We start from the raw sequence: 57,148 nt of genomic DNA on the forward strand, positions 1-57,148 counted from the left end.
GTCGTTGCCGGGGTGGAGCGTGAGGATGCGCCGCCCGGCCGACTCGGTCATGTCTGGGCTAACGAGAGGGGTCGGCGCTTGTTACGCCGCAGTAACTGTCTTGGCATGTGGAACGAGTGTCCATTCAGTGAGATGCGAGGGGGGAATAGATCGCCGCTGGCTCCTATTGTCTCCTACATGACCACCACTTGGCTCACGAAGCGGCGAGCAGTCGACCACTGCCGCATGCGCTCGAGCCTGTGTCGGATGACGTGACGGCGCTGCCTTTCCTCCTGCTCCTCTGAGCACGCGCAGCGCCGTGGCCGCGGCCCCTCTGGGCCGCCGTACCAGCCAGACCGGCGACGCCATCCCAGGAGAGACATGTCCAGCACGACCACCGAGCGCCCGCAGGCGCCCGTCACCACCGCCACCCGCCCCACGACGGGCACCGGCGCCCCCGCAGGCATCGACCCGCGTGGCCCGCAGTTCGCCGCCGGCGTCACCGCGCTGGTGCTCATCGCGATCCTCGGCCTCCCGCCGGTCGCGGCCCTGGTGCTGACGATCGTCCAGGCCTCGCTCTTCGCGCTCGGCGCCGCCCGCGGCGTGCAGCACACCCCGCACTCGTGGGCCTTCAAGCGGTTCATCCGGCCGCGGCTCGGCGCCCCCGACGAGCTCGAGGACCCGGCCCCGCCGCGCTTCGCGCAGAGCGTCGGGCTGGTCTTCACCCTCGTCGCGATCGCCGGGTACGTCGCCGGGCTCACCGTCCTGGCCCAGGTCGCGATCGGCTTCGCGCTGGTCGCCGCCACCCTCAACGCCGTCTTCCGCTTCTGCCTGGGCTGCGAGATGTACCTGCTCATCAAGCGCGCTACCGCCTGACCTCCGCACCGCCTCGTCCTTCCCCGCACGACCCGACCCCGGCGGCGTACGACTGCGCCTGCCAACGAAAGGCCCGACATGACCCGCGAGAACAGCCTCGTCACCACCCAGTGGGTGGAGGAGCACGCCCACGACGACAACGTCGTCCTCATCGAGGTCGACGAGGACACCACGGCCTACGACAAGGGCCACATCGCCGGCGCCATCAAGCTCGACTGGACCACCGACCTGCAGGACCAGGTGCGCCGCGACTTCGTCAACAAGCGCCAGTTCGAGGAGCTGCTCAGCGAGCGCGGCATCTCCAACGACGACACCGTGGTGCTCTACGGCGGCAACAACAACTGGTTCGCCGCCTACGCCTACTGGTACTTCACGCTCTACGGCCACGCCGACGTCAAGCTCATGGACGGTGGCCGCAAGAAGTGGGAGCTCGACTCGCGCCCGCTGACCGACGAGGTGCCCACCCGCGAGAAGACGACGTATACCGCGACCGAGCAGGACCGCTCGATCCGCGCCTTCCGCGACGACACCGTCGCCGCGATCGGCACCCAGAACCTCATCGACGTGCGCAGCCCCGACGAGTACGCCGGCCGGCTGCTCGCCCCGGCCCACCTGCCGCAGGAGCAGGCCCAGCGCGCCGGCCACGTGCCGACCAGCCTCAACGTGCCGTGGAGCAAGAACTGCAACGACGACGGCACCTTCAAGTCCGACGAGGACCTCAAGGCGCTCTACGCCGAGGTCGGCATCGACGACTCCAAGGACACCATCGCCCTGTGCCGCATCGGTGAGCGCTCGTCGCTGACCTGGTTCGTGCTCAAGGAGCTCCTCGGCCACCAGAACGTGAAGAACTACGACGGCTCCTGGACCGAGTACGGCTCCCTGGTCGGCGTCCCGATCGCGCTCGGCGACGAGCCCGGCTCGGCCGAGGGTGACGCCTGATGTGCGGCGCGACCCAGGGCGGGCTCTCGCTCGACGGCGTCGACGTGGCCAAGGAGGCCGTGGTGCAGGGCCAGGTGCTGCGCGACGGTGAGCCCGTGGCCAGCGCCTACGTGCGCCTGCTCGACCGCACCGGCGAGTTCACCGCCGAGGTCCCCACCTCCGCCACCGGGCACTTCCGGTTCTTCGCCGGCAACGGCGAGTGGACCCTGCGCACCCTGGCCCCCAAGGCCGACCCCGTCGACCGCAAGGTCGTCGCCCAGGTCGGCCAGGTCGCCGAGGTCTCGATCAGCGTCTGAGCCACCTGGCACCCTGAGCAGCAGCGAGCCCCCGTGCAGCGGCACGGGGGCTCGCTGCGTCTCCGCCGACCCGGCGCAAACTTCGCGCTGACCCGGCCCAAATCTCGCGCCCACCCGGCCTGAACATCCCGCCGACCCGGCCCGCATCTCGCGGTGGCCGCTCCCGGTCGAAACGGGCGTGTTCAATCTTGCTGCTCGTTCAGTTATCTTGAACGCGTGGACGAATTGAACGCCTTCGGCTGGTCAGGGGATGAGTTCTGGACCGCTCTGCGAGCGGCCCTGACCGAGTGGGACGTCCACCTGGAGCCTGACGAGGAGCTGCGCGAGCGGGGCCGAGGTCACGCGTTGGTCCAGGTGGCCGACCAGCACCAGCAGTACGCCGCGGTCGTCGCGACGTCGCTGGCGGTCCGCGCCGCAGCGGCTCAGACGGGGTGGAGCGGGAGCCACAGACTGGTGGTCTCCGACAAGATCTCCCCCCGGGCAGGAGAGCTGCTGCGCCGAAGCGGCATCGACTATCTCGACCTCACCGGCGCAGCCAGCCTGCGCTTCGGCTCGGTGGTGGTGGCACTCAGCGGCTCCGGACGGCCCCCGATGCGCCTGAAGCCGCCGGCCTCGACGGAGCTGCTCGTCCTCGCTGAGCCGCGGGCCACGAACTTGTTCAGTGCTGCGCGGGCACAGGTGGTGGCGGCGCTGCTCGCCTGGCCGCAGATCGTGGCGGAGCCCGTGCGCCGGATCGCCGAGCACGCCGGTGTGTCGATCGGCTTGGTCCACGACGTGCTGAGGCTCCTCGACGAGGACGGATATCTTGCTAGGTGGGGCTCGAAGGACCTGGCGGTCGCCGACGCCTCACGACTCCTGGACGCCTGGACCGCGGCCTACCGGTCCGGCCTGCGCAAGCGGCTGCACCTCGGCTCGTTCCGCAGCGAGCTGAGCAGATGGGACCCGACTCCTCAGGGGGTGCTCGTCGGGGGCGAGATGGCGGTCCAGGACCTCATCAGTGCGGCGTCCGTGACCGTTTACGCCCACCGTCTCGACACCTCCCTGCTGGCTGGCCAGCGCATGGTCCCGACACAGGAGGGAGCGAACACCGAGGTGCTGCACCGCTTCTGGTCGGTCCCTCCAGGCGTGGACGCGACTGTCATTCCATGGCCGTTGACCTACGCGGAGCTCGCGACCTCGCCTGACGCCCGAGTCCGCGAGTCGGCCGCCACCTTCCGGGGCGTTCGTGCTGGCTGAGGGTGCCGACCTGGCAAAAATGGATCTGTCGGTCGTCGCCCCTGTCATCGGGGAGCTGGTCGAGCGGGACGCCGAGATCACGCGGTTGATGGTGGTGGGGGCGCACTGCCGCAACCTGTGGGCCCAGGCGCTGGGACGCGGAGAGGGCCTGGCGGCGACTCACGACCTGGACCTCGGCATGGCGGTCGACACCATGTCGGAGTGGGCTGCAGTGGCCCGGGGCCTGCCACGCGTCTCGAAGACCCGCTCGGGGATCGCGTTCACAGTGGCCGGTCAGCAGGTCGACCTGATGCCGTTCGGTGAGGGAGTCGAGCAGCCGAGCGGCACCGTCGAACCGCCGAGTCGTCCGGGCGAGCCGTTCAGCGTGCTCGGCTTCGAGGATGTCTTCGCCGCAGGAGTCTCTCTGCCCCTCGAGTCAGGTGCGGGCTCGCTGAGGGTGCCGACGCCGGAGGGGCTTTGCGTCCTCAAGATCGCGGCGTTCCACGATCGTCGGCCGGCAGTGACCAAGGACGCGCAGGACCTGGCACTGGTGCTGAGCTGGTATGTCGATTCCGACTCTGTGCGCGAACACGTCTACACCTCGGAGCACAGTCTTCTCGAGGAGGCCGATTGGCGGCCGGATGTGGCGGCTGCGGCCCTCTGCGGCCGGACGATGCGACGCATTCTCTCGTCTGCCGCCTTGCCGCTGCTGCTCGGGCAGTGGGAGGTGAGCCGTGAGGCGGCACGAGAAGTCGTGTGGCACAGCAGGCAGCTGACGGGAGATCGTGATCACATCGCTGCCCTGGTCACCGCACTCGACCGTGGGCTCCACGACGACCGCTGATCGCGGCGTACCGACTGGCCGGGTGCGGAAGTGACTGGTCGATGGTGCAGAAGTGACTGCTCGGCGGGGTGTGCGGCGGTGGGGGAGCGGGTAAAGAGGGGTCGTGCCCGACGAGACCCCGACGGACCCCGCTGCCACCGACCCGTTCTGGGCGCCGGTACGCCGCCGGCACCCCGACGTCGACATCGTCCTGCTCCCGCCGGAGTCCCCCGAGCAGCCGACGTCCGAGGAGCCCGCACCCGAAGCGACCGAGCCGGTCGACCCGGCCGAGCTCGAGGAGCTCGCCGGCGACCTGGTCAGCGCCCTGTGGCGGGCGGCGGTCGGCGACACCGACCCGACCGAGCGCGAGCAGCGCTGGGTCCAGGACCGCGTGCAGACCACCTGGACCCACGAGACCGGTGACCCGGTCGACCCCGCCACCGCGCAGGCCGTCGTACGCCGCCTGGATGACGTCCTGGAGCAGGCCGGGTACGACGTGCTCGCGCCCCCCGACGGGCTGCCCCGCGTGCAGGCCGGGAAGCCCGACGGGCTGAGCCGCGCCGAGGTGCTGCTGCTCGTGGTGCCGGAGGCCGGGCGGCTGGTGCTGCGGCACCGCTCCGGCGCGTGGCCGGTGGCTCCGTGAGCGGGGTGGGCCAGTGAGCCAGATGGGGCTGGAGTACAACGCGCTGCGCGCCGGCAGCGAGCGCTGGTCGAGCCTGGGCGAGCTGCTGGAGGAGACCGCCAGGGACTTCGGCAGCGCCCCCACCGCCGGCCTCGCGCCGGAGGTGCAGGGCGCGGCGCGGGCGTTCCTGAGCGCCTGGGAGGGCTACGCGGGGGAGAGCGCCGCGATCGTCGAGGGCTTCTCGACCGCGCTGGAGGAGGTCGCGGCCCGCACCGCCGCCACCGACAGCCACACCCGGGGCGAGATGGACGCCCTCGACAGCCGCCTCGGGCCGGCCCGATGACCACGATCACCGTCCCGGCCTCCGAGCCGGAGATCCGCGAGCCCGAGGGCAGCCCGGCCGGCGCCGACCAGCTCGCCGAGCGGCTCTTCACCGCGGTCGGTCGCTACGACGAGGTCGCCACCGAGGCCGGCCACCTCCAGTCGCTGCAGGGCTGGTGGGGCGAGGCCTACGACGCCTACCGCGGGGCCGCCTCCCGCGCCGGCGACGAGCACGACGCGATGGCCACCACGCTGCGCCGGGTGGCACGGGCGGTGACGGCGTACGCCGACGACCTGCGCGCCCACCAGGGCGTCGCCGACGACCTGGTGAGCCGCAAGGGCGAGCTCGACGCCGACCGCAGCGGCCTGGTCGCCGACATCAACGCGATCACCGACGCGACCCCGCAGGACGTCGAGGTGCTGCGCGCCCGCGCCGCCGACCTGCGCCTGGCCTACCGGCGCCTCGTCGAGGACCACGCCGACCTGCAGCGCGCGGTGCGGGAGAACGAGCAGCGGCTGCGCCAGGCGTTCGAAGCGGGCACCAGCCTGCGCGACGCGCTCTCGGCGACCGGTGGCGCCAGCGACACCGCCGTCGAGGCGATGAACCGGCCCGGGGCGCCCGGCAGCGGCGCGAGCCCCAGCGAGGTGCAGCGCTGGTGGGCCGGGTTGAGCGAGGCGCAGCAGCAGGCCGCGCTGGCGGCGTACCCCAGCCTGCTCGGCCAGGCCGACGGCCTGCCGGCGTCGGTGCGCGACGAGGCCAACCGCCTGCTGCTCGACGACGACCTGGCCACGCTGGCCGCCCAGCGCGACGACGACACCCTGAGCCCCGAGGAGGCGCAGCGCCTGGCCAACGCCGAGGCCACCCAGGAGGCGCTGACCGACGCCGACGGGTTCGAGGACCCGACCACCGGTGAACGCCCGGGTGGGCGGCTGTGGCTCTACGACCCGGGTGCCTTCGACGGCGACGGGCGGGTCGCGGTGGCGATCGGCGACCTCGACACCGCCGCCGACGTCGCGGTGTCGATCCCGGGCATCACCACCGAGACCACCGACGTGGCCGTGGGTGTCAGCGACGCGATCAACCTCTACGAGGCGACCCGCTTCAACGGCGACGGCTCGAGCGTGGCCACCATGTTCTGGCTGGGCTACGACACCCCCGAGGGCGCCATCGACCTCGACACCATCACGCGCGGGCGCGCCGAGGACGGCGGCGAGCGGCTCGCCGACGCCATCGACGGCCTGCGCGCCTCCCGCCCGGGTGAAGCCGCGCACCTGACCGTGATCGGCCACAGCTACGGCTCGACCACCACGTCGTACGCCGCCACCGACCACGCCCTAGCCGTCGACGACGTCGCCCTGATCGGCAGCCCCGGCGCCGGCCCGGCCGACACCGCCGACGACCTCAGCCCCGGCGAGGGCAACGTGTGGGTGGGGCGCAACAGCCGCGATGCGGTGGGGTTCTTCGGCGACGAGGGCTGGTGGCACAACCCCGGCGGGCTGGGCGTCGACCCGTCGTCGGAGGACTTCGACGCGAACCGCTTCGAGGCCGAGTCGGTGCTGCGCAGTGACCACCGCAGCTTCGCCGACCACAGCCGCTACTACGACCACGACTCCGAGTCGCTCTACAACCTCGGGCGCATCGTCGACGGCCAGCACGACGCGGTCAACGCGGGTGACCAGACCTACGACCCGTGGTGGCGCTGGGCCGACGACCCCGAGGGCGAGCGCGAGCCGTCCACCTGGGTGCCCGGGCGATCCGAGACGAGGGCCGAGCCGTGAGGCGGCTCGCGATGGTCGCGTTCGGCCTGGCCCTGGTGACGGCCGCCGGGTGCGGCGAGGGGCCCGCGGCGGACGAGCCGTCCGAGCAGACGGCGGTCGCGGAGCTCGAGTCGCTGGCCGATGACGTGATCAGCACCGGGGGAGAGGTCGTCGACATCTTGGAGGCCGCCGGGCTCGAGGTGGCCCGGGCCGGTGGCAAGGGCGACTACTGCCAGTCGACGCCCCGCCCCGGCTTCACCTTCGCGCTCGGCGGCGCGCTCGCCGAGGGCCCCGGGGGCGCGGCGTACGACGGCCAGTTCACGGCGGCGCGCAACGCGCTGGTCGACGACGGCTGGGAGGTCGACGACGAGGGCGAGGTGGCCCGCACCGGCCAGCAGCAGCCCGAGGCGTGGGCCAACCTGCTGCGCGACGACTGGCGGCTCACCCTGCGTCGCGACCCGCTCGAGGGGTCCGACGCCCTCGTCTTCGCCCTCACCGGCCTCGACGCCTGCATCCGCATCCCCGACACCACCACCCGCGTCCCCGAGGACCTCGAGGAGGTGCCGCTCGTGGGGCCGGGGGCGCAGCAGTGATGCGCCGGGCGGGGCGGGCCGTGGCCCTCGCGCTCCTGGTTGCGCTGCTTCCCGCTTGCGGTGCCAGCGAGGAGGAGGCCATGGACGACCTCGAGGTGCTGGCGGACGACCTGATGGCGAGAGGCAGCGAGGTGGTCGAGGTGCTGGAGGCAGCCGGTCTCGAGGTCGCCTTGGCGCGCGGCGAGGGCGACTACTGCCAGATGGTGCCCGTGCAGGGGTTGACCTTCGCCTTCGGCGGTGCGCTCACCGAGGACGTGGCCTACGCCGAGAGGTTCCGGGTCGCCCGCGACGCCATGGTCGACCAGGGTTGGGAGGTCGTCGTCGAGGGCGAGTATGCGCGGCGCGGTGAGCGTCCCCACCCCTACGTTGAGCTGGAGCGCGAGGACCATCGGCTCTCGCTCGACCTGACCGCGCTCGAGGGGTCGGACGCCCTCGTCTTCGGTCTGACCCGCGACGACGACTGCGTCCGCGTGCCCGGCGACGGCGTGCAGCTGCCCGAGGACCTCGAGGAGGTCGTCCTCGTCGAGTGAGCGACGCTGCCCCTCGTTGATCGAGCAGTGACGAGCGCCAGCGAGGAGCGTCGTCGAGACCCCGCAAACGTCGTGGGCACCGCACGCCATGGGGTCACGGGGTTTCGGCGACGCTCGAGCCTTCGGCCCTCGCTGCTCAACCAACGGCGGGGAGACCACCACGCGGACACACCCCCAGGACACCCAGAGCCCTCCCTACGCTCGACGACGTCGCAGCAGCCGCTGACCCGACGCCAGCCACCTGAGCAGGAGCACCGATGACGCACCGCCCCGAGACCCTGGCCGTCCACGCCGGCCAGGAGGAGGCCGACCCGGCGACGAACGCCCGGGCCGTGCCGATCTACCAGACGACGTCCTACGTCTTCGACGACACCGACCACGCCGCGAACCTCTTCGCGCTGGCCGAGCCGGGCAACATCTACACCCGCATCATGAACCCGACCCAGTCGGTCTTCGAGGAGCGGATGACCCAGCTCGAGGGTGGCATGGGGGCGCTGGCGACGGCGAGCGGCTCGGCGGCGACGACGTACGCCGTGCTCAACCTCTGCTATGCCGGCGACAACATCGTGGCGCTCTCGACGCTGTACGGCGGCACCTACGCGCTGTTCGCGCACACGCTGCCGCAGTTCGGGATCGAGGTGCGCTTCGTCGACCCGGAGAAGCCGGAGGACCTGGCCAAGCACGTCGACGAGAAGACGAAGATGGTCTTCGGCGAGACCGTCGGCAACCCCAAGATCAACGTGATCGACCTGCCGGCCTGGTCGGAGGCGGCGCACGCGCAGGGCCTGCCGTTCGTGGTCGACAACACCGCGCCGACGCCGTACCTGGTGCGGCCCTTCGAGCACGGTGTCGACGTCGTGGTGCACGCGGCGACGAAGTTCATCGGTGGCCACGGCACCTCGATCGGCGGCGTGATCGTCGACTCGGGCAACTTCGACTGGGCGGCGCACTCCGACCGCTTCCCGGGCCTGACCAAGCCCGACCCGGCCTACCACGGCGCGGTGTGGACCGAGGCCGCCGGCCCGGCGGCGTACATCATCCGGGCCCGCACGGTGCTGCTGCGCAACACGGGTGCTGCGATCACCCCGATGAACTCGTGGCTGTTCCTGCAGGGCCTGGAGACCTTGCACCTGCGCATGGAGCGCCACAGCGCCAACGCGCTCAAGGTCGCCGAGCACCTGCAGGGCCACGACGCGGTGTCGTGGGTCAGCTACCCCGGCCTGCCCGACAGCCCCTACAAGGCGGTGGCCGACAAGATCCACACCGGCCACGGGTACGGCGGCCTGCTGAGCTTCGGGGTGAAGTCGGGCCGCGAGGGCGGCAAGAAGTTCATCGAGGCGCTCGAGCTCTTCAGCCACCTGGCCAACATCGGTGACGCGAAGTCGCTGGCGATCCACAACGCCACCACCACCCACAGCCAGCTCACGCCCGAGGAGCTGGTGGGCGCGGGCGTGCCGGAGGACATGGTGCGCCTCTCGATCGGCATCGAGAACGTCGAGGACCTGATCGCCGACCTCGACCAGGCCCTCGCCGCGACCAGCTGACGCAGGGACTCCGACCTGTGAGCGGTCCGCTCCTCGACGCCGTGGCCCAGCGGGTCGTCCTCGCCTCCGAGGACGACCCGCTGCGGCTGCGTGGCGGCAAGAGCCTCGAGCACGTCGAGGTGGTCTACGAGACGTACGGCGAGCTGTCGCCGGCGCGAGACAACGCGGTCTTCATCTGCCACGCGCTGACCGGTGACGCGCACGCGGCGGGCTACCGGCGCGGGGAGGACCCGCACACCGCGAAGCCGGGCTGGTGGGACCGGATGATCGGGCCGGGCAAGCCGGTCGACACCGACCGGTTCTTCGTGATCGCCCCCAACATCCTCGGCGGCTGCTCGGGCACCACCGGTCCGATGAGCATCGACCCGGCGACGGGGGAGCCGCGCTACCTCGACTTCCCGCTGCTGCACGTCGCCGACCTGGTCGCCTGCCACCGCCGCCTGCTGGCGCACCTCGAGATCGAGACCCTGTACGCCGCTGTGGGCGGCTCGATGGGCGGCATGCAGGTCCTGCAGTGGGTGATCGACGAGCCGGGGCGCATCGAGCGCGCGGTCGTGGTCGCGGCCTCGTCGCGGCTGACCGCGGAGAACATCGCGTTCTCTTCGGTGGCGCGCCAGGCGATCATGGCCGACCCGGAGTTCCACGGCGGGCGCTACGCCGAGCACGGCGTCGTACCGCGGCACGGGCAGAAGGTGGCCCGGATGATGGCCCACATCACCTACGTCTCGCCGCAGTCGCTGGAGACCCGCTTCGACCACCAGCGCGACTCTGTCGGCGACGACCAGTGGCGCCTGGAGCCCGACTTCGAGGTCGAGCACTACCTGCAGCACCAGGGCGAGACGTTCCTGGGCCGCTTCGACTCGCTGTCCTACCTCTACCTGACCCGGCTGATGGACTACTTCGACCCGTTCGCCGACGAACCGAACGCCGAGCGCCTCGCCGGCTGCCGCACCCGCTTCCAGGTGACGTCCTTCTCCTCCGACTGGCGCTTCGACACCGCCCAGTCCATGCGCCTGACCGAGCAGCTGCAGGCCCACGGCGTCGACGCCGACCACGCCGAGATCCACAGCCCCTACGGCCACGACTCCTTCCTCCTCGACCCCCCGGGCTACCTCGACCGCGTCGCCACCTTCCTCCAGTAGGCAGGCCGTTGGTCGAGCAGTGAGGCGCCCCAGCGCCGATCGTCGTCGAGACCCCGCAAGAGGCAAGACGTCCGGAGAGGCCGCCTCCCCACGCTGGTTGAGGAGGGACGAGGCCGGCCCCACGTTGGTTGAGGAGGGACGAAGTCCCGTCTCGAAACCACCGCTACAGGACGAGCAGTGAGACACCCGAACGCCGCAGTACGTCGCGCTGGCGCCACTTGGACCGCAGTCCCCGCGCGAGTCTGCCGAGCGACCAGCCCAGCAGAATCGGACTAGACCACTTCCGCCAAGAAGCGCGTCCTGCGCATCTATCACGTGACAGGCGTGTAAACGATGTGTCCATCTTTGCCGTCGACGTGCAACGGGTCCGTCCGGTGTGGTTTGCTAAGCCTCACAACCACTACTTGAGCATCGTCGGTGCTCGCATGGGGAGTCTCTCAGCATGAAGAAACTGATCGCGGGCCTGCTGATGGCCTTCATGATGTCCGCGGGGCTGGTCGCTACGACCGCCGTCCCGGCCAGCGCCGACTGCGGCTACGAGAAGTGCAGCGGCACCAAGACTGCGGCCAAGGTGCTCAAGGCCAAGGCGCGCTTCCTCGCGCGGATCCAGGTTGATGTCGGGCGGACCGGCAAGAACCGTGGGCCCCTCGACGGCACCCTGACCTTCTCCTGCGCCAAGCCGCTGAAGAGCGGCAAGATCAAGCAGATCTCCTACACGGAGGACCTCCGTGAGGGTAACAACGTGTACAAGTTCAAGCTTCGCCCCAAGGGCAAGTGGAGCTGCAACATCGTCTACGTGCCGGACCCGGACGGGCCGTACGAGTCGAGCAGCACCACGGTGAACGTGAAGGTCGACAACCGCAACGGTTGAGTTCGAAGAGAAGGGGCGGCCCCGATGGGGCCGCCCCTTTCTCGCTGTCCTGACACACTGAGCGCCGATCCGTGAGACCACGGTGGGTGCGATAACGCTGGGAAGGTGCTGCGATGCGGCGTCGCCGTCTGTGGGGGTGGGCCCTCACGGTAGTTGTGGTGGCCGTCGTGGCTTGGGCCGGTTGGGTCGGCTACCAGGCTCTGAAGGTGCAGCGGTCGCTCACGGCCGCCGCCGAGGCTGCCTCCCAGGTGCTCGCCGCGGCCCAGGCCGGTGACGACCGCCAGCTCGAGGCGAAACTGGACGAGCTCGGCAGCGCCAGCTCCGACGCGGCAGCCAGGACGGACACGTGGTCCTGGTCGCTGGCGACGGTGCTGCCCTTCGTGGGTGACGACGCTGAGGGGGTCCAGGTCGCGAGCTCGGTGCTGGCCGACCTCACGGACGGCGCCTCCCGACGCGTCGTCGACGTGCTCGACGACCTCGACACGCTGGTGCCCGACGAGGGGCGTGTCGACGTGGAGGCCGTCGAGGCGTTGCAGGATCCGATCTCCTCAACAGCGGCTGACCTGGCGGAGGGTCGCGACCGACTGTCGGCTGTCGACTCCACCGGTTTCGTAGGCCTCTTCCGCGACAAGTACGACGAGCTGCTGAGCGAGACGACCCGGGCAGCCAACGGCCTAGCAGCCGCGGACGCCGCAGCGAGCGTGCTGCCCACGATGCTGGGCGCCGAGGGTCCCCAGCGTTACCTGTTGGTCTTCCAGAACAACGCGGAGATCAGGGCCACGGGTGGTCTGCCAGGCTCGGCCGCCCTGGTGACGGCGCAGGACGGGGCCATCGATCTCGTGCGTCAGGTGCCGGGCAACAGCTTTGGACGCCGCGATGGGAGCGTGCTCCCGCTGACCCCTGGCGAGCTTTCGTTGTACGGTTCCGAGCTGGGGACCTACTTCCTCGACGCCAACTTCACGCCCGACTTCAGTCGTGCCGCCCAGCTCTGGCAGGCACGGTGGCAGGAGAGGTACCCAGGGCGCATCGACGGCGTGATCGGCCTCGACACGGTCGCCCTCGGGTACCTGATGGATGGCATGTCCCCGGTGACCGTGGACGGCGTTCGACTGACGTCGGAGAACGTGGTGGACGAGCTCCTGCACCAGGTGTACCTGCGTTATGAGCGGCCGGCCGACCAGGACGCTTTCTTCCAGCAGGTTGCTGCTCAGGTGTTCGACCGCGTCAGCGCCGGTGAGGTCGATCCGCGAAAGCTGCTTGCCGCCTTAGGGCGGGCTGGCAATGAGGGTCGAGCGCAGCTGGCAGTCTCGGATGACGCTGTCGCTGATCGGCTGGAGGGCACGCGTGTCCTGGGTCCCGGTTCCGTGGAGGGCGCGGACAGCGACGTCATGGTGACCTTCAACGACACCACCGCGGCCAAGCTGTCCTACTTCTTCCGCAGCGACGTGCGCACGCGCAGCGTCTACTGCATGGACGACCAGCAGGCCTACGAGATCGACATGAGGCTGGAGTCGCTCGCGCCCCGCGACGCCGGCCAGCTGCCGCCCTACGTGGCGGGAACGGGACCGCAGCAGCCCGGAGACCAGGTAGTGACCATCCGCGTCTTCACGCCAGTGAACGGCTCCCTGGGTGATCTGCGGATCAATGGGGCGTCAGTCGATGCCGAGGAGCAGCTCTTCGAGGGACGCGAGGTGCTGACGACCTACGTCGGACTGCGTCCCGGTGAGATCACTGACCTGTCGTTGCGGATGCTTTCCGGGAACGGCCAGGGAGGCGCGACCAGGGTCTTCAGAACTCCCGGCCTGGATGCTGGCGCCTGGGACGAGGTCCCTTCTGCTTGTGGCTCCTGATGTAGCGAGGTTGCGGAGGGCTCAGCGCCCCAGGTGCGGGTCGTGCGGAGCGGAGTGTCCGCGCCGTCACGCGCGCTGGCGACGTGGGGGATGTCGGTGCGGCCGTCGGCCGGCGAGGAAGCAGCTCATGGGTGTTTAATGCTGTCCTGGCTGGCGCAATCCATGCAAGTTGGACAGCTCGCCCTCTGACAAGGCGACCCTCTGCGGGTTCTGGTCGGGTCCCCGCCGAGTCCGGCCCAATCGGGCGGGGGCTCTAAGGGTTAGAGCTGAGCTGTGCTCAGGGCAATCGAACCGCGTAGCTGACCGCAGCATCGCCACGCACATCAACAACATTGAGAATCACCAGGCCCCCATCGGGCAGGTTGAAGAACTGGGCGACAGGGGTGGTGCCGTCCCCGATGGACGAGTCGCTGCGGTTCTGCCATCCCGCGCCTTCTAGCAAGGCCACAGCGTCGGCAGCCGCGTCGGCGACAGTGTTGTCGGTGCTGATCGTCACGGCGAAGGAACCGGCCGGGTCCCCCGACTCGGCCGAAACAACCTCACCCTCGACGACGGGTGCGAGGTCGCGTGGGTAGTCCTGTGGTAGGCCGTCCTCAGACTGGGGCGCTGCGCTGTCGCTGATGAAGTCATTGGGAATGGGCTCGCCGGACGTCTCAGAGGAGTCAGAGCTGCAACCGGTTGTCACGATCATGGCGGCGACAAGGCAGGTAGCGGCCACAGCACGAGCTCGACGATGTCTCATCAATTCTCCAGTTCCAACTTGCGGTTCATGGGTGACCGAGAGCGAGTGGTCTAGCACGGCGCTCCGCTACTCCGAGGCTTGTGTCCCTCTGCTGCGCCTTCGGGTGGATGCCTTGGCCTCGCTGGTGTCCGAAGGTGCGTAGCCGTAGCCGTAGCCGTAGCCGTAGCCGTAGCCGTAGCCCTGACCGCGACGTGCGGGGGTCATGTTGAGCACGACGCCGACCTGCGCTGCATCCACCTGCTGCAGCCGCTCTCCAGCTTGGGCCAGTTGCTCTCGCGTGGTCCGGCCGTGGGCCGCGACCACGATCGCACCGTCGGCCTGCGAAGCCAGCAGCGCGGCGTCGGTCACCGGCAGCAGTGGCGGAGCGTCGATGATGATGGTGTCGAAGCGGTCCTTGGCGTGCTCCAGCAGGTCAGCCATGGCGCGGGACTGCAACAGCTCCGCCGGATTGGGCGGCACCGCGCCGCTCGCCAGCACGGCAAGCCCCGTGCCGGTGTGCTCTTGCAGAGCGTCGTCGAAGCTGACCTTGCCCAGGAGGACGGTCGTTACTCCCACTGAGTTGTCCACCTCGAGGGCCACAGCAGCCTTCGGTCGGCGCAGGTCGCATTCGATGAGTAGCGTTTTCTGGCCGGCCTGAGCCAATGTGATGGCGAGATTGACCGAGGTGGTTGTCTTACCTTCGCCCGGGAGCGCCGAGGTGACCACGAACACCTTGGTAGTGGCGTCGATGTCGACGAACTGCAGGTTCGTCCGCAGCACCCTGAACGCCTCCGCGCGGGGAGCATGGGATGACAGGGAGGTGACGAGCGGCTGGCTTCGGATCTGGGAGTCGAAGCCGATGGCGCCCAGCAGGGGGGCATCGGTCGTCTCACGGACGTCGTCGACCGACTTGACGGTGGTGTCCAGCAGTTCTCGTGCGACGGCGAGACCGACACCCAGGAGGAGGCCGAGAACCAAAGCCAGGCCGAGGTTGCGTACCGGCTGCGGCGAGACAGGGGTGGTGGGTAGCGTCGCGTCAGAGTTGACGGAGGGTCGCACCAGCGGTTCGGTTTCGCCGACCGGCGTCTCGACGGTGCGGATTTGGTCGGCGAGCGCGACTGCGTAGCCTTGCGCGATGGCCTGCGCCCGGGCAGGTGACGCGTCCTGAGCCTGTAAGGCGATAATTACCGTGTTGGGGGTGACAGTCGCCGTCACATGCTCCTTGAGTCCGCCTGGCGTCATCGAGAGACCGAGGTCCTTGATCACGACGGCCGCTAGGTCAGCGTCCTTGACGAAGTCGGCGTAGGAGGTCACCTGCTGCTGGCTGAACTGAGCACCTTGAAATGCTCCGGAGACAGTCTCGCCACCGTCTGCGGACGAGGAGATGAAGAGCTTCGCTGTCGACTGGTACATCGGCGTCACTGTGAAGGTGTAGACCGCAGCGACAGCCACCACGATCAGGGTCGAGCTGAGGACCAGCATCCACCGGCGGCGGAGGATGCGCAGATAGTCCCGTAGTTCCATGTCCGACTCCCGTCATCAGCGACGAGGGGAACTCTAGGCGACGGAGGTGCCGAGAGAGGCATCTGCCTCCAACTGCTGGATCAGCCAGCCGTCACGGGCGTACGGCCGTAGTCGTCCTCGAGTCGGCAGATGTCGTCCTCGCCGGTGTAGGAACCCAGCTGCACCTCGACGACCACCAGGGGGCAGTCCTCCTGGTTGGTGATTCTGTGTGCCTGGCCCACCTCGACCCAGATCGACTCACCCGGACCGGCCACGACGGTCTCGCCGTCGATAACGGCCGTGCAGCGACCGGCGGCGATCACCCAGTGCTCGGCCCGGTGCTCATGGGTCTGGTAGCTCAGGCGCGAGCGGGCATTCACGTGGATGCGCTTGACCTTGAAGCCGTCGCCCTCGTCCAGGACGGTCCACGAGCCCCACGGGCGCTCTTCGCTCTCGCCGATCATCCACATCTCCTTCGAGTCTGCGGCCGGGTGCCGCTCACACTGCGAGGTTAAAGGCTACGGCACCGGGAGGACTGGTCTGTTACCGAACGTTAGCGACGCCGTAGCCCAGCCATGGCAGGGCGGACATCGACCAGATAGACGATCGCAGCGATCGTAAAGATCAGGTTGAGGATGCCAATAGGGCTGTTGAGGAAGAGGACCTGCAGGGCCACCGCGAGGCCGAGCAGGATGGTCCAGGTCGGCTTGGTGAGCTTGCCTGCGGCTACGTAGGACTCTGTAGAAAACGTTAGGGAGTTGACGAAGGCGAAGATCTTCACCGCGAGAAGAACGAAGGCGAGCAGGGCGTAAAAACCGAGCTCGAGGGAGTAGACGTCGACCACGCGTCCAGCCTACGGGCATGGCTTGGATCACCAGGTCTCGATGTCGTCGGCGCTTCTCCGTTCTCGATCAGCGGGTATCACCGCCACCTACCCAGCGTGGAGAGCCCCTCGTCGCCAAGATCGCGTCGTTGATCGAGCAGGGAGGGCCGGCTCCGCTGATCGAGCAGGGAGGGCCGCCAAGGCCCGACCGTCGTCGAGATCCGGTGAGGGACCCACCACGCCAGGGCGCGACTCAGAAGCTGGCCCTAATCGCCCCAACCGGCTTCCCGCCACCAAGAAGCACATGCTCCCCGGTCCGCCGCACGGCCTCAGCGTCCACCCAGTCCTCAGCAGTCACCCCAGACCGCTCCAACGCCGCCGCCATCACCACGGGACGTGCACGCGCCCCACCGTCATCGGTCTTGAGCGCGAACGCCCGCCCGTCCGGAAGCGCAACGGCGTAGCAAGACTCCGCGCCGGCCTTGCCGATTGAGCCAGGCATGGCAGTCAGCAGCGTCCGCTCGTCGCGAGTCGTGCCCGACACGTACTCGGGGTGAGCTCGGATTGCCTCAGCGATCCGGTGCTCGGCGCCGTCGGTCGCCATCGCGAGCCGCGAGAACGCTCGGGCCAAGCCGACCAGCGAGGCCGACAGCAGGGGTGCGCCGCACCCGTCGATAGCGACCTGGGCTTCCTCGCCGGTCATCCGCTCGAACGTCGCCTTGATAGCGGCCTGCAGGGGGTGCTGGGGATCGAGATAGGTCGCGGTGTCCCAGTCGTTGCGCACACAGGTCGCGAGCATCGCTGCGTGCTTGCCCGAGCAGTTCATTGTCAGCGACGACTTCTCGCCTCCCGAACGGATGAGCGCCTCGCGGGCAGCGTCGTCGAGCGGCCAGTCGCGCGGGGTCTGCAGCGCCGACTCGCCAAGGCCTGCACCGGCCAAGATGCGGCGGGCGCCGTCGAGGTGGTGCGCCTCACCTGAGTGCGACGCGCACGCCAGCGCCAGCAGCGCCGGCGGCAGGTCGAGACCGTGCTCGACCATCGCAAGCGCCTGGATCGGCTTGTTCGAGGAACGCGGTAGCACCGGCGAGGTCACGTCACCCACCGACCACTCCACGCTCCTGTCGGCGCGCAGCGCCACCACGGAGCCGTAGTGGTGGCCCTCCACGATCCCGGAGCGCACGATCTCGGCCACGACGACAGGTCCCAGTCATGCCTCGCACCGTAGAGGGCGGACGCCGTGACGTTGAAACTCGACTGAAATCTGTCAAGATACTTCGGTGAGTTACCCGCAGCACTGCCCCGGCCCCCGCGAGCTCGACGATCTAGAGCTGCTCACGACCGGCGCCCTCAGCCCGATCACTGCCTTCAACGAACCCGGCAGCCCAGTGACATTGACGCTCCCCACCGACGTCGAGGCCGCGGCCCAAGCCGCCGGCGGCGTGGAGCTCGTGGACCCCGAGGGGCTACCCCTGGCGCGAGTCTCCGTCCCCGGGGGCGTTGTGGAGCCCCTCACGCACGCGCAGTACGGCCCCTTCCGGCGCTACTACCTCAGCCCCGCGCAGGCGCGCGAGCAGCACGGAGATCGCACCGTCGTCCCGGTGGTCGACGCGCTGACCGAACAGCAGATTCAGCGGATCGCCGACGCGGGCCCGGTGCTGCTGCTCGCCCTGGTCGGCACCGGCACGCCCGACCTGACAGCGACGGCGCTGATCCGGGCCACGCTGGCGGCGGCTGCTCGGCTGGACGACGCCGCGGTCGTCGCGGTGCCCCTGGCTAGCCGCGGCAATGCCGAGGTCGACCACGCACTGGGTGCACAGGTGGCGCGCACCTACGCGTGCGACGCTGACGTGCTGGCACTGCCCGACGCTGGCCTTGACGACACCTACAGCGACGACATTGCCGCCATCGTCGCAGCCGACCAGCCCCGCCCCGAGGAGCAGGGACTGGTGCTGTTCTTCACCGGTCTCTCCGGCAGCGGCAAGTCGACCCTCGCGCAGGCGCTGATGGATCGCATCCTCGAACAGGGCACTCGCACCATCACCTCCCTCGACGGCGACGTCGTGCGCCGCAACCTTTCGGCGGGCCTGACCTTTTCCAAGGCGGACCGAGAGACCAACATTCGGCGCATTGGCTGGGTAGCCGCCGAGATCTCCCGGCACCGCGGCCTCGCGGTGGTCAGCCCCATCGCGCCGTTCGAAGAGACCCGGCAGCAGGTGCGGGCCATGGTTGACGAGGCCGGCGGCGCGTTCTTCTTGGTCCACGTCGCCACTCCACTAGAGGAGTGCGAGCGCCGCGACCGGAAGGGCCTCTACGCTAAGGCCCGCCGCGGCGAGATCCCCGAGTTCACTGGCATCTCCTCGCCCTACGAGGAGCCCCAGGACGCCGACGTGCGCGTCGACACCACCGGTCGCACCATCGACGAGGCCCTCCAGGACGTGATCGACGCCCTCGCCGAAGCCGGCTACCTCGACCTACGCACCTCCGCGCCGCAGAGCGAGGGCCCCGCGCCGTTGGTTGAGCAGGGAGGAGCGCTAGCGACGACCGTCCGTCGAAACCCAGTGACGGACGCGCCCACCTCCCACACGGAGGTTGAGGAAGGCGAGCCAGCGCTTGCCTCGAAACCCCTCAAGGTCCTTTTCGTCTGCACCGCCAACATCTGCCGCTCGCCCTACATGGAGCTCACCGCTCGCCACCTGGCCGCCGGCGACCCGACGCTCGAGTTCGCGAGCGCCGGCACGCACGGCCTGGCCGACGAACCGATGAACCAGCCCATGGTCGACGTCCTCGCCGCCGGCACCGAGGGCAGCGACAGCTTCCGCAGCCGCCGCCTGACCCCTGAGCACCTGGCCTGGGCCGACGTCGTGCTAACCGCGGAAGCCTCGCACCGACAATTCATTCTCGACGACGACCCAGCGCTTTTCCGCACGGTCTTCAGCCTGGGCCAGTTTGTTGAGTCGATCGGCGCCCTCGATGGCGATCTGCATGGACGCGAGTTGCTCACCGCCCTTCAGCAGCGCCGCGGACCCGCTTCCGAGGATCTCGACGTCGCCGACCCGTACCGCCGCGGCGACGCGGCCGCTCGCACCGCCGCCGACCACCTCGATCGGCTGCTCCGCGCCGCCGTCACCGCCCTGTCCAGCGCCCGAAAGGCCAACTGATGGACCTGATTACCCTCACCGCCCTGTCCATCTTGGCGGCCGGTTTCGTCGTCGGCATCGTTGTCGGCCTCACCGGCATGGGCGGCGGCGCCCTCATGACGCCGGCCCTGATCTTCCTGGGCGTCGGCTCCGGCGAGGCCGCCACCATCGTCACCGCCGACCTGACGGCGGCCGCCGTCTACAAGACCGGCGGCGCAGCCGTGCACGCACGTCATGGCTCGCCAAACCTCACCCTGGCCAAGTGGTTGATCGTGGGCTCAGTGCCGATGGCGTTTCTCGGTCCCTACATGGTCAAGTTCTTCACTGACGACGCCGAACAGCTCGACCGAGTCCTCAAGCTCAGCATCGGCTTCGCGCTGCTCTTCGCTGCCGCCACCTACGCTCTGCGCCTCTACATCAACTTGCGCGCGGTGCGCTCGGGTGGCTTCACCGGCGATCCGGATCCCAAGATCAAGGTGGTCCCGACCCTGCTGGTCGGCATGCTGGGCGGTCTCCTGGTCGGCATCACCAGCGTTGGCTCGGGTTCGGTCATCATGATCGCGCTCCTGATGCTCTATCCCGGCCTGTCGGCCGTGAAGCTGGTCGGCACCGACCTCGTGCAGGCCGTCCCGCTGGTGCTGGCCGCCGCCATCGCCAACATTGCCATCCATGGGCTGGACTGGTCGATCGCGATCCCGCTCATCGTGGGCTCGGTGCCCGGGACCCTGCTGGGCAGCCGGATCGCGCCGCGGGTGCCGCAGTCCTTCATCCGTCGCGGGATTGTGGTGGTGCTGACCATGTCGGGCGTCGCTCTGCTCGATAAGGCCGGCTGGGCGCCGTTGGGGCGCGAGGACACCTACCCGGCGCTGATCGGGCTGATCGGTCTCGCCATGGCCGTCCTGGTGCCGGTCATCTGGGGCTTCCTGCGTAAGGAGCAGGGCTTGCCGTTCATGGGAACGCCAACCGTCAGTGAGTTGGACAGCTGGACCTATGGGCGAACCAGCCGTACCGCGGGCGAGAAGAAGCCGTCAGCGACTGAGCGGGTGGACGGGCCAGTCGACTAGTGCCGGCCGGTCCACCCAGCCTGCGCCGCCCTCTAGGGCGGCAATATCGGCGTCGACCATAAGGCGGGCCAGGTCGGCGCCCGCAATGGTGGCCGACCAGTCGAGCTCGCGGGCGGCTTTACCCGGGTCGCCGATCAGGGCGTCGACCTCGGTGGGGCGCAGATAGCGGTCGTCGAAACGCACGTGCTCCTCCCAATCGAGGCCGGCATGGTCGAAGGCGGTGCTGACGAAGTCGCGGACACTGCAGGCCACGCCGGTGGCCAGCACGTAGTCGTCGGGTGAGTCGGCCTGCAGCATCTGCCACATGCCCTGTACGTACTCCGGGGCGTAGCCCCAGTCGCGGACGGCATCGAGGTTCCCGAGGTAGACATGCTCCTCGAGGCCTGCCCGGATGCGGGCCACGGCACGGGTCACCTTGCGGGTCAGGAACGTCTCGCCGCGCCGGGGTGACTCGTGGTTAAACAGGATGCCGCTGACTGCCCACAGGCCGTAGCCGTCGCGGTAGTTGCGAGTCATCCAATGCGCGAAGACCTTCGACACGCCGTAGGGAGAGCGCGGGTGTAGGGCGGTCTGCTCGTCCTGCGGCGGGTTGGTTGCGCCGAACATCTCGGAACTCGACGCTTGGTAGACCCGTGCCGGGACTTCGGCCATTCGAAGTGCTTCCAACACGCGCAGTGCACCCATACCGGTGACGTTGCTGGTGTGCTCGGGCTCGACGAAGCTGACCCGCACGTGCGACTGGGCAGCGAGGTTGTAGACCTCGTCGGGCTCGATCCACTGGAACAAGTAGGTCAGGCGCCCCACGTCGGTGACATCGCCGTGGTGCAGCACCAGCCGGACGTCCGGATCGTGAGCGTCCTGGTAAAGGTGGTCGATACGCGAGGTGTTGAACGTCGAAGCGCGACGGATCAGCCCGTGCACCTCGTAGCCTTTGCCGAGAAGCAGCTCAGCGAGGTACGAGCCGTCCTGACCAGTGATGCCGGTAATGAAGGCTCGGCGCGGCTGAGTACCTCTGTTCATGGCCCTGATTCTCGCGCATAGCCACACTGCGCGGCAGCCGGGTCTGTGCCTTGGGCCACTCAGACACTCGCGCGGTTGATGCTGCGGGGCGTCTGCGGTCTACGATGAGCCGACTTGTCACGAGGAGAGGTTCATCTGAGCATGACCCAAACGCATGCCGACTACCGACTAAGCCAGCTCGACCAGCTGGAGGCGGAGTCGATCCACATCATCCGCGAGGTCGCGGCCGAATTCGAGAAGCCCGTCCTGATGTTCTCCGGCGGCAAGGACTCCATCGTGATGCTCCGCCTCGCCGAGAAGGCGTTCTACCCGGCGAAGATCCCGTTCCCCATCCTTCAGGTCGACACCGGCCTGGACTTCCCCGAGGTGATGGAGACCCGCGACCGCTGGGTCGACCGCCTCGGCGTGCAGCTCGTGGTCGCCAGCATCGACGACGCCATCGCCAAGGGTGTGGTGACCGAGGATGGCAAGACCAGCCGCAACCGCCTCCAGATCGGCACCCTGCTCAATGCCATCGAGGAGAACGGCTTCACCGCCGCGTTCGGTGGCGGCCGGCGCGACGAGGAGAAGGCCCGCGCCAAGGAGCGCGTCTACTCCCACCGCGACGAGTTCGGGCAGTGGGACCCCAAGAACCAGCGCCCCGAGCTCTGGAGCCTCTACAACGGCCGCCTGCACGAGGGCGAGCACATGCGCATCTTCCCGATCTCCAACTGGACCGAGCTCGACGTGTGGTCCTACATCGCCCGTGAAGGCATCGAGATTCCGCAGATCTACTTCTCGCACCAGCGCCGTGTCTTCGAGCGCGGCGGCATGCTGATGACCGAGACCCCCCTGAACCCCTGTCGCGAGGGGGAGGTCGCCGAGGAGCGCACCGTCCGCTTCCGCACCTGTGGCGACATCACCCTGACCGGCTGCGTGGAGTCCACGGCCAGCACGGTCGAGGAGATCATCGAGGAGACCGCGGTCTCCCGCGTTACCGAGCGTGGCGCCACCCGCGGTGACGACAAGTTCTCTGAGGCCGCCATGGAAGACCGCAAGAAGGAGGGCTACTTCTGATGCCCAACGAGACCGAGAACATCACTGCCGGCGAACAAGCCGTCGAGAACGTCACGACGAACATGGACCTCTTGCGTTTCGCAACCGCGGGGTCGGTTGACGACGGCAAGTCAACCCTCATCGGACGGCTACTACTGGACTCGAAATCGATTTTCGAGGACCAGCTCGAGGCGGTCGAGACCACCAGCAAGGGGAAAGGTTACGATTACACCGATCTAGCCCTGCTGACTGACGGGCTACGTTCCGAACGCGAGCAAGGCATCACCATCGATGTCGCTTACCGCTACTTCGCTACCCCGAACCGCAAGTTCATCATCGCCGACACACCAGGACATGTGCAGTACACCCGGAATATGGTCACGGGTGCCTCAACAGCCGACCTTGGACTCGTGTTGGTGGACGCCCGTCAGGGACTGACCGAGCAGTCGCGTCGCCACGCCGTGATCCTTAGCCTCCTGCGAGTCCCCCACCTGGTCCTCGCGATCAATAAAATGGACCTTGTAAACTTCGATCGTGATGTCTACGAGAAAATTCAAGCCGAATTTGCTCAATTCGCAACTAAGCTTAACATTCCAGATCTGGCGGTAATCCCCATATCTGCGCTTCAAGGTGACAACGTGGTAAACCGGTCCGAGCATATGGACTGGTATGCAGGCCCAACCCTGATGCACCACCTGGAGCATGTTCATGTTGCGTCCGACCGAGATCTCGTTGATACGCGCTTCCCGGTTCAGTATGTCGTCCGGCCGAAGTCGGACGAGTACCATGACTACCGAGGCTACGGCGGCCAGGTCGTGGGCGGCGTTCTCAAGCCTGGGGACGAGGTAGTGGTTCTTCCAAGCGGCATGACGACGCGGATATCTGCGATCGATCTTTATGACAAGACGTTACCCGAAGCCTACCCCCCCATGTCGGTGACGATTCGTCTTGAAGACGATGTCGATGTCTCTCGCGGCGATATGATAGCGAGAGTTAGGAATGCGCCTTCGCCGACTCAGGATATCGACGCGATGGTGTGCTGGATGACCACCACGCCCCTGGGCCCGCGACAAAAACTCGCCATAAAGCACACGACCCGAAGTGGGCGGGCACTCGTTAAGGATGTTCTGTACCGACTCGACGTGAATACCTTGCATCGGGATCTCGAAAGCAGCACCCTCGGGCTCAACGACATCGGTCGCGTTCAACTTCGGTCGACGATTCCTCTGCTGTGCGACCCCTACTCGCAGAACCGTGACACTGGATCATTTATCTTGATTGACGAGACGACCGGGGCCACCGTAGGCGCGGGAATGATCCTCTGAACTACTCGATCTCCCAGCACGCCCTCGGCGCGGTAGCGCGAAACTGTCGGACGAAAGTTACGATTTCGGAGTAGCAGTCTCCTTTCCGTGTCTCGGGGAGGACCGAGGGGGTCGAGCAATAATTGCACGGGATCGCTCGGGGACGTTGGAGCCATGAGGATGGGAGAGGTAATGCTGGTGGACATGGCACGTCCCCCTTTCGGCGGCCTCTAATGCGGCACTACCACGTCTCCAGCAGGGTTCGGCTGGGCCTTCCGAGCCTCGCTGGGATCGCGCTGATTCTTCTAGCCATGGCAACGCTGCTGAGCCGGATCAATGAAGCAGCAGTAGCTGGCATCTTGGTTGGTGTATTCAGCGTCTACTGGGGCGTCATACACCTACGGCTTGATCTCAAATTGTTAGCGCCCACGCTGGCATTCTTGACTTTTTGGATATTGTCGAGTGCTGTTGCCGGCAGCCTGCCCTCGCAAACCGGTGAGTCTGTCGCAGATTGGATTGAAAACGATGGAAGACCGCTTTTCGCCGTTCTTCCAGTCTTCATTGCAGCCACGGCAAAATTCAAGCAGATCGATTTAGCCTGGTTTGCCGCCGCAACTGTATTTGGGATCTGGGCGAATCTCCTATTCGCACTCGCTACCGGCCCGCGAATTGGATTCACTGGGCTGACGTCATCCCACCATGTTCTGGGGTACTTCGGCGGGTCCGCACTTATAATAATCTTGGGTTACTGGGAAAAGCCAAGGCCCTTTGTCATCCGCGCGTCCATCGCAGGGGCTGTACTCCTAGTCTTTCTATCGGCCTCGCGGACGTCTTTGGTCGGCCTCGTCATGGTGCTTGTCTTCTTTGCCTTCCGAGCGGGGAGGCTCCGTCAGCTGATTCGCGCTGGCGCGGCATCGTTGGTGTTCGCCGCACTCGCGCTGTTCGACCCGCGAGTGCGTTCTACGGTATCCACCTTGGTCTCAGCAGACTTTTGGCAGCGAGCAAGCAGCGCGTTTGCGGAGGGCTTCGCGGCCGAGGAAGTCTTGAAGTACCCACTGCAGGCTGGCGTTCCAGAGTACGCAGCCAACATGATCTCCCGGTTCTACTATTGGGGTAATGCGGTAGGAATGTGGGGACAAAGTCCGGTTTTGGGAGTAGGGTTTGGACGCTATAATGATAGTGACCTGAGCTATTCAGGTGTCGATGGTTTGGTGCGTCTTGCCACCCAGGGAAGTCCTAGCGAGTTTTCAGTCATTGGGGCACACAACCAGTATCTCGGTCTGTTGGCTGAGGGTGGGGTCCTCGGCTTGGCCCTTGTGCTCTTTATTTGGATTGGTCTAGGAGGCGACGCGAGGGCGCCGGGTGCTGTACGAAAAGACTGGCCCCAGTACATGATCGTCTTCTCACTGGGAACGGGGCTCACTGGTTATACGCTTGTCAGCCCCTCACTCACGTTCATGGCACTCAGTTGGCTAGTGCTGTCTAGGAGCGTCAGACAGGAAGAGTGGGCTTTGCAACAAACGACGAGCGCGAGTTACGCGACATCCATGAGGCGTCATGGCAACCGAGCGCGACAGGAGAGTTGAGATGCCGGTGGAGTCCAACCAGAAGCTTCTAACGCTTGCTTTTCCGTGCTATCGCCGACCGGAGTTGCTCCGAGGTGCCATATCTTCGGTCGCGGACGACGTGGCTGGGAACGAGCTAGAAATTCTGATTTGTGATGATTCGCACGATCGACTCAATGAGCCTATAGCCGAAGAGGCGTCGCGAAACGGGCTAAACGTAAGGTACGTTCATAACTCGACTAATCTTGGGATCGATGCGAACATAAAACAGTGTTTCGATCTGGCTCAGACGGACTATTGTTGGACGGTCGGTGAGGATGATCGACTATCGCCCGGGGCTGTCAGTCGTGCACTCGATCAACTGGGCGCGCGCCCCGATATCTTGATCACGAATTATGTTTACGTAAGCGACGATTACGCACGAGTCCTATCACGCCCCCTATTGTCGGACCTCACGACGGCCGACCGACGGGCTTTACTTACGAATTTTTATCTGCTGGGTTTCATAGGCGCGAGCATAATACGGACGGAAGTTTGGAAAAGGTATACGGACCAGGCGCCGGTCGGTACATACTTCCACCACCTGTCGGTCATTGGAGAGGCCCTTCTCGTGGACCAACTGAATTATAAAATTGATAATGATGTAAGTGTCTACAATCGTTCAGAGGGGGCGACGTCCACCTCATGGGTTGATCAGTCGTTGGCAGTGCACTTCGGGTACTACCAAGCCCTAGATCACTTTGATGGACGATTAGGACCTGGTGACCGAAATCTCCTCCATCGAAGTTCCTCAAAACTTTTTCGTCCTTATAGCGGCCTTTGGCTACTTTCCAAGCGTGCGGATGGTGCTTTCGATAGGCAGCGGTATCGAGAGTTCTTTGAAAATGGCCCGACCGGACGAAGCTTTGTCGCTAACGCAGTGAGCCGCGTACCGCAACGTCTAGCCCTAACACTCAAACGTGCATATTTTAAGGTTCGGAGTCGTTCGCTGTGAGCATCAGCGTCGAACAAAAATTTGAAATAGACGCCGTATATGTGGGGTGGCCCAAGTGCGGTTCGACTTGGATTTTCAAGTTCTTACAGGCGCAGGTGGACGTAGCGGTGCCCATTCAAAAGTCCACGGATTTCTTTGAGGTCCACCACGAGCGTGGCGAGAGTTGGTTCGCACAGCAATTTAGGGACCCTACTCTAGTTTGCGTGGATATCAGTCATGACTGCATTTTCTCCGGTGCGGCGTTGAATCGGATCGGCACGGCATCCTCTCCGATCAAAATATTGGTTGGTCTGAGGAATCCTTATGAGTGGATCATCTCCGAGTTTGCCTACGTCACGGGCACTGGTAGGGTCGATTGCTCGTTCAGTCAGTTTCTTGAGAATTATCCATACGCGCTGGATCATGCCAAGTACGAGAAGCATCTGCGGCAGCTTCTCAACGTTGTGGACAGATCGCAGGTAACCTGGCTACTGCTCGAGGACTTGAGAGACGACCCCTCTAGGTATGCCGAGCGCCTTGTTGAGGCGCTCGGTGCCGGCGTGGTGGCGCCGTCGGGTTTTATGGTCGAGGAAAAGGTCAACGTGGCCCTCAAGGCCAGGTCACCCTTCCTGCTAAGTGTCCTTCGCGCGGGCGCCAAGGTAATGGCTCGAGTCGGGTTGTCTCGCAAAGTTGAGGCGTTCAAACGAGGGTCTTTACGGAAGTATATCTTCCGTGCTGCTGACGATGTGGCTAGGGATGAGTTTTTCGGTGACCTGCAAGTTCACCGCACTCAGTTCATTAGGACGCGAGACGAAGTCTCTAAGTTGATGGGTCGGGATCTGAGTCAAGTATGGAAAACGGGCTTTTAACATCTCGCCTGCCTACGAAGTAGGTGTGAATTGAGTGCACGTAAACGCGTTACTTACGGCTTGATAGATCAAGCTCTATCAAGCCTCAGTACGTTGGTCTTTGGAGTGTTAGGTGCCACCAGCCTAGAAACGGCGGAATTTGGTCGCGTCTCGGCGGTGCTTGCGGTTTTTCTACTCGTTAATGCCGCTATCAGAGGCATTACGTCAGACGTCGTTGTCACCATGACAAGTGGCTCCGTGCCTCGACCTCACGACCTAGTCAGCGGCGCAGTCACTACGTGCGCGAGTATGGGTCTGGCCTTGAGTCTGGTGGGGGCTGCGACGTACTTTTTGGTTGACCTGTGGCCTTTGTGGCTTTGGCTACTGCCCCTACTTCCACTCTTGGTGCTTCAAGACTTGCTCAGGTATATCGCCTACGCCAACGCTCGGCCGGTCTTAGCAGTTGCCAGCAATGGCACCTGGCTGATGCTCCTGGTAGTCGGATATGCCGCCTGTAGGCTGGGAAATGTCCCCTTGACGGCAACGTCAATTTTCCTGATCTGGGCAATCCCGGGTGCTTCGGCGGGAATGCTGTTCGTGTTTGTGCAGGGCTTCGCACGCCATGCGCTACCAAGTTGGTCTGTTAGCCGGGCATTTATGAAATCGACGATGCGACGCTCACAGTTCTATCTGCTGGATGGTCTGGCTGCGCAGGCGCATGGACCAATTCTGCTCTTGACCGCCGGAGCTATATTGGGCCTGTCGGGGACTGCAGCGCTCAGGAGTGCGCAACTACTGATCAGTCCATTAAGTTTATTTCTTAATGGCGCCCGAGTTGCGGCGGTGCCGGAATTCGTCCGACTACGGGGTCGTGGACGGGCTGCGTGGATTAGGGGCGCCCGCGTCCTGTTCGCTGTCACTGTGGCCGTCTGCGCACTGTGGGGATTGCTCGTCCTTTTTCTTCCGATGAGCCTTCTGCAGTTGGCATTGGGTGACTCGGCGGTGGAAGCTCGAGTCCTTCTGCCGGGCTCCGCGGCCGGCGCGGTGGGTGCTGGCATCGCGGCCACGGTATTCGTCATGTTGCGATCGCTCATGGCGGGTGCCAGCGGGTTAGTGGCTCGTTTGGGCTCTGCGGTGGCAGTAATAGGGGCGGTCGCCACAGGAGCAACTACGGCAGGGCTCGCCGGACTGGCCGCGGGATTGATGGTTGCTGCGATAGTGACAGCAGGTACGTGGTTGTTGGTCTTGCGCGTGGTTCTGCGAAAGTTTGTGTGGTGATGCCATCCCTCTGCGTTCATCCCATTGCGAGGATGGCTTGCCTGCGCGGCGATAGATTCGCCGCGGCCGTTGTACTGATTGTACGTGTTTAGGAGCGTCATGAACTCTCTTGTCGGCGGAAACTGCGCCCCGGCTGACCAGTCATCGCCTCGGCTACTTCTTGTTGCGGGTTCCGGTAGGAGCGGCACCAGTACCATGGTCGGCTTTCTTAAAGCCTTCGGTTGGTACGTACCTGGTGCTGAGCTCGTGTCAAACCCGACTAATCCCAAGGGCTTTGGGGAGTCTCGGCGAATCGTCAGATTTCACAATGCTTTGCTTCATAAGGCTTCCGTGGGCGTTTCTGACGCGCGTCCTGAGGCATGGAGGAGCACTGCTTTAAGTGGCTCGCGCGCGGTCCGCAGGACGTCTTCCCTGGCCCGCTGGATTTCACGTAATTTAGAATTGCACGAGAAATTGGTAATCAAGGACCCGCGTTTAAGTTGGTTTTTGGACGTCTGGATCAAAGTGGCGGGTCAGGTAAAGGCGGACCTAAGCGTTATCATCATGCTCCGTCCTCCGCATGAAGTTCTAGCCAGCAAGCACACCTACTATCAAGGCGATCAGGCGGCAGGTTACAACCACCTCGCAGCTGCTTGGATCAACATGCTTCTTAATACGGAGTTGCAAACACGTCCTCTGGACGGCCGAGGGGTAAGTCGCATCTTCGTAGAGTACTCCGAACTGCTGACTGACTGGCGGCGTGTGGGTAGACGAATTGGAACCGTGCTGGGTGATGAGGGACTCAACCGCCCCTCAGAAACTCAAGTCGCGTCGGTCGAAGCCTTCTTGGATGCGGGGCTGCGGCGCATGGATGGGTCCAAGTCGCGGCTGGATCTCGCTAACGAGATCGGTATCGTGCTGGCTGAATCATGGGTTGCTCTACAGCGATTAACTGACCCTAAGAACGATGGCCCCGCCGTTTGGGATGAACTGGACTCGCTGCGCCGTAGGTACGAAGAGATCTATGGAAGTGCGCAATCCGTGACACGATCGACAACGGAGCACGCTATGCGGAGTATGCGGCCTTCTAGGCGCATTTCTGAAGGTCTGACACGCAGGCTCGGACAGAATGATGCTTCGTCGGCTGTGGCGCCGTTTGAAGGTGGCCGGGGGAATGTGCCACCTGGCTATGTTCATCTTGTGCCGCATTGGTTGCGCGATCGCGTGCCCAAGAGCATAAAATTGTCGCTTTCGCGTCTTCGCTAGGTAGTTGCAGGGTTGGAACAGGACGGAGCGCTCTCGCGCCACACCCGGGACTGCAGCACGATCAGGTGACAGGTCGGGTTAGGCAGCCTGGACGGCTTTGGTGGTCATGATGGTTTCGTACTCGACGGGGTCAATCGTCCGAGACCGGGCTGTCGGCGGCGCCGGTGGTAGGTGCGTTCGATCCAGGTCACGATGGCGATCCGGAGGTCTTCGGGTGTGGTCCAAGAAGGGTCTGCCCCCGCTCTGGTTGACACACGGGGTTTGCAGTAATCAGGCCGCGAGTGCGGCCGCGTAGATCATCTCAAACTCGACCGGGGTGAGCTTCCCGAGACCGCGTTGACGGCGTCGGCGGTTGTACTTGGTCTCGATCCAGGTGACCATCGCCAGCCGTAGTTCCTCGCGGGTCTCCCAGCGTCGGGTGTTCAAGACGTTCTTTTGCAGCAGGGAGAAGAAGCTCTCCATGCTGGCGTTGTCCCCGGCGCCGTAAGAACGGCCCATGGAGCCGAGCAGGCCGTTATTGGCCAGCAGCCGCTGGGTGGCCTTGGCCCTGAACTGACCGCCCCTGTCGCTGTGGCAGATCGTGCCGGACGGGGAGCGGAGCGCGATCGCGTTGCGCATCGCCGAGCGTGCGATCGAGGACTTCATCCTGGTGTCGATGGAGTAGCCGACGATCTTGTTCGACCACACGTCCTTGATCGCGCAGATGTAGAGCTTGCCTTCCCTGGTCCGATGCTCCGAGATGTCCCAGAGCCAGACCTTGTTCGGACCATCGGCGATGAACTCGTGACGCACCACCCCGTGCTCATCGACGACCGCGAGGAGGTCGTCGTGTGGTGGTGGACCTGTCGTACCGGCCTTGCTGCGCTTCTTGTGGTGGCTGGCGTAGATCCCTGCGGACTTGCACAGCCGGTGCACGCGGTTCTCCCCGACAGTAATGCCGTGCTCGTCGGCGAGCTCATCGGTGATGAGTCGGTAGCCCAACGTGGCGTCGTCTTCGTGGACCTCGAGGATGACGTCGAGCAGGTGGGCGTCGTCCCAGTCCCGCTGGGACACCGGGTCGGCCAACCACTTGTAGTACCCCTGCCTGGACAACCCCAGGACCCGCAACGCCACCGCGACCGGCACCCTGATCGGGGCACCGGCCGCGGCCATCTCTCGGACGAGCGGGAAGACTATTTTCCCGGGAGGTTGGCCTGGGACAGATAGGCCGCTGCGCGTCGCAGGACCTCGTTCTCCTGCTCGAGGAGCCGGTTGCGCTTCTTCAGCTCACGCAGCTCGTCGCGATCAGCATCGGTCAGGCCGGGACGGCGTCCGTCCTCGATGTCGGCCTGCTTCATCCAGTTCGCCAACGAGCCTTCGGAGATCCCGAAGTCCTTCGCGATCTGCTTCAACGAGGACTGACCCTGACGGGCCACGGCCACGACGTCGTCGCGGAACTCCTTGGGATAGCGCTTTGCCACGGGGACATCCTTCCGCCTGAGGAAGAAACCTCAGAGGTCAGGTGTCAACCGAACTAGGGGCAGACCCGAACGGCGGTTCAGGACGTTTTCTGTAGTAGCGCGAAAAGCTCTCCATGGCGGCGTTGTCGCCTGCGGCACCTACTCGGCCCATCGAGCCGACCATGCCGTGGTGGGTTAGGGCGTAAACGAGTTTCCGGCTTCGAAATTGCGATCCTCTGTCGGTGTGGACGATGCAGCCGGCGACCTCGCCGCGCCTGGCGACGGCGTTGTTGAGTGCTGCGACTGCCAGGCGCGACTTCATCCTGGAGTCGATGTAGTAGCCCACGATCTTATTGGAGTAGACGTCCTTGAAGGCGCACATGTAGAGCGTTGTGGGTCCAGTGCTCGGTGATGTCGCCTACCCACAACTGGTTGGGCTCCTCGGCTATGAAGACGTGGCGGGTCACACGGTGCTTGTCGACGACAGCGCACAGGTCGTCGTGGACCGGCGGGCCGGGTTTGCCAGCCTTGCCTTTCTTGGGTTTTGCCGAAGGCGCTCCACCAGCCGTTGGTCGAGCAGATGCGCCATGCCGTCCGCTCGGCCATGGCCTCACCGGCCTCGGCTGCCTCGTCGATGAGGAACCGGTACCCGAACTCGGGGTCCTTGCCGTGGGCGTCGAACAGCGCGTTGGCTCGGTAGGCCTCGACCAGTTCGGCGTCGGTGACCGGGCACGCCAGCCAGCGGTAGTAGGGCTGGCGGGCGATCCTGAGTACCCGGCACGTCACCGTGACGGGAACCCCGTCAGCGGCCAGCTCGCGGACGAGCGGGTACATCATTTTCCCGGTGGGTTCGCCTGCGAGAGGTAAGCCGCAGCACGGCGCAGGACCTCGTTCTCCTGCCCGAGCAACCTGATCCGCTTCTTCGCTTCACGAAGCTCTGCGTTCTCTGCTGCGGTGGTCCCGGGCTTGATGCCGTCCTCGACATCGGCGCTCATGAGCCAGCTGGTGTGGCAGGACTCGCTGTTGCCGAAGTCGGCAGCGATCTGCTTGAGGTGGACACCCGGCTCGCGGTCCCTCGCCACGCGAACGATGTCGTCGCGGAACTCCTTGGGATAGGACTTGGGCACGGTGCACATCCTTCCAGCGGTACCTCTCGGCACCACAGATCAGATGTCACCTATCCGTGCAGCAGTCCCGCTCGCGCATCAGATCGGGAGAAGCTTTGGCGAGGGCTTCGCCCAGCAGACGTGCAGGGTCGACAATGTGGGGAGCGGTCATCGTGGTGGTCCTCGAGGATTCGGTAGAAGGTTGACTCGAAGGATCACGCGGTGGCCGCGTCTGCGTCTGGAGCACACGCCGGTGACGATCTCGGCTACCGCGCTACACCACTATCGGGGACTCAACTAGGGCCACACGGTCGAGTCGATCTGCCGAGTCCTGCGCGAGCAGGGCCGCCAGATCGCCGCGAGGTCCTACCGAGAATGGACGCGAGCCAACCGACAGGTGCCTGCGCGCACCCTCAGCGACGCCACGGTCATCGACCTCGTGCGCGACATCGTGTGGCAGGTCGACCACCAAGGGGTGCGTCTGATGACGCCCGAGGGTCTCTACGGGCGCCGGAAGATGACCGCGACAGTGCGGCGACGTAGCTCCGGTGGATCGCTGGGGGCGGTAGATCGGGCCATGCTGTCCCTTGCCCTGTAAGGGGTTCAGCGCTCGAAAGGCATCCGGGCCACCATCCCCGGCAAGGACGACAGCCGTGCCGGTGACCTGCTGGATCGCGACTTCACCGCCGTCGCCCCGAACCGGACCTGGGTCATGGACTCTCAATGCCGACATCGGCATTGCAGATCGGTGACCCAAGTGCGGTTCGGTGCCGCGGCGCTCAAAGTGCTCGAGCAGGTCCCCGGCCCGTGTGCCGTCCTTGGCCGGGATCATGGTCCGGACGCCCTTGTCGCGCCGCACCCCCGGCAGGCTCAGGGTGCGAGCGCCCGGTCCACGCTGCCCGCTGAGGCGTCGGCTCCCGTGGTGCGGCGCAGGTAGGCGGTCATCTTCCGGCGCCCGTAGGACCCCTGCGGTGTCAGCTTGCGCGCCACGACGTCGTCGGTGTCGTCCTTAGTGGACCAAGCGGTGCCGCGCACCGCGTCCACGTCGTGGACATCCGAGACGGTCCGGGCCGCGACGTGACGTCCGGGTCGTTTCCAACTGCGGAAGGTCCGCGCGGCGATCTGCCAGCCCTGCTCACGCAGGACCCGGCAGATCGACTCGACCCCGTAGCCCTCGGCTCTCATGGTGTCGAGAATGAAATGATCAGCGGTGGCGGGGGTCGAACTCCCGGCGAACAAAGTGGCTGCGGGCCGAAGATATCGACGTCCTCGAGCAGCCGACGATTCCCGGCCTGCAGCGCCTCGCTCCCAGCCCGCTCCCCGCTGTTCGCGCCAGCGCGTTGACCGCCGTCAGATCTGGGCGTGGAGCACCCAGCGGCGCACCGACCCCTTGCCGACCCTCACATGTTTGGCTACCACCGCCGCCGGCAATTCAGCGAGGGCACTCGCCCTGCTGTTCGTTGATCAGACGTACAGCCCTGGCCTTCACCTCCTGGTTGTTCTTCTTCGGCATGGTGCCTGTCCTTCGGGACTCAAACAGGGCGACATCAAACCTGGGGCGCCTTAGGGTTGACTAAGTTACCGACGAAATGCGGCTCGACTTTTCACCCTATAGACGACACCCAGTCCTGAACCCTTGCACTGAAAGCGTCTCGTGAAAAAGTGCGAGCATTGGCCAGGCAGGCTTCTTGCTCCCATGCATGGTCTAGTGCGGTCCTTGTCGCGTCTACCATGTCATCTAACGACAGTGAAGACGACAGTACGCCGGTTTTACCCTGAATGACGGTGTCGAGCAAGCCACCTTGGGCGGGCCCAACTACCGGCGTTCCGGCGGCCTGGGCCTCGACCGGGATTATGCCGAAGTCCTCCACGGTTGGAAAAAGAAGTAACCGCGACGCCCGAAAAAGGTGCCGTAACTCCGTATCGCTAGCCCGTGGATAGAAGGTTACGTTGGCGCCTAGTTCAGCAGCCAAGCTCCGCAAATTCGTTTGCATCGGTCCGCGACCCACGATGGTCAATTGCTCGTTGAGGCTATGCGCTATCCGAATGGCCAGATCAAAGCCCTTGTAGGGGATGAGTCGGCCAACCGCAACCAGTCCTTCACGCTGGGCAGCGCCTAAGTCCTTCGCGAAGAAGTCTACGTCAACGGGGGGCGGGATGACTACGGCTTCTCTGTCGTATATCTGGGCGATTCGAGCGGCGACTGTGCTTGAGTTGGCGGCGAAAGAGTCAACCCATCGAGTCGACTGAAGATCCCAACTTTTGAGTGCCGCACGTGCAGGTCGAAGAAAGGGCGAAGATGCCCGCGCGTCAATTTCAGGATTCCAGACATACCGCATCGGTGCGTGCACGTAGCAGAAGTGTAGTGCGCTTCTGCCAGGCCGGAATCCCTTGACGCAGGCGTGGCTCGAGGTGAGGACGCGATCGTATTGGTTATGCTTGCCCAGCATGCGCCAAGCTAACGGCATTAGGGGCAAACTGAAATTTCGATTGTCTCGAAGAAAATCAACTCTGTCGATAAAGCTAGTCTCTATAGGCCGACCTTGAGTCTCGAGAGGAACTCCAGGCGTGTGTGTCAATGAGTACAAGTCGGCCTGGGGGTAGATGTCGGCAAGGGCCTCGAATACCTTTTCGCTTCCAGCGCGCGCCGATATCCACTCGTGTGCAATTGCGGTGTGCAAAACGGTGCTACTCTCATGTGAGGGTCAAACTTACAAGTTGCTGATCGGAAACTGGCGAGCGGCGGTCCATCGAGGTAGATAGCCGCGCCTGCGCCGGTAAAGTGGCCTGCTGAGGGCTCGGTTGTCGCGCCGCTCAAAGAATTGCCACTTTGACAACGCCTCGCAGTCCTGGCGCCTACTGTTGGCCGACCGTCCTGCAGCGACATCGCTGTTGTGCGGGTCCGGGTTGTCTCTTCGTCACTTGAATGGCAGAGCGCTTGCGTGCGCCGAACGCTGACTGGACGCCCGTACTCAGTAGGCTCCTCGACTGCTGAGCACAGCCCCAACGGTTCGACCTAAAATGGAAAGATCTTGGAGCATCGACCAGTTGTCAACATAGTAGAGGTCGAGGCGCATTGCTTCCGCGACCGTCAGGTCGTTGCGACCAGAGACCTGCCATAGGCCAGTCATGCCGGGACGTACGTGCAGTCTGCGACTCATCGAGTCGTCGTACAGCGCCACTTCACGTGCGACCTGCGGACGAGGCCCGACTAGGCTCATCTGTCCCAAGAAGACGTTGAACAATTGCGGAAGTTCGTCCACCGAAAGTCGGCGCATCCACCGACCGGGTGGAGTGATGCGCGGGTCGTCCTTCATCTTGAAAAGCAGCGCTGACGCGCCGTTCTCTTCTTGTAGATCTGCGACTAGCGATTCGGCGTTCTGCACCATAGTGCGGAACTTGAAGCATGCGAACTCATCGCCATTGCGACCCACGCGGTTGTGACGAAAGAAGATTGGGCCGCGGTCGTAGAGTCTTATCTGCAACGCTATCAACAGAAATAGGGGTGCGAAGGCGCAGATCAAAGCGGCTGAACCGATAAGGTCGAAAGTGCGCTTACCCCATCGGGAGGCGTCGCTCCAGGTTGGTGGCTCGATGTGCATGAGCGGAAGGCCGCCGACGGGCCGGATCGTGATCCGCTCGTTCGAGATGTCGGTGACGCTGGGCGCGATGACTACTTGGACCTGGTCCTGTTCGAGGTCCCACACGACCTTACGGAACTGAGCCGAAGAGCCTACGGCGCCACCGGCGAAAAAGAGTGCATCCGCGCGGTGATGCTTGACCAATGAGGTGGCCTCGTTGGCGTTTCCGAGGACAGGAAGACCGGTCGCCGTCTCCTCGCTGAGGTCGTACTCGGGAGTGAGTGCTCCGATGACCTCATAGCCTAGCCAAAGCTCTCGACCCAAGACGCCTGCGACCTCGTCGATATGGGACCGAGTGCCTGCTATTAGAACTCTTTGGCGGAGCAGTCCACGACGTCGAGCTGTGTGGAGCGCTCGACGAAGCAGGAAGCGTCCCAGAAAAAGGGCGGGAATGCCGAGGCCGTAGGCAAGGACGAAGAATCCTCGAGATAGGTCGAACTTCAACAAGTACGATCCCACGCCCGTGGCCCCAGCCGCCAGTAGGCTGGCGTTCAGCACGCGCCGGTACTCATCGGTGCCGGCGCCGAACACGTCATGGTGGTACGAGCCAAGGATCATAAGGGTCACGATCCAGCCGGTGATCATCAGGGGACCGGCGATGACTAGTTGCTGCTCTACCGATGCGGAGGACGCAAAGACGTCGAGGTAGCGGCGCCCAACGATGGCAACCAAGCCCACCACGGTCATCAGGACAACGTCGATGATGAGCGCCGAGGTCGGCAGGTAACGCAGCATCCGGCTGGGGGTCGCGGGCGTCGCGGATGAGACTGACTGCGTGTGCTCGGACGTGGTGGTCACGTCAACTCCCCATGGTGCTGTAGAACGACGGCTGAGCGCCGGAGACGCGCCGACTTTACGCTTCGAACGGCTCAGGTGCATATCGCGGAGATGAACCCGCTGTAAATTGCCTCACCGCTCTGGACCGGCTCGTCGGGTGGGACGCGCGACCTAGTCGCAGCGGCGGCGCCGTACGCTCACCGCCGTGAGCGAGGAGACCCCCGACCTGCTGGTGACCCGAGGTGACGGCGTGGTGGAGGTGACCTTCGACCGGCCGCAGCGGCACAACGCCTTCACCCGCGACATGTATGGCGCGCTCAAGGACCTCTGCGCCGAGCTGCGCCAGACCCCCGACGTGCGGGCGCTGGTCCTGCGCGGCGCCGGGGGACGGGCGTTCGCGGCCGGCAACGAGATCTCCGACTTCCTCGAGCAGGACCCGGTCGCCTACGAGGACTGGATTCGCGAACTGCTCGAGTCGCTCTTCTCCCTGCCCCAGGTCACCATCGCCGCCATCGACGGCGTCTGCGTGGGCGGGGGACTGGCCGTGGCCACGCACTGCGACCTGCGGATCGCCACCGCTGGCTCCCGCTTCGGCTACCCGATCGCCCGCACCCTCGGCAACGCCCTGGCTGCCTCGATCGTCTACCGCTGCGCCACCGTCTTCGGTGAGCCCATCACCCGCGAGATGCTGCTGGCCTCCCGGCTGGTCAGCGCCGACCGGGCGTACGCCGTCGGGGCGCTGATGAGCGTCACCGAGGACCTCGACGCCGAGCTGGCCACGATCCTCGACGGGCTGCGCGCCGCCTCACCGGTCACGCTGCGGGCCACCAAAGGCCAGCTGCTCGATCGCGCCCAGCGGCTCGAGGCCTCGCCAGCCGGGGACACCGACCTGCTGCGCGAGGTCTACACCGGCCCCGACTTCGCCGAGGGGGTGCGGGCGTTCCTGGCCAAGGAGAGGCCCGCGTTCGGACGCTGAGACGAGCCTGAGACAGTAGGTGCGCGTCGACGCGACCGGTTGGCGCGGAGTCCTGGGGGATGGAGTAGGCCCATGCGAGTGCTGTTCGGTGCGACACCCAACGACGAGGTCAGCGACGACGACCTGACGACGCTCTACGCCTCGGAGGCCAGCGCCGCCAAGCCGTGGATGCGCTGCAACATGGTCAGCACCGTCGACGGCAGCGCCACCGGTGCCGCCGGTGACTCCGGCTCCATCAACAACGACGCCGACGGCCGGGTCTTCCACACCCTGCGCGCGCTCGCTGACGTGATCGTCGTCGGCGCCGGCACCGCTAAGGCCGAGCGCTACGGGCCCACCGACCGGCCGATCGTGCTGGTCAGCCGCAAGGCCCAGGTGCCCGAGTCGCTGCGCGACGCGCCCGCCGGGTCGGTCTACCTGGCCACCTGCTCGCGCTCCGACGGCGTCGACTCCGCCCGCGAGATCCTCGGCGAGGAGCACGTGCTCACGCTCGGCTCGCACCGCGTCGACCTGCCGCTGCTCAAGAAGGAGCTCGCCGAGCGGGGCTGGGTCAACCAGCTCTGCGAGGGCGGCCCCCACCTGCTGCGCGACCTGGTCTTCCAGGGCTGCGTCGACGAGCTGACCGCCACCACCGTGCCGCAGCTCGTGGGCGGCATCAACGGCCGGATCACCGAGGGCGCGCCGATCCAGACCGAGCTCGACCTGACCCTGCTGCTCGAGGACCACGGCACGCTGCTCGGTCGCTGGCGCGTCAAGAACTAATCACGCAGACTGGCGACCGGCTCGCTCTCGGATCTCGGGGGAGCCGACCACCCACGACGAGACGGACACGATGACTCGCTCCCGCCTGGCCGTGCTGGCCGCCACCGCGATGGCCGCCGGCTTGCTGCCCGCCCTGTCCATCACCGGCTCCGCCGCTGCCGCGCCGATCACCCTGCGCGCCGCGTCCGACGCCGACGACATCTTCACCACGCTGCCGGGCTTCGAGCCCGACGGTGACCGGGTGCGGGTCGAGGCCTCCGACTTCGCCGCCGTGCGGGTCGACCTCGGCGCCGCCCGCCGCGCCCTGGCCGGGCGCCGCAGCGCGTCGCCAAGCGCGGCGAGGTCTTCGAGCTGCCCACCCCCGACGGCGACACCGAGCGGTTCTCGGTGCACCGCACCACGGTGATGGAGCCCGAGCTGGCCGCCGCCCACCCCGAGCTGCGCACCTACGCCGGGCAGTCGCTGGACACCCCCGGGCGCAGCGTCGCCCTCGACATCACCCCGCTCGGACTGCACGCCTCGGTGCGCGGGCCCGGCGGCGACTACCTCGTCGACCCGGCGTACGACGGGCGCGGCACCACCGAGCACGTCAGCTACTACACCAAGGACGCCACCACGCCGGTGCCCGACCTGCTCGAGCAGGAGGAGCCGCGCGACATCAGCGCCCGCGTCGCCACCCGCGCCGCCGACGACGAGGCCGGGGAGCCGGTCACCCGACGCACCTACCGGATCGCGATCGGCAACGACCCGTCGTACGCGGCGTACTTCGGCACCGAGAACGTGATGGCCGAGAAGGTCACGCTGATGACCCGGGTCAACCAGGTCTACAACGACGACCTCGGCATCCGGATGGTCCTGATCAACGACTCCGAGGACCTCAACTTCGACACCGAGGCCAAGGCCCAGGGCCCCGACGGGCCCTGCGGTGCGGCCCCCTGCTTCGACCCGCCGGTCGGCGACCCGGAGAGCGACGACTACGAGCCCGGGATGCTGGAGTACTGCAGCCCCGGCGCGCTCGGGCGGATGCGCACCGTGCTTGGCCAGGTCGTGGGCGCCGACGCCTACGACCTCGGTCACCTGGTGCTCGGCGTCAACGGCGGCGGCGTCGCCTACCTCGGCGTCGTCGGCCAGGACTACTCCTCGGGCGGCTGCACCGGCCTGCCCGAGCCGCGCGGCGACTTCTTCGCCATCGACTACGTGGCCCACGAGATCGGCCACCAGTTCGCCGGCAACCACACCTTCAACGGCACCAAGGGCGCCTGCGGCGGCAATATCGCCGACGCCTCCGTCGAGCCCGGCTCGGGCTCCTCGGTGATGGCCTACGCCGGCATCTGCGGCACCGACGACCTGCAGCCGCACACCGACCCCTACTTCTCCCAGCTCACCGTTGCTGAGGTCACCTCGTTCGTGACCGAGCGGGTGCGCTCGGCCTACGAGGTGCAGACGGTCTCGCTACGCGGCTTCGACAGCCCCGGCGACTCCTTCGACATCAGCTTCGGTGACGAGACCCGCACCCTGACCCGGGGCGAGAACTACAACCGTCCCGGCGTCGAGGCCGCGGTCGAGGAGGTCACCGGCGTCAATGTGCGGATCGCGCGCTGGGGCTACGACGCCTACAGCGACTTCTCCCAGGCCATCGCCAACCCCGGCGTGCCCAGCGACGCCGGCTTCCAGGTGATCTTCAACGACGAGCTCGACCCCTTCGGCGGCGGCACCGGCACGCGCAAGAACTACACCTCGCTCGCCGTCACCGGCGCCGGTGACGTGACCGGCTTCGTCGGTGAGACCGCCAAGGGCGGCCCGGCCTCCAACCGCGGCGACCAGGTCGCGGTGACGGCCAACCACAAGCCGGTCGTCGACGCCGGCAAGAACCGGGTCATCCCCACCCAGACCCCCTTCGAGCTGAAGGGCTCGGCGACCGACGCCGACGCCGATCAGGACCTGACCTACCTGTGGGAGCAGAACAACACCGGCCTGGGCACCGCGCTGACCAACAACCGGAAGCGCTTCGGCCCGCTCTTCCGGGTCTTCAGCGACAATGCGGTCGTCACCGACGAGGCGGCCCTGCTCAGCCCCTCGCCCGGCCAGAACAGCGCCGGCTCCAGCGCCACGCGCAGCTTCCCCGACCTGGCGCAGGTGCTGCGCGGCGTCACCAACGCCAAGACCGGCACCTGCCCCACACCGAGGATCGACACCGAGGCCGAGGAGACCGCCGGCGAGCCGATCCTCACCGACGACGAGCTCGACTGCTTCTCGGAGTTCCTGCCTACCCGCGATTACCAGGGCACCGGCTCCGACCGCGGCCGCAAGCTGGTCTTCCGGCTCACCGCCCGCGACGGCTTCACCGAGGGCGGTGGGTCGTCGTACGACGACGTCAAGCTGCGGCTGAAGAAGAAGGCCGGACCGTTCCTGGTCAAGAACTTCGACGACGGCGAGACCATCAAGGGCGGCAAGAAGGTCCGGATCGCCTGGGACGTCAACCGGACCAAGTCGCTGGCCAAGAAGGTGCGCATCAAGCTCTCGACCGACAACGGCGAGACCTGGAGCAACGTCGAACGCAAGACCGCCAACGACGGCGCCGTGCGGGTCAAGATTCCGGACGTGACCGCCGAGAAGGCGTGGTTCAAGATCGAGGCCCGCGGCAACATCTTCTACGACGTCAACGACCAGGCCTTTTCGATCGAGTAGGTGCCTCGTCGGGGCTCCGAGGGTGAGGTGGGTGCCTTGCTCGCTGGGTCTCGACGACACTCGTCGCTGGCGCTCCTCGTTGCTCGACCAACGGTGGGCTGGCCTGCCTAGGCTGGGGGAGTGAGCACCTCGACCCCGACCCGCACCTCGACCTGGCCCATCGCCGCCGCGGTCTCGCTCGGCTTCGTGGCGCTGTTGTGGGTCCTCGAGATCGGCGACCAGCTCACCCCCGGCGCCACGCTCGACGACAACGGCATCCGGCCGCGCACCGACGAGGGCCTGGTCGGGGTGCTGCTGGCGCCGCTGCTGCACGGCAGCTGGGGCCACCTGATCAGCAACTCCGGGCTCGCGCTGCTCCTGTTCTTCCTCGTGCTCGTCGGGAGTGTCTCGCGCGGCCTGCTCGCCACCGCCGTCATCTGGGCGGTCGCCGGGCTGGGCACCTGGCTCGTCGCCGGCTCCGGCACCAGCCACATCGGCGCCTCCGGGCTGGTCTTCGGGTGGCTGACCTACCTGGTCGTGCGCGGCTTCTTCGCCCGCAGCGCGGGGCAGATCGTGGTCGGGCTGGTGCTGTTCCTGATGTACGGGTCGATCCTGTGGGGCGTGCTGCCCGGGCAGCCTGGGATCTCCTGGCAGGGGCACCTCTTCGGGGCCCTCGGAGGGGTGCTGGCAGCGAGACTGCTGGCGCCGAGTCGGGTGGCTACTCGCTGATCTGCAGTGCCGCGCGGCAGTAGTCGACCAAGGCGACGTCGGCCTCCACCGGCTCGAAGCCCGTCGACTCCAGCTTGGTCAGGTCGAGGACGCTGGTGGCCGGGCGGGGCGCCGCCTGCTTGCCCTGCATGTAGTCCGCGGTGCTGATCGGCGTCACATCGCTCGCAGACCGGCCGGCCAGCTCGAAGATCCGGCCGGCGACGTCGGCCCATGACGTCGCGGCTCCACCGTTGGAGACGTTGTAGGTGCCATACGAGGCACCGGTGTCGACCAGGTGCCTGGTCGCCCGCGCGAGCTCGGCGGCGAAGGTCAGACGACCCACCTGGTCGTCGACCACGGACGGGCTCACCTTTCGTCCGGCGAGGTCGAGCATGGTGCGGACGAAGTTGCGTCCCTCGCCCACGACCCACGAGGTGCGCAGGAGGTAGTGGCGGTTCGCGGTCGCCACGGCCAGGTCGCCCGCAGCCTTGCTCTGGCCGTAGACCCCCAACGGGCTGAAGGGCTCGGACTCGTCATGGACGCGCGAGCCGTCGAAGACGTACTCCGAGGAGTAGTGCACCAGCGTGAACCCGTGCTCGGCCGACAGTGCGGCCAGGGTCGCCGGTCCACGGGCGTTGGCTGCCCAGGCGGAGCGTCGGCCATCGGGGGTCTCGGCGTCGTCGACGGCGGTATAGGCGGCGGCGTTGACGACCAGCCCGTAGTCCGACCACGGCCAGGCTGCCAGTGCCGCGTCGTCGGTGAGGTCGAGGGCCAGGACTCCGCTGGCCTCGTCGGCGCGACGACCGGCCAGGTCGGCCTGGGGGAACTCGGCAGCCAGCGCGCGTCCGAGCTGTCCGGTGGCTCCGATGATCAGCGTCTTGAGCGGCCCTACCGGCTCGACGGCGTCGAGGGTGGGGTTGGCACGGTCCTTGTCGGAGACCTCAGCTTCGTCGAGGCTGATCGGCCAGGGGATGGCAGCCGTCGGGTCGCCCAGGTCGAGGGCGGGGTAGCGGATGCCCGGTCGCCAGTGGGCGTTGACCAGGTAGCTGTAGACGGTGTCGTCCTCGAGCGCCTGGTAGCTGTTGCCGACGCCCCGGGGCACGAACACCGCCACCGCGGGGTCGAGCTCGAGGTGCACGGTCGCGCCGAACGTGGGCCCCTCCCGCATATCGACCCAGGCGGCGAAGACACGCCCGGCGGCGATGGAGACCAGCTTGTCCCACGGCTCGGTGTGGATGCCGCGGGTGGCGCCGCGGTGGGCGTTGTAGGACATGTTGTTCTGCACGGGGCCGAAGTCGGGCAGGCCGGCTGCCACCATCTTCTCGCGCTGCCAGTTCTCCTTGAACCAGCCACGCGAGTCCTCGTGCACCGGCATCCGGACCACGAGCAACCCAGGGATCGCAGTGGCCTCGACGCTCAGGGCGGCGGGGGAGTCAACCATGGGTCACTGCCCCTTCGCGGCGTACGTCGCCTCGACGCCGTCCTTGTGGGGGCGCCACCAGCTCTCGTGGTCGACGTACCACTCGATGGTCTTGGTCAGCCCGGCCTCGAAGTCGGCGAACCGGGGCTGCCAGCCCAGCTCGTCGCGCAGCCGCGTGGAGTCGATGGCGTAGCGCAGGTCGTGCCCGGCCCGGTCGGTGACGTGGTCGAAGTCGTCGGCGGGGCGACCGAAGTGGCGCAGGATCAACTCGACCACGTCGAGGTTGTTTTTCTCCCCGTCGGCGCCGATCAGGTAGGTCTCGCCGATCTGTCCCTCGTTGAGGATCGTCCACACAGCCGAGGAGTGGTCGTCGGCGTGGATCCAGTCGCGGACGTTGAGGCCCGCGCCGTAGAGCTTGGGGCGCTGGCCGGTGATGACGTTGGTGATCTGGCGGGGGATGAACTTCTCGACGTGCTGCCAGGGGCCGTAGTTGTTGGAGCAGTTGGAGATCGTGGCCCGGACGCCGAAGCTGCGTACCCACGCGCGCACGAGCAGGTCGGAGCCGGCCTTCGTGGCGCTGTAGGGGCTGCTGGGGTTGTACGGCGTCTCCTCGGTGAACCGCTCGGGGTCGTCGAGCTCGAGGTCGCCGTAGACCTCATCGGTGGAGATGTGGTGCAGCCGCGTGCCGGCCCGTCGCACCGCCTCGAGGATCGTGTAGGTGCCGACGATGTTGGTCTGCACGAACGGCGAGGGGTCGCTCAGGGAGTTGTCGTTGTGCGACTCGGCCGCGTAGTGCACCACCGCGTCATGCTCCCCCACGAGCCTGTTCACGAGGTCGGTGTTGAGGATGTCGCCCACGACGAGGTCGACCCGATCCTCCGGGAGTCCGTCGAGGGACTCGCGAGTGGCCGCGTAGGTGAGCTTGTCGAGGACGGTCACGCGGGCGTCGGTGTGCTCCACCAGGTGGTGCACGAAGTTCGAGCCGATGAAGCCGGCGCCGCCGGTGACGAGGATGCGATCCATGGGGCGCAGCCTAGAGATCTGAGGTTGCCCTAGGGTAAACGCCATGCGCGGCATCATCCTGGCCGGTGGGACCGGTTCTCGCCTCCACCCGATCACGCTCGGCATGAGCAAGCAGCTCGTGCCGGTCTACGACAAGCCGATGATCTACTACCCGCTCTCTACGCTGATGCTGGCCGGCATCCGCGACATCCTCATCATCACCACCCCTCACGAGGCTGAGCTCTTCACGCGGCTGCTGGGCGACGGCAGCCAGTTCGGCATCAACCTGACCTACGCCGTGCAGCCCAGCCCCGACGGGCTCGCCCAGGCTTTCACCATCGGTGCCGACCACGTGGGCGACGAGCCGGTAGGGCTGGTGCTCGGCGACAACATCTTCTACGGCCCGGGGATGGGCCACCGGCTCAGCCGGTTCGCCGACCTCGACGGCGCAGCTGTCTTCGGCTACAGGGTGGCGGACCCCACTGCCTACGGTGTCGTCGAGTTCGACGAACGGAAGCGCGCCATCTCGCTCGAGGAGAAGCCGACGCACCCGCGCAGCCACTACGCCGTCCCCGGGCTGTACTTCTACAGCCCCGACGTCGTCGACTACGCCCGCGACCTCAAGCCTTCTGACCGCGGCGAGCTCGAGATCACCGACCTCAACCGCATCTACCTCGAGCAGGGACGCCTCCAGGTCGAGGTGCTGCCGCGGGGCACCGCCTGGTTGGACACCGGCACCTTCGACTCGCTCAACGACGCCAGCAACTTCGTGCGCACCCTCGAGCACCGGCAGGACACGAAGATCGGTGCACCGGAAGAGGTCGCGTGGCGGGCTGGCTTCCTGACTGATGAGGAGCTCGTTGCCCGAGCGGCGCCGCTGGTCAAGAGCGGGTACGGAAGCTACCTCCTCCGCATCCTCGAAGAGAAGTAGGCGACGACCCTGCCCTGCGTACGGGCATCGATCTCGGCGCTAGTGCGCGCTGGCTAGAGTCGCTGGCGTGGTGAGCCCTGGGGTCAAGGTCGCGCTGGTGCCGGGCGTGCTGGCGTTGCTGCCGGCGTACGCCGGGCGGGTCGACCCGGTAGCGGAGCTGCGGGCTGCTGCTCAGGCTGCAGTGCAATGGCTGGGCCCCGATGTCCAGGTCGTTGCTGACGCGCAGGGGATGCGGGTGGCTGAGGCGCTGGGTGTGTCATCGGGTCTCTACGACGCTCGTCGCCGGGGCTCCTGGCTGCTCGACCAACGGAGCGGTGGTTTCGAGACGGTTGTTAGCGCAACCTCCTCAACCTCCGTGGGCGGGACGAACGTTCTTGTCGTCGCCAACGGGTCGGCTCGTCGGTCGGAGAAGGCGCCGGGGCACCTGGACGAGCGGGCGCAGGGGTTCGACGCCGACGTCGAGAAGGCGCTTCGCTGCGGCGATGTCGAAGCGCTGCGGGGGATCGACCGTGCACTGGCACGAGAGCTGATGGTTTGCAACATCGATGGGCTCGCCGACCTCGGGAAGGTCCTCCCGCCCGGCCTCACGGCCGAGGTCGACTACGCCGACGACCCGTTCGGGGTGCAGTACTGGGTGATGCGCTGGAGCGCAGACCGACCCTAGGGCTGCGCGGCAGCGACGTCGGTCACGAAGCCCTGAGGAAGCGACGCTCGAGGAGCTGATCGGGCTGTTCTGCGACCCACGCAAGGCGGAGCAGGCCGAGCGTCGGTGCACGCGGCACCGCCGTCGACAGGGCCACCGCAGCCCGGCGTCAGCCGATGCCGCCGCTGCCTGAGGCGGACAACTCCTGCGCGTCGAGGCGCCGGCCTGGCCTGCCCAGCCACGCGGGAACATCCCGACAGAAAGACCTCTGCCACACCCTTGACTGACGCGTCAGTTAAAAGTTTGGACAAGTCATTGACGCGGGGCGCGCCACAAGTGTTAATTGACGCGTCAGTCAAAGTGACCGCCATCACGAGATGGGGATCACGTCACGAAGGAGGCTCGATGGCCCAGGCGGTCGCAACTGCAGCCCCCCGACGGGTCGTTCGTCGGGTGCCGGACCGGTGGGCGCTGGTCGCGCTGCCGACGGTGGCGATGCTGCTGGTGGTCTTCGTGCTGCCGATGGCCACCATCGTGTGGCGCAGCGTGACGCTGCCCGAGCCGGGCCTGGCCAACTTCACCGCGGTCCTGACCAACCCGACCTACCGCACGGTTCTGGTCAACACGCTGCAGATGGCCGGCCTGACCACCGTCTTCTGCGTGCTGCTCGGATACCCCTACGCCTACCTGATGGTCAAGGTCGGCGACGGGCTGCGGATGCTGCTGCTGCTCTGCGTGGTGGTGCCCTTCTGGACCAGCCTGCTCGTGCGCACCTTCGCCTGGATCCTGCTGCTGCAGGACACCGGCCTGGTCAACGAGGCGCTCATCAGCGCCGGCGTCGTCGACTCGCCCGTCTCGCTGATTCGCACCATGCCCGGTGTCGTGATCGGCATGGTCCACATCCTGCTGCCCTACTACGTGCTGCCGATGTACGCCCAAATGCGCAAGATCGACCTCAGCCTGATGACCGCTGCCGAGTCGCTCGGCGCCCCGCCGCGCCGCGCCTTCTGGAAGGTATTCGTGCCGCTCTCGCTGCCCGGCCTGATCTCCGGCGCCACTCTGGTCTTCCTGCTTGCCCTCGGCTTCTACGTCACCCCCGCCCTGCTCGGCAGCGGCTCCACCCTGGTGATCGGCGAGCTGATCGTGCAGCAGATCTCCGGGGTCCTCAACTGGGGGGTCGGCTCGGCGCTCGCGGTGGCCCTGCTGGTGATGACCCTGACCCTGCTCGGTGTCGTCGCGCGGTTCACGCGCGGCGTCATGGACCCCACGACGGAGAGCTGAGATGACACGCCTCGGACGCATCGCCCTGGGACTGATGGTCGCGCTGACCGCCGCCTACCTCATGCTGCCCAGCCTCGTGGTCATCCCGATGTCCCTGACCTCCGGGCGCAGCCTCAGCTTCCCGCCCGACGGGCTGTCGCTGCGGTGGTACCAGGAGCTCCTCGACGACCCGTCGTGGCTGCAGGCCTTCTTCAACAGCGTCAAGGTCGCCCTGCTGACCGCCGTGTGCGCCACCGTGCTCGGCACCGCCGCGGCCCTGGGGCTGCACCGCAGCCGCTTGCGCGGCACCGCCGCCGTCGCCCTGCTGGTGCGGGCCCCGCTCGCGGTCCCCTACGTCGTCCTCGGCATCGCGCTGTACGCCGTCTTCCTGCGCTGGGGGCTCACCTCGACGCTGCTCGGCTTCGTGCTCGCCCACACCGTGCTGGCCATCCCCTACGTCGTGATGTCGGTGCTGCCGTTGCTCGGCAGCCTCGACGAGGGCATCGAGAAGGCCGCGGCCACGCTGGGCGCCACCCCAGCGACCGTCTTCCGCAGCGTGACCCTGCCGGCCCTGGTGCCGGGCATGATCACCGGCGCCTTCTTCAGCTTCATCATCTCCTTCGACGAGGTGGTGGTCGCGATCTTCCTCGGCGGCGTCGGCTTCGAGACCCTCCCGCTGCGGATGTGGTCGGGCGTGCGGGTCTCCATCGAGCCCACCATCGCCGCGGTCGCCACCGTGCTGGTGCTCACCAGCACCCTCGTCCTCCTCGCCGGCTACACCGGCCGTGCCCTGTCCAAGCAGATCGTCGAGCGCCGCTCGCGAAAGGTGACCGCATGAGCTCCCAGACCACCCTCGACCCCGACACCACGACCGGGTCGGCGGCCGGCGGCCCCACCAGCGCCGGGGCGTCCATCTCGCTGCGCGGAGTCAGCCGGCACTTCGGCGACGTCGTGGCCCTCGACCACGTCGACCTCGACATCGCCTCGGGCGAATTCATGACACTGCTCGGCGCCAGCGGCTCGGGCAAGTCCACGATGCTCTCGCTCATCGCCGGCTTCGACGACCCCACCTCCGGCGTCGTCGAGGTCAACGGCCGAGCGCTCAACGGTGTGCCGCCGCACAAGCGCGACATCGGCATGGTCTTCCAGAACTACGCGCTCTTCCCGCACATGAGCGTCGCCGACAACATCGCCTTCTCGCTCAAGCAGCGCAAGGTGCCCAAGCGCGAGATCACCCAGCGCGTCGGCGAGGCCCTCGAGGTCGTCGAGCTCGGCGGCCTCGGCCGCCGCCGCCCCGCCGCGCTCTCCGGCGGCCAGCGCCAGCGCGTCGCCCTGGCCCGCGCCATCGTCTTCCGCCCCCAGATCCTGCTGATGGACGAGCCGCTGGCCGCCCTCGACAAGCGGCTGCGCGAGCAGCTGCAGATCGAGCTCAAGCGCATCCACGCCGAGCTCGGCATCACCTTCGTCTTCGTCACCCACGACCAGGAGGAGGCGCTGGCGATGTCCGACCGCATCGCCCTGGTCCACGGCGGGCGCATCGAGCAGCTCGGCTCGGTCGAGGAGATCTACGAGCGTCCGCGCACGGCGTACGCCGCCGACTTCATCGGCGAGTCCAACCTCTTCGAGGGCACGCTGGTCCAGCAGGCCGGCGACTGCCGCGTGCGCACCGCCGACGGCGACCTGCGCGCCGCGGCCGGCCACGGCCGCGCCGGGCAGGACGGCGCCCTGCTGGTGCGCCCCGAGAAGCTGCAGGTCTGCGCCGCCGGCGACCAGCCGGGCTCCGGCAAGGACGTCGTGGCCGCCACCGTCGAGACCGTCACCTACCTCGGCTCGGCCACCCGCGTCGACGCGCGGACCGCCTCGGGCCGCCACGTCGTCGCCCGGGTGCCCGCCGAGCTGGCCGGCCGGCTGCGCCCCGCCGAGTCGATCTCGATCTGCTGGGAGCCCCGCGACGCCTGGCTGATCCCGGCCCCCGCGACGGACCAGGCGCAGGGAGCCGGCCGTGCCCGATGACGCTGCTGACCCCCGAGCGCACGCTGGAGCGCCGCGGCGTCGCGCTGGCCTCGCTCTCGGTGCTGGTCTACGCCCTGATCCCGGTCGGGATCGCGCTGGCGGTGAGCGACGGGGTCCCGCTGCCGGCGATCTACGCCGGGCGGACCGTGCTGGCGCTGGGCGTGGTGGTGCTGCTGGCACGACGGCTGCGGCGCCCCGGCTCGCGCAGGTGGACCCCCCGGCCGGGCGACCGACGTCGCCTGGCGCTGGTGGGCGGGTCGGCGTACTGCGCGCAGATGGTGCTCTACTTCGCCTCGCTGACCCGGCTCGACGTGTCGGTGGCGGGGGTGCTGGCCTACGCCTACCCAGCGCTGGTGGCCCTGGGGGCCGTCGGGGTCGGGCTGGAGCGGCTGGGCGCGCGTCAGCTGGTCTCGCTCGCGCTGTCGATGCTGGGGATCACCCTGGTCGTCGGCACCGGGGCGCCGAGCTCGATGGACCCGCTGGGCGTGCTGATGGCGCTGGGGTCGGCGGTGGCCTACGCCGTCTACATCCTGAGCACCAGCGGCCCCTCCTCGAGGGTCGGTCCGCTGGCCTCCAGCGCCTGGGTGCTCACCGGGGCGACGGTCATCTCCGTGGCCCTGCTGGCGGTGTGGCCGCCCGGCCCCTTCCCGCTTCTCGCGGGCACCGGGTGGCTGCTGCTGCACGGGCTGGTGCTGCTGCCGGTCGCGGTCACCTGCTTCCTGGTCGCGCTCTCCTCGCTGGGAGCGGTGCGGCTCTCGATCTTCGACACCCTGCAGCCCGCGATCACGGCCCTGGCCGGCGTCGTCGTGCTGGGGGAGCGGCTGGGCTGGTGGCAGGTCGCCGGAGCCGCGCTCGTGCTGGTCGCCGCGGTGCGGGCCGTCTCGGGGGCGCGCCCGGCCCTGACCGACCGGCCGGTGCACGCCTGAGCCCGCAGCCCGCCCTCTCTGCTCTTTCTCGTCCCACCCCTCACCAAGGAGTCTCGTGAACACCACCCAGCAGGACATGACCGGCCAGGTCGCCCTGGTCACCGGCGGCGGCAGCGGCATCGGCCGCGCGCTGGCCCACGAGCTGGGCCGGCGCGGTGCGGCCGTCGCGGTCATGGGCCGACGCCCGACGCGCTCGAGGAGACCGTCGCCGAGCTGCGCGAGCACGGGGTGACGGCGATGGCGGCCGTGGCCGACGTCCGCGACCAGGACCGGGTCGTCGAGGCGGTCGCCGAGGTCGAGGACGCGCTCGGCGGCATAGACCTGCTGGTCAACAACGCCGCCGGCAACTTCGTCGCGCCCGCCGAGAAGATCTCGCCCAACGGCTTCCGGGCCGTGGTCGACATCGTCCTCAACGGCACCTACCTGCTCACCAGCCTGGTGGGTCGCCGCGCGATCGACGCCGGCCGCGGCGCCACCGTCCTCAACGTGGTGGCCACCTACGCCTGGCACGGCCACCCCGGCACCGTGCACAGCGCCGCCGCCAAGGCCGGCGTGGTCGCGATGACCCGCACCCTCGCGGTCGAGTGGGCCCGCCACGGCATCCGCGTCAACTGCATCGCCCCCGGACCCACCGAGACCGCCGGCGCGGGCGCCGCGCTGTGGGCCAGCGAGGCCGAGCGCGAGCGGGTGGTGGCCTCGGTGCCGCTGGCGCGCTTCGCCTCCCCCGAGGAGGTGGCGCGGTGCGGTGCCTTCCTGCTGTCCTCGGACGCCGCGTACGTCACCGGCGAGGTCTTCACCATCGACGGCGGGCAGTGGCTGGGCCGCCAGGTGTACGGCGACCCGGTCGCCGGGTAGCAGCAGGGTTCGAGCAGGTCCGAGCACGGTCAACGACGAGGAGCAGGCAGATGGGTCAGAGCAGGTCGCGCGAGACGCGACGCCTGGAGATCGTGCGGGCGGCGTGGGAGCTGGTGGCCGAACGCGGCGTCGACGCCGTGCGCGTGCAGGACATCGCCGCCAGGGTCGGCACCAGCACCGGCACCATCCACTACTACTTCCACGACCGCGCCGACATCCTCGCCGCCGCCCTGGAGTTCTCGGCCAAGCGCTTCGCGCGCCGCAAGGCCGACCAGGTGCCCGAGGAGGTGACCTACCTCGAGCGGATCTTCGCGCTCATCGACTCGCAGCTGGTCGGGGAGGCCACCCGCCAGGAGTGGGCGGTCTGGATCGAGTTTTGGGGCGAGGCGACCCGTCAGCAGCGCTTCGCCGACCTCAACCACGACGTCTACACCCAGTGGCGGGCCCTGATCGCCGACCAGGTCCGCGGCGGGCAGCAGGTGGGGGAGTTCCCCGACGACGTCGTGCCCGAGGACTTCGCCGCCGACCTGATCGCCCTCATGGACGGGCTGGGCATCCAGACCACGCTCGGCGGGCCGGGCATGTCGCCCGACTACATGCGCCAGCGCCTGCGCCACTACGCCGAGCGGCTGCTCGGCGTCCGCGTCTGAACCGGCGCCGCCTCCAGCAGGTGGCACGCCGGACTCGGGACCGGGTCGGTCTTTGACTGACCAGTCAATCAAAACATCCTCAGCAGCACCAGCACTCAAGGAGCACCACATGCGCAAGGGAATCGCAGTCATCGCCGTCGGGTCGCTGGCGGCCCTCGCCACCGCGTGCGGCGGGGCCGACGGCAGCACCGGCGAGAAGGCCCTGACCTACGTCTCGTGGGGCGGGGCCCTGCAGGAGGCGCAGACCTCGGCCTTCCTCGACCCCTTCGCCGAGCAGGCCTCGGTCACGGTCCGCCAGGACTCGCCGACCGACTACGCCAAGCTCAAGGCGCAGGCCGAGTCCGGCTCGGTCGAGTGGGACGTGGTGCAGGTCGAGCCCTACATCGCCGAGCGCGGCTGCGAGGAGGGCTGGCTCACGCCGCTGCCCGACTCGGTGCGCTCCGAGGGCCTGATGGAGGAGTTCGCCTCCGAGTGCGCCGTGCCGGCCTTCCAGTACGCCTTCGTCATCGGCTACAACACCGACCAGTTCCCCGACGAGCACCCCACCACCTGGGGCGAGTTCTTCGACACCGAGGCCTTCCCGGGCAAGCGCGCCTTCTGGAAGTTCTCCTCCAGCGGCATCCTCGAGGCCGCGCTGATCGCCGACGGCGTCGCCCCGGACGCGCTCTACCCGCTCGACCTCGACCGGGCCTTCGCCAAGCTCGACACCATCAAGGACGACATCGTCTTCTACGACACCGGCGAGCAGCAGACCCAGCTCGTCGCCAGCGGCGAGGTCGCCATGGTGCAGGCCTGGAACGGGCGGATGTACGACGCCATCACCAACGACGAGCCGGTCGGCCTGGAGTGGGGCGACCACCTGGTCGTCAGCGAGACCTGGGTGGTGCCGAAGGGCGCGCCGCACGAGGCGCAGGCGATGGAGTTCCTCGAGTACGCCACCGGTGCCGAGCCGCAGGCCGCGCTGAGCAAGTACATCCCCTACTCGCCGATCAACGAGGACGCCGTCGACCAGGTCGACGCCGAGATGGCCCCGTACCTGCCCACCAGCCCCGAGAACGCCGAGCAGGTCTCGACCTCCATCGACTACTCCTGGTACGCCGAGAACTTCGACGAGGTCAACCAGCGCTTCAACGACTGGCTGCTGACCCTCTGAGCCGGCCCGCGCCGCTCCCACCTGCCCACGCCCGCACTGCCGCGAAGGAGCAACCACGGTGACCGTCCGTGCTGCCCACACCCTCTACGACGCCCGACACGTCGCGATCGTCGGCGCCTCCGCCGACCCCGCCAAGTGGGGCTACTGGCTCAGCCGCGGGGCCCTGTCCTCCGACCTCCGGGTCAGCTTGGTTAACCGGCGCACGCCGCCGGTGCTGGGCCGGGAGACCGTGGCCTCGCTGGCCGAGCTGGCCGACACCCCCGAGCTGGTCGTGCTGGCGACCCCGCCGGCGCACTTCGAGGCCTCCCTCGACGAGGCGCTCGGGGCCGGGGCGCGGGCGGTGGTGGCCATCACCGCCGACGTCTTCGACGACGCCGTGCACCGCGAGCGGGTGGTGCGACGGGTCCGCGAGGCCGGTGCGGTGCTGCTCGGGCCCAACTGCATGGGCCTGTCCGACACCGCCCGGGGCCTGCACCTGATCTGGGGCGAGCTGCCGCCGGGTCCCATCGGGCTGGTCTCGCAGAGCGGCAACCTCGCCCTCGAGATCGGCGAGCTGGCGCAGGGTGCGGGGCTGGGGATCTCCCGGTTCGCCTCGGTCGGTGACCAGGCCGACCTGCGCGCCCACGACCTGGTGCCGGCCGTCGCGGCCGGCGAGCAGACCAAGGTCGTGGCGATGTACGTCGAGGACGTCGGTGACGGCGACGCCTTCGGGCAGTGCCTGGCCGAGGTGAGCGCCGCGGGCACCCCGGTGGTGGTGCTGGCCGCCGGCGGCAGCACCGCCGGCGCGCGGGCGGCGGCCTCGCACACGGGGTCGATGGTCTCGGGCGACATGGTGATGGACGCGGTGTGCCGGGCCGCCGGAGCGGTGCGGGTGCACTCGCCCGGCGAGTTGGTCGACGTCTGCAGCCTGCTCGTCGCCGACGCCGCGCGGCGCCCGCTGGGCAGGCGGGTGGGGGTGATCGCCGACGGCGGTGGCCACGGCATCGTGGCCAGCGACGCCGCCGAGCGGTACGGCTTCGAGGTGCCGGCCTTCGGCGAGGAGCTGCAGGAGCGCCTCGAGAAGCACATGCCCTCCCGGGCCTCGGCCGCCAACCCCGTCGACATGGCCGGTGGGGAGCGCGAGCTGGTCACCTTCTCCCGGCTGGTGGCCGACTGCGCCGACTCCGGCGAGGTCGACTCCATCCTGGTCTCGGGCTACCTGGGTGCCTACGGACGCGACTCCGCCGAGCGCGCCCAGGAGGAGCTGCGCACCTGCGCCGAGATCGCCGACACGGTCGCGCGCACCGGCGTCCCGGTGCTGGTGCACTCCCTGGCCGCCGACTCCGACTCCTCGGCCGACCTGCGTCGTCGCGGCGTGCCGGTCTTCGCGCGGGTCGAGCAGGCCACCCAGGCCCTGGCCCGCGTGGCCGGGCGTCGGCCGGCCGCCTGGCCCGCACGCGTCGCCCGAGACACGGTCGCCGACACCGACGCCTACACCGCCGCGCGCGGCCTGCTGGTCGACCACGGGGTCACCTTCCCCGAGGCCCGTGCCGTCGACACCGCCGAGCAGGCCGTCGAGGCCGCCGAGCAGATCGGGCACCCGGTGGTGGTCAAGATCCTCGGGGTCGACCACAAGACCGAGGTCGGCGGTGTCGGTCTCGACCTGCGCACCGCCGACGAGGTGCACGCCTTCAGCGACGACCTCCTGCACCGGCTGCCCCGGCACCGCCTGTCCGTCGAGCAGATGGTCGACCTCGGCGCCGGGACCGAGCTGATCGTGGGGGTCCGGCAGGACCCGCGCTTCGGGACCGTCGTGCTCGTCGGCGCCGGGGGCGTGCAGGCCGAGATCCTCGAGGACCGGGTCATCGGCCTCGGCCCCGTCGACGAGGCCGGTGCGCGCGACCTGCTGCGCCGGCTCTCGATCGCACCGCTCTTCGACGGCTTCCGCGGCCGACCCGCCCTCGACCTCGCCGCCGCCGCCCACCTCGTCGCCGCGCTCTCGCAGGCCGCCGACGCGGTGCGGGACGAGGTCAGCGAGCTCGAGGTCAACCCGGTGCTGGTCACCCCGACCGGCGCCGTCGCGCTCGACGCCCACCTGGTCCGAGGAGGACACCGTGGCTGACTTGGCCGCCGCCGGCACGATCGGCGCACCCTTCGAGGTGCGTGTGGAGGCCGGCAAGATCCAGGAGCTCGCCCACGCCCTGGGCAGCGAGCACCCGGCGTACCGCGGCGCCGACGCCGTGGCGCCGCCGACCTTCCTGACGGTGCAGAACTTTTGGGAGAAGTGGGCCGGCCCCGCGGCCGACCCGTGGCAGGCCGTCGGGCTCGACCCCGAGCGCGAATTGCACGCCGGGCAGGAGTTCGTCTTCCACGGCCCGCCCCCGCGCGCGGGCACGGTGCTCAGCGCCCGCTCGCGCATCGAGTCGGTGCGCGCCAAGACGGGCCGCGATGGCGGGCGGATGGTCTTCGCCGTGATGGTCACCGAGTTCCGTGACGAGGGCGGCCGCCTGGTCGCCGAGGCCACCTGCACCGGGGTCGAGACCCCGCCCAGCACCCAGGACACCGACGGAGGCACGTCATGACCGAGCTGCTCAGCGCTCCCGCGCCGACCCTGGTCGTCGTCGACCTGGCCGCCACCGTGCGCTACCAGGGCGCCTCCGGCGACTTCAACCCCCTGCACCACGACCCGGCCTTCGCGGCCGCTGCCGGCTACGACCGGCCGGTCGCGGTCGGCATGCACCTCGCCGGGCTGATGTCGACCTGGCTGACCGGCTGGTGCGACCCCGACGACGTACGCCGCTTCGCGGTGCGCTTCCGCGCCCCGGTGCTGGTCGGCGACGCCGTACGGGTCGGCGGCGAGGTCGTCGAACGCCGGTGGGCCGAGGACGGCGAGCGGCTCGTGGTCTCGCTCTGGTGCCGCCGGGTCGACGACGAGGCCACCGCCGTGACCGGCGAGGCCGAGTGCCTGGTCACCGACGGGAGGACGTCATGAGCGAGCGGACCAGGGTGCGACTGGAGGAGCACGGGCAGGTCCGCCTGCTCGTGCTCGACCGTGTCGACGCCCTCAACGCCATGGACCGCGCCATGCTCGCCGAGCTCGCCGACGTGCTCGCCGCGGTGGAGGCCGACCGGGAGGTCCGGGCCCTCGTGGTCACCGGCAGCGGCCGCGCCTTCTGCGCCGGGGCCGACATCGCCGAGGACAACCCGCTGAGCCTCGGCGTCGACGACGCCTGGACCGTCGCCGCCCACCGGGTGGTCATGGGCCTGCACCGGCTGCGGGTGCCGACGGTGGCGGCCATCAACGGGCTCGCCACCGGCGCCGGTCTCGACCTGGCGCTGGCCTGCGACACCCGGCTGGCCGCCGCCGGCACCTGGGTGGCCGAGGGCTACGTCGACATCGGCTACAGCCCCGACGCCGGGGCGACGTACCTGCTGCCGCGGCTGGTGGGGCCCTCTCGGGCCGCCGAGATGATCCTGACCGGGCGCCGGGTGCCGGCCGAGACCGCCGCCCAGTGGGGCCTGGTCTCCGAGGTGGTCGCCCCCGACGAGCTGCTCGAGCGCGCGCTCGGGCTCGCCGCGCAGATGGCGGCCAAGCCGCCGGTCGCCGTCGAGCTCGCCAAGCGGCTGCTGGCCACCAACACCGGCGCCACGCTCGAGGAGGCGCTGCGCAACGAGCTGGTCGCAGGCCGGGTCTGCGGCGCCACCGCGGACCACGCCGAGGCGGTGCGCGCCTGGGGCGAGCGTCGCGACCCCGTCTTCGAGGGGCGGTGAGCACGATGCTGCAGCGCACGGTCCCCTCGGCCCTGGTGACGACGCAGCGGCGCGGTGAGCTGCTCCTCGTCGGTCTCGACCGGCCGGCCAAGCTCAACGCGCTGTCCACCGAGCTCGAGCAGGCACTGCTCGACGTGCTGGTCGCCGCGACGACCTCCGACGCCCGAGCAGTGGTCCTGCACGGCACCGGTCGGTCGTTCTGTGCCGGCGCCGACACCTCCCAGCTGGCCCGGGACCCCGCCCAGGTGGCCGCCTACTACCGCAGCTCGGGCCGGGTGCACGAGGCCCTCGCCGGTCTCGGTGTGCCCACGGTCGCCGCGCTGCACGGCCACTGCCTCGGCGGCGGCCTCGAGCTCGCCCTGGCCTGCGACCTGCGCGTCGCCGACACCACCGCCGTCCTCGGGCTGCCCGAGGTCGGCCTGGGCATCCTGCCCGGCTCCGGCGGGCTGACCCGACTGACCCGGATGCTCGGCCCCGGGCTGGCCCGGCGCCTCATCCTGCTCGGCGAGCGAATCGACGCCGAGCAGGCCGACGCCTGGGGGCTGCTCGCGGCCGTCGTGCCCGAGGGCGAGGCCCTCGCCCGGGCCTGCGAGC

At 67.6% G+C, this 57,148-nt stretch carries 54 protein-coding genes and 3 pseudogenes (1 of these 57 only partly in view); 43 read left to right on the top strand and 14 right to left on the bottom strand.

Going from position 1 to position 57,148, the window contains the following annotated elements; genetic code table 11:
- The first annotated feature begins 360 nt into the window (after positions 1-360).
- The 14 genes from H0S66_RS10255 (at position 361) to H0S66_RS10320 (ending at position 13,359) form a co-directional block, all read left to right on the top strand.
- Positions 361-855 carry a DUF4395 domain-containing protein gene (locus H0S66_RS10255; protein ID WP_179615298.1) on the top strand — a complete coding sequence of 165 codons (495 nt, stop codon included), beginning with the start codon at positions 361-363 and terminating at the stop codon, positions 853-855.
- A gap of 78 nt (positions 856-933) precedes the next feature.
- Positions 934-1,794 (top strand): sulfurtransferase, encoded by an 861-nt coding sequence (locus H0S66_RS10260; protein WP_179615299.1) that lies wholly within the window; start codon positions 934-936, stop codon positions 1,792-1,794.
- Positions 1,794-2,090 (top strand): DUF1416 domain-containing protein, encoded by a 297-nt coding sequence (locus tag H0S66_RS10265; protein WP_179615300.1) that lies wholly within the window; start codon positions 1,794-1,796, stop codon positions 2,088-2,090. Before H0S66_RS10260 ends, H0S66_RS10265 begins: the two co-directional genes overlap by 1 nt.
- Before the next feature lie 216 nt (positions 2,091-2,306).
- Complete coding sequence (locus tag H0S66_RS10270) at positions 2,307-3,326, top strand: type IV toxin-antitoxin system AbiEi family antitoxin (protein WP_180923564.1); 1,020 nt, start codon at positions 2,307-2,309, stop codon at positions 3,324-3,326.
- Positions 3,316-4,149, top strand: coding sequence for a hypothetical protein (locus H0S66_RS10275; protein ID WP_179615302.1), 834 nt, complete (start codon positions 3,316-3,318; stop codon positions 4,147-4,149). The genes H0S66_RS10270 and H0S66_RS10275 overlap by 11 nt, the downstream gene beginning before the upstream one ends.
- Before the next feature lie 103 nt (positions 4,150-4,252).
- Positions 4,253-4,771, top strand: a complete 519-nt coding sequence (locus H0S66_RS10280) for a hypothetical protein (protein WP_179615303.1) — start codon at positions 4,253-4,255, stop codon at positions 4,769-4,771.
- A gap of 13 nt (positions 4,772-4,784) precedes the next feature.
- On the top strand, positions 4,785-5,093 hold the full coding sequence (locus tag H0S66_RS10285; protein WP_179615304.1) for a hypothetical protein: 309 nt from the start codon (positions 4,785-4,787) through the stop codon (positions 5,091-5,093).
- Entirely contained in the window at positions 5,090-6,850 is a 1,761-nt protein-coding gene (locus H0S66_RS10290) for an alpha/beta hydrolase (RefSeq protein WP_179615305.1), read from the top strand. The genes H0S66_RS10285 and H0S66_RS10290 overlap by 4 nt, the downstream gene beginning before the upstream one ends.
- Complete coding sequence (locus H0S66_RS10295) at positions 6,847-7,422, top strand: hypothetical protein (protein ID WP_179615306.1); 576 nt, start codon at positions 6,847-6,849, stop codon at positions 7,420-7,422. The genes H0S66_RS10290 and H0S66_RS10295 overlap by 4 nt, the downstream gene beginning before the upstream one ends.
- Positions 7,423-7,502: 80 nt before the next feature.
- Positions 7,503-7,952 (top strand): hypothetical protein, encoded by a 450-nt coding sequence (locus tag H0S66_RS10300; protein ID WP_179615307.1) that lies wholly within the window; start codon positions 7,503-7,505, stop codon positions 7,950-7,952.
- A 257-nt stretch (positions 7,953-8,209) separates the two neighbouring features.
- Positions 8,210-9,496 carry an O-acetylhomoserine aminocarboxypropyltransferase/cysteine synthase family protein gene (locus H0S66_RS10305; RefSeq protein WP_179615308.1) on the top strand — a complete coding sequence of 429 codons (1,287 nt, stop codon included), beginning with the start codon at positions 8,210-8,212 and terminating at the stop codon, positions 9,494-9,496.
- A 17-nt stretch (positions 9,497-9,513) separates the two neighbouring features.
- The gene (gene metX, locus H0S66_RS10310) at positions 9,514-10,638 is read left to right on the top strand and encodes a homoserine O-acetyltransferase MetX (protein WP_179615309.1); all 1,125 of its coding nucleotides are present in this window, start codon (positions 9,514-9,516) and stop codon (positions 10,636-10,638) included.
- 442 nt (positions 10,639-11,080) lie between these two features.
- Entirely contained in the window at positions 11,081-11,509 is a 429-nt protein-coding gene (locus H0S66_RS10315) for a hypothetical protein (RefSeq protein ID WP_179615310.1), read from the top strand.
- Positions 11,510-11,667: 158 nt separating this feature from the next.
- Positions 11,668-13,359, top strand: a complete 1,692-nt coding sequence (locus H0S66_RS10320) for a DUF4012 domain-containing protein (protein WP_179615311.1) — start codon at positions 11,668-11,670, stop codon at positions 13,357-13,359.
- 277 nt (positions 13,360-13,636) lie between these two features.
- Here the strand turns inward: H0S66_RS10320 and H0S66_RS10325 are convergent, their stop codons facing one another.
- The 5 genes from H0S66_RS10325 to H0S66_RS10345 all read right to left on the bottom strand — a co-directional run bounded on the left by H0S66_RS10325 (position 13,637) and on the right by H0S66_RS10345 (position 17,598).
- Positions 13,637-14,050, bottom strand: a complete 414-nt coding sequence (locus H0S66_RS10325) for a hypothetical protein (protein ID WP_179615312.1) — start codon at positions 14,048-14,050, stop codon at positions 13,637-13,639.
- Between the two features lie 117 nt (positions 14,051-14,167).
- Complete coding sequence (locus tag H0S66_RS10330) at positions 14,168-15,604, bottom strand: tyrosine-protein kinase domain-containing protein (protein ID WP_179615313.1); 1,437 nt, start codon at positions 15,602-15,604, stop codon at positions 14,168-14,170.
- An 80-nt stretch (positions 15,605-15,684) separates the two neighbouring features.
- Complete coding sequence (locus H0S66_RS10335; RefSeq protein WP_179615314.1) at positions 15,685-16,047, bottom strand: phosphomannose isomerase type II C-terminal cupin domain; 363 nt, start codon at positions 16,045-16,047, stop codon at positions 15,685-15,687.
- A gap of 89 nt (positions 16,048-16,136) precedes the next feature.
- Positions 16,137-16,427 (bottom strand): DUF2516 family protein, encoded by a 291-nt coding sequence (locus tag H0S66_RS10340; protein WP_179615315.1) that lies wholly within the window; start codon positions 16,425-16,427, stop codon positions 16,137-16,139.
- Positions 16,428-16,659: 232 nt separating this feature from the next.
- The gene (locus tag H0S66_RS10345) at positions 16,660-17,598 is read right to left on the bottom strand and encodes an asparaginase (protein ID WP_258016855.1); all 939 of its coding nucleotides are present in this window, start codon (positions 17,596-17,598) and stop codon (positions 16,660-16,662) included.
- Positions 17,599-17,683: 85 nt separating this feature from the next.
- Between H0S66_RS10345 and cysC the strand changes: the two genes are divergently transcribed.
- Positions 17,684-19,564, top strand: coding sequence for an adenylyl-sulfate kinase (gene cysC, locus H0S66_RS10350; protein ID WP_179615317.1), 1,881 nt, complete (start codon positions 17,684-17,686; stop codon positions 19,562-19,564).
- Positions 19,564-20,607 carry a sulfite exporter TauE/SafE family protein gene (locus H0S66_RS10355; protein WP_246305129.1) on the top strand — a complete coding sequence of 348 codons (1,044 nt, stop codon included), beginning with the start codon at positions 19,564-19,566 and terminating at the stop codon, positions 20,605-20,607. The genes cysC and H0S66_RS10355 overlap by 1 nt, the downstream gene beginning before the upstream one ends.
- Here H0S66_RS10355 and gmd read toward each other — a convergent pair.
- On the bottom strand, positions 20,572-21,627 hold the full coding sequence (gmd, locus tag H0S66_RS10360) for a GDP-mannose 4,6-dehydratase (protein WP_179615318.1): 1,056 nt from the start codon (positions 21,625-21,627) through the stop codon (positions 20,572-20,574). The genes H0S66_RS10355 and gmd overlap by 36 nt on opposite strands.
- Positions 21,628-21,768: 141 nt before the next feature.
- On the opposite strand from gmd, the gene cysD reads away from it, so the two are divergent.
- The 7 genes and pseudogenes from cysD to H0S66_RS10390 all read left to right on the top strand — a co-directional run bounded on the left by cysD (position 21,769) and on the right by H0S66_RS10390 (position 29,875).
- A complete protein-coding gene (gene cysD / locus H0S66_RS10365; protein WP_179615319.1) occupies positions 21,769-22,683 on the top strand; it encodes a sulfate adenylyltransferase subunit CysD in 915 nt (304 codons plus the stop codon).
- Positions 22,683-23,987, top strand: coding sequence for a sulfate adenylyltransferase subunit 1 (locus H0S66_RS10370; protein ID WP_476739289.1), 1,305 nt, complete (start codon positions 22,683-22,685; stop codon positions 23,985-23,987). The genes cysD and H0S66_RS10370 overlap by 1 nt, the downstream gene beginning before the upstream one ends.
- A 290-nt stretch (positions 23,988-24,277) precedes the next feature.
- Positions 24,278-25,552 carry an O-antigen ligase family protein gene (locus H0S66_RS10375; RefSeq protein ID WP_179615320.1) on the top strand — a complete coding sequence of 425 codons (1,275 nt, stop codon included), beginning with the start codon at positions 24,278-24,280 and terminating at the stop codon, positions 25,550-25,552.
- A gap of 1 nt (position 25,553) precedes the next feature.
- Positions 25,554-25,895: pseudogene (locus tag H0S66_RS21015) on the top strand (glycosyltransferase family 2 protein); the annotation flags it as partial.
- A gap of 397 nt (positions 25,896-26,292) precedes the next feature.
- Complete coding sequence (locus H0S66_RS20460) at positions 26,293-26,454, top strand: hypothetical protein (protein ID WP_246305130.1); 162 nt, start codon at positions 26,293-26,295, stop codon at positions 26,452-26,454.
- A gap of 67 nt (positions 26,455-26,521) precedes the next feature.
- Positions 26,522-27,373 carry a sulfotransferase domain-containing protein gene (locus tag H0S66_RS10385; RefSeq protein ID WP_179615322.1) on the top strand — a complete coding sequence of 284 codons (852 nt, stop codon included), beginning with the start codon at positions 26,522-26,524 and terminating at the stop codon, positions 27,371-27,373.
- A gap of 1,587 nt (positions 27,374-28,960) precedes the next feature.
- Positions 28,961-29,875 carry a hypothetical protein gene (locus H0S66_RS10390; RefSeq protein WP_179615323.1) on the top strand — a complete coding sequence of 305 codons (915 nt, stop codon included), beginning with the start codon at positions 28,961-28,963 and terminating at the stop codon, positions 29,873-29,875.
- Positions 29,876-30,145: 270 nt separating this feature from the next.
- On the opposite strand, the gene H0S66_RS10395 is transcribed toward H0S66_RS10390, so the two are convergent.
- The 3 genes from H0S66_RS10395 to H0S66_RS10405 form a co-directional block, all read right to left on the bottom strand.
- Positions 30,146-31,335, bottom strand: a protein-coding gene (locus tag H0S66_RS10395; protein ID WP_258016856.1) for an IS3 family transposase whose coding sequence is annotated in 2 segments (ribosomal slippage) — positions 30,146-31,054 and positions 31,057-31,335 — 1,188 coding nt in all. Because the reading frame shifts where the segments join, the coding sequence is not laid out codon by codon here.
- A 37-nt stretch (positions 31,336-31,372) separates the two neighbouring features.
- A complete protein-coding gene (locus H0S66_RS10400) occupies positions 31,373-31,696 on the bottom strand; it encodes a DDE-type integrase/transposase/recombinase (protein ID WP_179615324.1) in 324 nt (107 codons plus the stop codon).
- 451 nt (positions 31,697-32,147) lie between these two features.
- Positions 32,148-32,441 (bottom strand): hypothetical protein, encoded by a 294-nt coding sequence (locus tag H0S66_RS10405; protein WP_179615325.1) that lies wholly within the window; start codon positions 32,439-32,441, stop codon positions 32,148-32,150.
- A 280-nt stretch (positions 32,442-32,721) separates the two neighbouring features.
- On the opposite strand from H0S66_RS10405, the pseudogene H0S66_RS20465 reads away from it, so the two are divergent.
- Positions 32,722-33,138, top strand: a pseudogene (locus H0S66_RS20465) (IS3-like element ISPfr13 family transposase); the annotation flags it as partial.
- A 152-nt stretch (positions 33,139-33,290) separates the two neighbouring features.
- Here H0S66_RS20465 and H0S66_RS10410 read toward each other — a convergent pair.
- The 3 genes from H0S66_RS10410 to H0S66_RS10420 form a co-directional block, all read right to left on the bottom strand.
- Positions 33,291-33,605: a hypothetical protein gene (locus H0S66_RS10410; RefSeq protein WP_179615326.1), complete on the bottom strand. Its 315-nt coding sequence runs from the start codon at positions 33,603-33,605 to the stop codon at positions 33,291-33,293.
- 419 nt (positions 33,606-34,024) lie between these two features.
- On the bottom strand, positions 34,025-35,101 hold the full coding sequence (locus H0S66_RS10415) for a glycosyltransferase (protein ID WP_179615327.1): 1,077 nt from the start codon (positions 35,099-35,101) through the stop codon (positions 34,025-34,027).
- A 291-nt stretch (positions 35,102-35,392) separates the two neighbouring features.
- Complete coding sequence (locus H0S66_RS10420; RefSeq protein ID WP_179615328.1) at positions 35,393-36,859, bottom strand: sugar transferase; 1,467 nt, start codon at positions 36,857-36,859, stop codon at positions 35,393-35,395.
- 184 nt (positions 36,860-37,043) lie between these two features.
- Here H0S66_RS10420 and H0S66_RS10425 point away from each other — a divergent pair, with 184 nt between their 5' ends.
- The 5 genes from H0S66_RS10425 to H0S66_RS10445 all read left to right on the top strand — a co-directional run bounded on the left by H0S66_RS10425 (position 37,044) and on the right by H0S66_RS10445 (position 41,972).
- On the top strand, positions 37,044-37,814 hold the full coding sequence (locus H0S66_RS10425) for an enoyl-CoA hydratase-related protein (RefSeq protein ID WP_179615329.1): 771 nt from the start codon (positions 37,044-37,046) through the stop codon (positions 37,812-37,814).
- Positions 37,815-37,886: 72 nt separating this feature from the next.
- On the top strand, positions 37,887-38,576 hold the full coding sequence (locus H0S66_RS10430) for a dihydrofolate reductase family protein (RefSeq protein ID WP_179615330.1): 690 nt from the start codon (positions 37,887-37,889) through the stop codon (positions 38,574-38,576).
- Positions 38,577-38,646: 70 nt separating this feature from the next.
- Complete coding sequence (locus H0S66_RS10435; protein ID WP_180923566.1) at positions 38,647-38,982, top strand: hypothetical protein; 336 nt, start codon at positions 38,647-38,649, stop codon at positions 38,980-38,982.
- Positions 38,964-41,264 carry a reprolysin-like metallopeptidase gene (locus H0S66_RS10440; RefSeq protein ID WP_180923569.1) on the top strand — a complete coding sequence of 767 codons (2,301 nt, stop codon included), beginning with the start codon at positions 38,964-38,966 and terminating at the stop codon, positions 41,262-41,264. Before H0S66_RS10435 ends, H0S66_RS10440 begins: the two co-directional genes overlap by 19 nt.
- 120 nt (positions 41,265-41,384) lie before the next feature.
- Positions 41,385-41,972 (top strand): rhomboid family intramembrane serine protease, encoded by a 588-nt coding sequence (locus tag H0S66_RS10445; protein ID WP_179615332.1) that lies wholly within the window; start codon positions 41,385-41,387, stop codon positions 41,970-41,972.
- Here H0S66_RS10445 and H0S66_RS10450 read toward each other — a convergent pair.
- On the bottom strand, positions 41,962-43,392 hold the full coding sequence (locus H0S66_RS10450; protein ID WP_179615333.1) for a sugar nucleotide-binding protein: 1,431 nt from the start codon (positions 43,390-43,392) through the stop codon (positions 41,962-41,964). The two genes, H0S66_RS10445 and H0S66_RS10450, sit on opposite strands and share 11 nt — an antisense overlap.
- A 3-nt stretch (positions 43,393-43,395) precedes the next feature.
- The gene (rfbB, locus tag H0S66_RS10455) at positions 43,396-44,394 is read right to left on the bottom strand and encodes a dTDP-glucose 4,6-dehydratase (RefSeq protein ID WP_179615334.1); all 999 of its coding nucleotides are present in this window, start codon (positions 44,392-44,394) and stop codon (positions 43,396-43,398) included.
- Between the two features lie 43 nt (positions 44,395-44,437).
- Between rfbB and rfbA the strand changes: the two genes are divergently transcribed.
- The 14 genes and pseudogenes from rfbA to H0S66_RS10525 all read left to right on the top strand — a co-directional run.
- Positions 44,438-45,304, top strand: a complete 867-nt coding sequence (rfbA, locus tag H0S66_RS10460) for a glucose-1-phosphate thymidylyltransferase RfbA (protein WP_179615335.1) — start codon at positions 44,438-44,440, stop codon at positions 45,302-45,304.
- A 67-nt stretch (positions 45,305-45,371) separates the two neighbouring features.
- Positions 45,372-45,968: a class III extradiol ring-cleavage dioxygenase family protein gene (locus H0S66_RS10465; RefSeq protein WP_258016857.1), complete on the top strand. Its 597-nt coding sequence runs from the start codon at positions 45,372-45,374 to the stop codon at positions 45,966-45,968.
- Between the two features lie 432 nt (positions 45,969-46,400).
- Positions 46,401-47,228, top strand: coding sequence for an ABC transporter permease (locus H0S66_RS10470; RefSeq protein ID WP_218876284.1), 828 nt, complete (start codon positions 46,401-46,403; stop codon positions 47,226-47,228).
- Position 47,229: 1 nt separating this feature from the next.
- Positions 47,230-48,045, top strand: a complete 816-nt coding sequence (locus tag H0S66_RS10475) for an ABC transporter permease (RefSeq protein ID WP_179615338.1) — start codon at positions 47,230-47,232, stop codon at positions 48,043-48,045.
- Positions 48,042-49,220, top strand: coding sequence for an ABC transporter ATP-binding protein (locus tag H0S66_RS10480; RefSeq protein WP_179615339.1), 1,179 nt, complete (start codon positions 48,042-48,044; stop codon positions 49,218-49,220). Before H0S66_RS10475 ends, H0S66_RS10480 begins: the two co-directional genes overlap by 4 nt.
- Positions 49,217-50,146, top strand: a complete 930-nt coding sequence (locus tag H0S66_RS10485; protein WP_179615340.1) for a DMT family transporter — start codon at positions 49,217-49,219, stop codon at positions 50,144-50,146. Before H0S66_RS10480 ends, H0S66_RS10485 begins: the two co-directional genes overlap by 4 nt.
- A 76-nt stretch (positions 50,147-50,222) precedes the next feature.
- Positions 50,223-51,001 (top strand): annotated as a pseudogene (locus H0S66_RS10490) (SDR family oxidoreductase).
- 50 nt (positions 51,002-51,051) lie between these two features.
- Positions 51,052-51,651, top strand: coding sequence for a TetR/AcrR family transcriptional regulator (locus H0S66_RS10495; protein WP_179615341.1), 600 nt, complete (start codon positions 51,052-51,054; stop codon positions 51,649-51,651).
- 109 nt (positions 51,652-51,760) lie between these two features.
- Positions 51,761-52,804 (top strand): ABC transporter substrate-binding protein, encoded by a 1,044-nt coding sequence (locus tag H0S66_RS10500; protein ID WP_179615342.1) that lies wholly within the window; start codon positions 51,761-51,763, stop codon positions 52,802-52,804.
- Positions 52,805-52,862: 58 nt separating this feature from the next.
- Positions 52,863-54,905: an acetate--CoA ligase family protein gene (locus H0S66_RS10505; protein ID WP_179615343.1), complete on the top strand. Its 2,043-nt coding sequence runs from the start codon at positions 52,863-52,865 to the stop codon at positions 54,903-54,905.
- Positions 54,898-55,365 carry an FAS1-like dehydratase domain-containing protein gene (locus tag H0S66_RS10510; RefSeq protein WP_179615344.1) on the top strand — a complete coding sequence of 156 codons (468 nt, stop codon included), beginning with the start codon at positions 54,898-54,900 and terminating at the stop codon, positions 55,363-55,365. Before H0S66_RS10505 ends, H0S66_RS10510 begins: the two co-directional genes overlap by 8 nt.
- Positions 55,362-55,775, top strand: a complete 414-nt coding sequence (locus tag H0S66_RS10515) for a MaoC family dehydratase (protein ID WP_179615345.1) — start codon at positions 55,362-55,364, stop codon at positions 55,773-55,775. The genes H0S66_RS10510 and H0S66_RS10515 overlap by 4 nt, the downstream gene beginning before the upstream one ends.
- The gene (locus tag H0S66_RS10520) at positions 55,772-56,554 is read left to right on the top strand and encodes an enoyl-CoA hydratase/isomerase family protein (protein WP_179615346.1); all 783 of its coding nucleotides are present in this window, start codon (positions 55,772-55,774) and stop codon (positions 56,552-56,554) included. Before H0S66_RS10515 ends, H0S66_RS10520 begins: the two co-directional genes overlap by 4 nt.
- A 5-nt stretch (positions 56,555-56,559) precedes the next feature.
- Positions 56,560-57,148 carry the 5' portion of an enoyl-CoA hydratase/isomerase family protein gene (locus tag H0S66_RS10525; RefSeq protein ID WP_179617316.1) on the top strand. The gene runs 140 nt beyond the window's last position, so only the first 589 of its 729 coding nucleotides appear in the window; it begins with the start codon at positions 56,560-56,562; the stop codon falls past the right edge of the window.

Source organism: Nocardioides marinisabuli (genome assembly GCF_013466785.1).
Classification (GTDB): Bacteria; Actinomycetota; Actinomycetes; order Propionibacteriales; family Nocardioidaceae; genus Nocardioides; species Nocardioides marinisabuli.

What these genes read in the sequence shown, in the direction of transcription:
- H0S66_RS10450 (WP_179615333.1), bottom strand. Translation starts at nt 43,392, where the DNA reads ATGGTTGACTCCCCCGCCGCCCTGAGCGTCGAGGCCACTGCGATCCCT.
- H0S66_RS10355 (WP_246305129.1), top strand. Translation starts at nt 19,564, where the DNA reads ATGGACCTGATTACCCTCACCGCCCTGTCCATCTTGGCGGCCGGTTTC.
- H0S66_RS10430 (WP_179615330.1), top strand. Translation starts at nt 37,887, where the DNA reads ATGCGAGTGCTGTTCGGTGCGACACCCAACGACGAGGTCAGCGACGAC.
- H0S66_RS10515 (WP_179615345.1), top strand. Translation starts at nt 55,362, where the DNA reads ATGACCGAGCTGCTCAGCGCTCCCGCGCCGACCCTGGTCGTCGTCGAC.
- H0S66_RS10495 (WP_179615341.1), top strand. Translation starts at nt 51,052, where the DNA reads ATGGGTCAGAGCAGGTCGCGCGAGACGCGACGCCTGGAGATCGTGCGG.
- rfbB (WP_179615334.1), bottom strand. Translation starts at nt 44,394, where the DNA reads ATGGATCGCATCCTCGTCACCGGCGGCGCCGGCTTCATCGGCTCGAAC.
- H0S66_RS10485 (WP_179615340.1), top strand. Translation starts at nt 49,217, where the DNA reads ATGACGCTGCTGACCCCCGAGCGCACGCTGGAGCGCCGCGGCGTCGCG.
- H0S66_RS10410 (WP_179615326.1), bottom strand. Translation starts at nt 33,605, where the DNA reads ATGAGAGCCGAGGGCTACGGGGTCGAGTCGATCTGCCGGGTCCTGCGT.
- cysD (WP_179615319.1), top strand. Translation starts at nt 21,769, where the DNA reads ATGACCCAAACGCATGCCGACTACCGACTAAGCCAGCTCGACCAGCTG.
- H0S66_RS10520 (WP_179615346.1), top strand. Translation starts at nt 55,772, where the DNA reads ATGAGCGAGCGGACCAGGGTGCGACTGGAGGAGCACGGGCAGGTCCGC.
- H0S66_RS10315 (WP_179615310.1), top strand. Translation starts at nt 11,081, where the DNA reads ATGAAGAAACTGATCGCGGGCCTGCTGATGGCCTTCATGATGTCCGCG.
- H0S66_RS10330 (WP_179615313.1), bottom strand. Translation starts at nt 15,604, where the DNA reads ATGGAACTACGGGACTATCTGCGCATCCTCCGCCGCCGGTGGATGCTG.
- H0S66_RS10335 (WP_179615314.1), bottom strand. Translation starts at nt 16,047, where the DNA reads ATGATCGGCGAGAGCGAAGAGCGCCCGTGGGGCTCGTGGACCGTCCTG.
- H0S66_RS10260 (WP_179615299.1), top strand. Translation starts at nt 934, where the DNA reads ATGACCCGCGAGAACAGCCTCGTCACCACCCAGTGGGTGGAGGAGCAC.
- H0S66_RS10290 (WP_179615305.1), top strand. Translation starts at nt 5,090, where the DNA reads ATGACCACGATCACCGTCCCGGCCTCCGAGCCGGAGATCCGCGAGCCC.
- gmd (WP_179615318.1), bottom strand. Translation starts at nt 21,627, where the DNA reads ATGAACAGAGGTACTCAGCCGCGCCGAGCCTTCATTACCGGCATCACT.
- H0S66_RS10435 (WP_180923566.1), top strand. Translation starts at nt 38,647, where the DNA reads ATGACTCGCTCCCGCCTGGCCGTGCTGGCCGCCACCGCGATGGCCGCC.
- rfbA (WP_179615335.1), top strand. Translation starts at nt 44,438, where the DNA reads ATGCGCGGCATCATCCTGGCCGGTGGGACCGGTTCTCGCCTCCACCCG.
- H0S66_RS10265 (WP_179615300.1), top strand. Translation starts at nt 1,794, where the DNA reads ATGTGCGGCGCGACCCAGGGCGGGCTCTCGCTCGACGGCGTCGACGTG.
- H0S66_RS10370 (WP_476739289.1), top strand. Translation starts at nt 22,683, where the DNA reads ATGCCCAACGAGACCGAGAACATCACTGCCGGCGAACAAGCCGTCGAG.
- H0S66_RS10325 (WP_179615312.1), bottom strand. Translation starts at nt 14,050, where the DNA reads ATGATCGTGACAACCGGTTGCAGCTCTGACTCCTCTGAGACGTCCGGC.
- H0S66_RS10375 (WP_179615320.1), top strand. Translation starts at nt 24,278, where the DNA reads ATGGCAACGCTGCTGAGCCGGATCAATGAAGCAGCAGTAGCTGGCATC.
- H0S66_RS10475 (WP_179615338.1), top strand. Translation starts at nt 47,230, where the DNA reads ATGACACGCCTCGGACGCATCGCCCTGGGACTGATGGTCGCGCTGACC.
- H0S66_RS10480 (WP_179615339.1), top strand. Translation starts at nt 48,042, where the DNA reads ATGAGCTCCCAGACCACCCTCGACCCCGACACCACGACCGGGTCGGCG.
- H0S66_RS10305 (WP_179615308.1), top strand. Translation starts at nt 8,210, where the DNA reads ATGACGCACCGCCCCGAGACCCTGGCCGTCCACGCCGGCCAGGAGGAG.
- H0S66_RS10400 (WP_179615324.1), bottom strand. Translation starts at nt 31,696, where the DNA reads ATGTGCGCCTTCAAGGACGTCTACTCCAATAAGATCGTGGGCTACTAC.
- H0S66_RS10500 (WP_179615342.1), top strand. Translation starts at nt 51,761, where the DNA reads ATGCGCAAGGGAATCGCAGTCATCGCCGTCGGGTCGCTGGCGGCCCTC.
- H0S66_RS10255 (WP_179615298.1), top strand. Translation starts at nt 361, where the DNA reads ATGTCCAGCACGACCACCGAGCGCCCGCAGGCGCCCGTCACCACCGCC.
- H0S66_RS10300 (WP_179615307.1), top strand. Translation starts at nt 7,503, where the DNA reads ATGGACGACCTCGAGGTGCTGGCGGACGACCTGATGGCGAGAGGCAGC.